The following is a 57,671-nucleotide window of genomic DNA, read 5'->3' on the forward strand; positions in this document are numbered from 1 at the left end:
CATGATACATTTGATATTTTACACCAACTTCAAAGCTTTGTAACTGCTCATTAGATAATGTTTTCTTCAAAGCATGAGCTCCAAAAGCGCCAAAGACCACTGCTAGCATTCCAAAAATAGCACCAGTGGCAATTATAATTTGTTGTGTCATTACATTAAGTTTTAGTCGTTATTTTATTTGTAAACCACAGGGATAATCTCTCCCTTCGCCAGGCAATATTTCTCTATGTTTTCTTCGGAAAGTGTAGCGGTGTAATCTACTTCGTCAACTTTAAATCCAATACTTCTAAGCTTATCAAAATAGTCACGACCATAAACCCGAACATGGTCGTATTGACCGAAGATTCTCGCACGCTCTTTTGGGTTTGTGATAGAATTGTCTTCAAATGAGGATTCTCTAGATAAATCTTGCGGAATTTGAAACACACCATAGCCTCCAGGTTTCATAACGCGATATAATTCTTGCATCGCTGTTGTGTCATCGGGAATGTGTTCTAATACGTGATTACATAAAATAATATCATAGCTATTATCTTCAAAAGGCAAATCACAAATATCTGCTTTAACATCAGCAATAGGTGATAGCAGATCTGTTGTTGTGTAGTCTAAGTTTTTTAGTTTTCTAAACCGTTTTAAGAAGCACTGTTCTGGAGCGAAATGAAGTACTTTTTTTCTTTCAGTTAAACTTTCCGAAGAGAAAAAATTAGTTTCATTCTGTAAATACAACCATAATAACCTGTGACGCTCTAAACTTAATGTTGCTGGTGAGAGGACGTTATTTCGCTGATTTCCGTAGCCATAAGGCAGAAATGATTTGAAACTTTTATCGCTAATTGGATCTGTAAAGTTATTTCCTCTTAAAAAAAATGCTAAAATAGGACGAACTATATAGCTTAGCCTAATCAATATTGGTCTTGGAACTGTGTTTAGGATTATTTTAAAGACTTTCTTCATCAATACTTAGAGTACTAATGCTTCCTTCCTAAACTCATCTTCATCTGTAGATGTAATCCCTAAAGCTTCGTGCACATAAGCAAACGTCGATAAAATTTCTGGTTTACCGTCTACAAGAGCGATATCGTGTTCAAAATGTACACTAGGTTTCCCGTCTTGGGTTACAATAGTCCAACCATCTTTAAGTTGTCTTACTTTATGAGTTCCACCATTAATCATTGGTTCAATTGCGACGACCATACCATCAATGAATTTTTTACCACGACCTCTGCGACCATAGTTTGGCATTTCTGGATCTTCATGCATTACACGACCTAGACCGTGACCAACAAGTTCTCTAACAACTCCATAACCTTGTGCTTCACAATGTTGTTGTATTGCAAAACCAACATCACCAACTCGATTTCCAACTTTGAATTCTCTAATACCAACGTATAAAGATTCTTTTGTGATTTGTACTAGTTTTTTAGTTTCGGGAGCAACCTCTCCAATTTCAAAGGTATAAGCGTGATCACCATAAAATCCATTCATTAGTGCACCACAGTCTATAGATACAATATCACCGTTTTTAAGTGGGATGTCTGTTGGTAATCCATGAACTACAGCTTCATTAACACTGCATAATAAGGTTGACGGACAATCATACAATCCCAGAAAACCTGGTATTGCACCTTGTGCTCTTATAAAATCTTCACCAAGTTTATCTAAATGTTTAGTTGTAACACCTTCTTTAACTTCTTTGGCAAGCATGCCTAAAGTTTTAGATACTACTAGCGCACTTTGGCGCATTAACTCAATTTCTTCTGTTGTTTTTACTATAATCATGTTTAAAAAATATGGCCAAAGGTACTTAAATTAAAAACTAATATATTTTTTGAAATATGATAATTTACATACTTTGAGAATCAATTGATCTGTAAATTTGCATTTTGTAATAAAAGAGAAGAATCCATGTATCTATTTTTCATCTGCATGGTTATTGTTCATTGGGTGTTTCTGTTGAAGCAACTTTAGCAGCTATTGATAATACGCGTTTTGAACTAATAGGAGATAATTAAATTAACGCTTTAAAAAAGAAAAGAAGCCTTTTTTTTGTTTAGTGGTACTCATAGTTGGTTCTTCTTTAGTAATAAGTTGATAAACTTCTCCCCAGCCTAAGACGCCACCAATATTTCTATCGTCTATATAAATATCTGCATAGATTTTTCTACTCACTGAATTGTCATATTTTTCTTCAGGGAAACTTTGGTTTACTGCGTAAAATATGATGCCGTTATCTTTGCAAAAGTCCACAGCTTCGTCTAGTTTTGAACCACTTCTGTAGGTCCAAAGAATAACCCTATGACCATCTTGTTGAAGACGTTTCATCGTTTCAAAAGCGAAAATACGAGGCTTGCCTACTTTTGGAAAAGCATCCTCAACTATGGTTCCATCAAAATCGATGGCTATGACAAGTTTATCTTGAAAATTCATTAATGAGTTTTTTAAGATTCAAAAATACAATTTTTAGATTCTAATTATACTAAAGAATGTTGGGTCATTACTGCTGGTTGTTCTATTCCCATCAGTTTTAATATGGTAGGAGCGATGTCTCCTAAAATACCATCTTTAATTATCGGTTTTTCGTTATCAATTAAAATTACAGGAACCGGATTAGTCGTATGTGCAGTATTTGGTGATCCATCTGGATTAATCATCGTTTCGCAATTCCCATGATCTGCAATTAAGATAGTGGTGTAATTATGATCAAGAGCAGTTTCGATAACTTTTTTAACACAAGTATCAACAGCTTCACAAGCTTTTATTGCAGCGGTCATAACTCCAGTGTGACCAACCATATCGCCATTAGCAAAGTTTAAACATACAAAGTCAACTGCTCCTTTTTTAAGTTCTGGGATAAGCACATCTGTTAACTCAAAAGCACTCATCTCTGGTTTTAAATCGTAAGTAGCGACTTTTGGTGAATCTCGTAATAGTCTGGTTTCGCCTTTAAAAGGGGCTTCTTGTCCGCCAGAAAAGAAAAATGTTACGTGTGGATACTTTTCAGTTTCTGCAATTCTAATTTGTGTTTTGTTATTTCGTGATAATATTTCACCTAATGTTTCGGTCAAATTATCTTTATTGAATACTACGTTTATACCTTTATAGGAATCATCATAATTAGTTAAGGTTACAAAATGTAAATTTAACTTATGCATATTTTGCTCGTGGAAATCATTTTGAGATAACGCTTCAGTTAGCTCACGACCACGATCTGTTCTAAAGTTGAAAAAGATAACGACATCTCCATCTTTTATTTTAGCAAGAGGTTGATGATGATCATCAACCATGATAATTGGTTTTATGAATTCGTCGGTGATATTATGGTTGTAATTATTTTTAATACTTTCAGGAGCATTTTGAGAATGCTCTCCAATACCATTGACTAAAGCGTCATAAGCCAATTTAACGCGTTCCCAACGTTTGTCCCTATCCATCGCATAATAACGTCCCGTGACAGAAGCAAGTTTGGTAGGCGTGTTTTTTATATGAGCTTCTAAAGAGGTAATAAATCCAAATCCAGATTTAGGATCTACATCTCGACCATCTGTGAATGCATGAACATAAGAGTTTTTTATTCCGAAGTTATTAGCAGCATCTACCAATCCAAATAAATGATGGATATGAGAGTGAACGCCACCATCACTCACTAACCCTAAAAAATGTACAGGCTTATTATTGTCTTTTGCATATTGAAAAGCATCAACAAGTGTTTGCTCATTTTTTAAGGTATCATTTTTTACCGCTAGATTTATTTTTACTAAATCTTGATATACAACTCTACCAGCTCCAAGATTCATATGACCCACTTCACTATTTCCCATTTGTCCTTCTGGTAAGCCAACGTGTAAACCGTCGGTTCTTAAAGTAGCATGAGGATAATTGTGATAAAGTGAATCTATAAATGGTGTTTTGGCATTATCAATTGCAGAAACTTTTGGGTCTGGAGACATTCCCCAACCGTCAAGAATCATTAAAATAACTTTCTTATTCATAATAACGAGTTTTAATAAAAATCAAAGATAAAAGTTTAATGGTGCATATCTATAATTGAGATTATAAAATATGATTAATTACCGTTTTGTTATTTAATTATTTAGCGATTGTAAGTGGGTCAATCTTGTTTTTGATACAATTAACTTGTTTGTTTACAAATAGTTAAAAAAATGTTAATAGGGTTTTTATGTGTAACAGGGTTTAAGTTATGTCGTCTTTTAAGTATGAACTGGTTTAAGTCAGTTCAAAATCAAAAAACATAAATCAATTAATTTAAAATCTTTCATCATGAAAAAATCAGTAGTAATTATTGCAATCGCATTAGGGTTTTCATTTACAACCATCCATGCAACAAATGACATTGTAACATCTTCAACTTTTGAAACCGTAACAAAAAGGGCAGTAAATCCATTTTGTATCTCTATTGTAAAAGGAGATTTGGATACCGTAAAAAAACTTATTGAGTTAGGACAAGACGTCAACAAAAAGTCTAACGGTCTAACACCTGCTATGTATGCAGCTAAATACAATAGGCTAGATATTTTAAAACTCTTAGTAGAAAAAGGAGCTAAGTTAAATGTAAAATCTGTTAAAGGGATGACGGCAGCGAAGTATGCCGAATTATCTAATGCAAAAGATACATTAGCGTATATTAAGGAATTAGGTTCTTAACAAAACAGGCTTCTCTTTTAGAAGTAATAATTTTAGTTAGTACATAGAACGCATCTTTTTTAAGATGCGTTTTTATATATAGATGCGCTCTTTTTTCAATTCTATTTTTTAGATTTGGTGGTATGTCAATTCGCAATTGTACTATTTGTGAAATACTGGAGAAACCAATATTTTATTCTTCTGTAGATATCATAAAAATCAGCTGTATACCAATAGTATTTGGATTTAATTGTTGTTAACTAAAGTGCTTTTACGACAAAATAATAATACTAGCGTCATGTCGATTAGTAGTTTTATTTTAAATTAATTCTTCGAATGGCTGCACTAATTATTTTTGATAATATCACAAAAGTTCTGGGTTTATATCCAAAATATTTTGGTTTAGGTAATTTGTAATGAATTCCTCAGAAAAATGCTCACATCCCATCAATTGCTCTGAGATGATAATATCTCTCAAATCTAGTTTTTGATATGTTTTTAAATATCCTTGTGATAGTGGTTTGTAACTATAATGCCAAGGTTCATGTTTAAAGCCTTTTCTATTGGTTTTATGTGTGTAAACTAAATAGAAACCAAAAGCCTTTGCATAAGTATCCATCCATATTTTAAATTTTGAAAAACAACCAAGACCTTCAAAATGTTTTGGGTTCAAAACAGTGTTGGGTTGAGGCACATTGCCATCTATTAAGTCAATGTCTGTCGCCCAATGATGTCTTGATGTTCCCGGTATTGTTGAGTATTCTATAATTTTTTTTATACTTTGCTGTTCGCTTAATCCATTATTAATATTGTTCTTGTATTTGCGTTCCCAAATCCTATTTTGGTGTTCAAAGGTCCTGTAGCTGGATACAGTTTGTAATTTAATGTTACTTTTTAAGGCCTCTTCGCTCATTTTTAAAAAGGCATTATAAGCGTCATTTCTTAGTTTAAAACCATCGCCAGATACTTCTGGATTGCCTTTGCCAATTAATTCATTGTAAGTTATATTATTGTCGGAATGTTGAAAAGCTATCTGCGGAAAAATCGCTAATCCCAATCCAATTGCTGCAGACCCTTTTATAAATTTGCGTCTCTTCATAATATCTTTGTCATTACATAATGTGTGCCAACGTTATCTATTTCAAATGAAAGTCCTACGGTTTCGTAGTTGTTTTTTTTATAAAAACCGACGGCAGTTTCCCTGGCATTAAACCATAGTCTTGCAATATGTTTTTCTTCTAGCATCTGCTCACCATAGTTTAAAAGGCGTTCTCCAAGTTGTCGCCCTTGAAATATTTCCAAAATAGCCATACCGCGAAGTTGATATTGTTTTTCTTCGGAAAATAGCTTGTTTTTATTTTGAAGAAACGTAGCAATACCAACCACTTGCGCATCGATATATATGCCAATGTGGATGGTTGTTTTTAAATCATCATCTCTGAATTGGCAATCCTCAATTGGTCGTCCCTTTCGCAACACTGCATGTCTTATGGTGTAGGTTTCTTTGGCTGAAACTTCTCGAATATAAAATTCGTTAGTATAATTGTTTGTCGTCATGAAGTTTTAGTATCTCTCAGAATCAAACTTAATCAAAATTATTTATCTTCACTCGAAATTTATAGCCATGTCTTTCCGATTTGAAATCCTAGAAAAATCTCGTATAAATGAGATCATTCCTTTGATGCAAAAGCTTACGAGTTTTAAAGTTTCCGAAGAACTCCTTAAAGAACGTTTTGCAGAAATGGTAACTCAAAACTATGAGTGCGCTGTTGTTTTTGATGGTAATAATGTAATTGGAGTAAGCGGAATGTGGTTTTCTACGCGACATTATGCAGGTAAAACTGTTGAAATTGATCACATTTATATAGACGATACATATCGAAACAAAGGTCTTGGGAAAGTGTTTTTGAATTGGGTTTATGAGTACGTGCAAACGAAAGGCTGCAATACTGCAGAGCTAAACACGTATGTGCAAAATTACCCATCTCATAAATTTTATTATAATGAAGGCTTTGAGATTTTAGGTTATCATTTTTTAAAGAAGTTTTGATTTTGTACTTGCAAAAAAGTAAAGTTATTATATATTTGCGCAAGGAATGCGAGAGTAGCTCAGTTGGTAGAGCGTCAGCCTTCCAAGCTGAATGTCGCCAGTTCGAACCTGGTCTCTCGCTCTAAAATCCTTGTCAATACGACGAGGATTTTTTTGTTTGCCACGAGTGCATGAATAATTTATTTCAAAACTATTATTTCAGTCCATGCAATTCACTCCCAGTCTCAATCTCATAAGGTGCTTTGCCATACTCAAAAATACGCGCGTCTAATGTGCCTTTTAAGCTAATTGTGTCTCCTTTGACTTCTAGCCAACTACCTTCTCTAATACCAACAACAGGCTGTGTATTGAATTTGTGAAACTCCTTAATTCTGGTTTCGCGTGTTTCTCCCATATGCTTACTGGTTGGGTCTGGGTCTAAATAATGCGGATTGATATTAAAAGGAACAAAACCAAAGGTTTTAAAACTTGGTGGATATACAATTGGCATATCATTAGTCGTGTTTATTGTGAGTCCGCAAATATTACTTCCAGCACTAGTGCCCAGATAAGGCGTTCCGTTCTTTACTTCTTTTTTTATTGTATCAATAAGACCATTTTTATATAATTGATTCACTAAAACAAAGGTATTGCCTCCACCAGTAAAAATTCCTTTAGCCTCTTTAATAGCTTCTTTTGGGTTGGCACATTCATGAATGCCTTTGACTGTTTTGTCAATCTTATTAAAAGCTAAACGGACATTTTCTGTATAGTCATCGTGTGTTATTCCGCCAGGTCTTGCGTATGGTATGAATAAAATTTCAGAAGTGTTTTTAAAAAAAATACTCAGTTCTTCTAATAGGTACTCTAAAGGTTTCCCTCCATGTAGAGTTGACGTGCTTGCGATAATTATATTTCTCATTAATTACATTTTTTTGTAAATTTATATAAAGTGTTAATTTAACAAAAGTTTAGTTGCATTTTATTAATTATTTAAGCTTTCAAATACGTTCTTTACGTAACTAAACCATATGCTATGAAAAAACTACTACTAGTACTCTTACTCGCTGTATCATTTACCGTGACATCACAAATATCAAAACGCGTCATTGTTGATGGGAAAATTATTGTTGAAGGTCAAGATGTTGATGCCATTACGGTATTCAATATTGCTACAAAAAAAGGCGTGATTACAGACGAAAATGGAAAGTTTACAATAGAAGTCGGCTTAAACGATTTAATAGAATTTAGGGCATTACAATATCAAAATTTTGATTTACGTGTTAGCGAAGCTATTATAAACTCTAAGCGTATACGTGTTTTTTTAATTGAAGAAATAAATAAATTGGATGAGATTTTAGTACTCACTAAAGGGTTATCGGGAGATTTACCAAACGATGTGTCTACAGTAAAGACGTTTAATCCTAAATTAGATGCACTTTACTTTGGGATAAAAAACAGCGACGAGTACGAGTTTTTAGACGATCCTCGTTCTGGTATTGAAAATGAAGCAATGCATTCACAATCTACAACTATGGTTAATGGGTTAAATATTGTGAATGTCGTGGACCAACTATTACTGCCATTATTTAGGTCTAAAGTAAAAGATAAAGAGACATCAGGAGTGCCAGATGTACCAGTGAGTTCTGTGAAATATTACTTTGGATCAGAATTTATTATTGATAACTTTAAAATTCCTGCGCATCGTGTTGAAGAGTTTATTCAATATGTTGAAAACGATGAAGGATTTGATTTTACACTCCTAAATTATGGAAAGGAGTTAGAGTTTTTAGAGGTTCTTTATAAGAAAAGTCAAGAATTTTTAAAAATTAATAGTGATAAAGAGTAACCCCTTTATTTTTTTATTACTTATTTTATGTTCTGCGGAAATAGCTGCTCAAACAAAAGACATCAAGGGTAAGGTTATTGCTAGTGGTGACTTGGTTGGTATTCATATAATAAACAAAACAGCGAGTAAGTTTGCAATAACAAATAATCAAGGCGAGTTTGTGATACCAGCAAAATTAAACGATACATTAATGGTTTCGGGTGTGCAATATGTGCTAAAAGAAATTTTGATAACAGATATCATAATGCAAACTAAAGCGGTTAATGTTAATCTTGAAGATAATGTCACCCTATTAGACGAAGTTGTCGTTGGTAAGATTTTAACCGGAAGTTTAATGACAGATATTGAGAATAGTGACGCTAGACGAGAACTAAATTTCTATGATTTGGGTATTCCTGGTTACTCAGGGCCTAAGAAAACACAAAGCGAAAGGCGTTTGTTTGAAGCACAAACAGGAGGGGGGATTGTGCCTTTAAATCCACTGATTAATTGGATATCTGGTCGTACCAAACGTTTAAAAGAGCAAATTGAGCGTGAAGAGTTAGGGCTAGCCATTGAAGAGGCTAAAGCAAAATTCTCTCAGCTAATTTTTAAAGAGGGTACATTTAGTGAAACGATACAAACTGAGTATTTTTATTTTTGTGGCGATGATCCATCTTTTAAAGAATTGAGTGATTTAGGTAATGACATTATGACCTTGCAATTTTTGAAAGACAAATTAGAAGCTTTTAAAATTCACATTGAAAACGATTAATAATATATTAGCTATTCTTCTTACGCTATTGACGTACTCGTATAGTGTTGCACAGTCTATTAATGTAAAAGGTGAAGTTTTAGCAAGTTCAGAGGTGGGAGGTGTTCATATACTCAATATAACGGCTCAAGAATTTACGATTACTAACGACAGAGGCAAATTTATTATACTTACAAGATTAAATGATACTATTCTTATTTCGAGTATACAGTATATTCCTCAAAACATTGTTATCACAGAAACCATTTTAAAACTAGAATTCCTTTCTATTACACTTGATGATCGTGTAAATGAATTAGATGAAGTTGTTGTAGGTAAAGTGCTTACAGGAGATTTGCTTTTAGATGTTGGAAATAGTGATGCTAAACGAGATATTAATTTTTATGATGTTGGGATTCCTGGTTATAGGGGTAAACCTAAAACACAGAAAGAGAGAAGACTCTATGAAGCAGATGCTGGGAAATCTGTTATAATTGCACCATTGTTTATAGCGATTAATGTCCATAAAATTTTGAATAAAATTTCTGGACGTACCAAAAAGCTTACAAATGCGGTGAAGTTAGAAGAGCAATTTAATTGTATGGATAAAGTTAAATCTAAATTTTCAAAATTACTCTTTGCTAACTATGAACTTGAAAACTATTTGAAATTGGAGTTTTTCTACTACGTAGCCGAAGATCCTAAATTTGAAAGCCTTTGCAAATCTGATAATGATTTTGAAACCTATGAGTTTCTGCTTCAAAAACTCTATTTAACTAATATAGAGAATTTAGAATCTAGAGATTAATTGGCTTAGAGTTTATTAACACTTTTTAAGAATAAAAATTTTTATAAAATTGTTACATTTACATCTTATTGATTGATATGAATTCTATAAAAGTCATTTTATTAGCTGTTATTTTTCCCTTTTTTTTATCTGTCGCACATAAATATTATGTGAGTGTAACGCAGATAGAATACGTTAAAGAGAAAAAATCTCTTCAGATAATTACAAGAATTGATGTTGATGATCTAGAACTTACTTTACAAGAGCGCTTTGATAAGACTATCAATTTGACAACGATGGATGAAATAGCGACGGTGGATGAATATATCAAAAAGTATTTAAAGCAAAAGTTCGAAATTAAAATTAATACTAAAGAAGTTGTCTTAACTTTTGTAGGTAAGGACTATGAAAACGATCAAGTTGTATGTTATTTGGAAATTGAAAATGTGGAGGATATAAATACTATTGAAATAAGCAATACTGTTCTTTTTGATTTATTTCCGAAGCAAAAAAATATCGTTAAATCAAAAATAAATTCTAAAGTAAATAACTTAATATTCACCAAAGAAGATATAAAACAATACTTAAATTTTAAATAAATCAACCCTTTAATAATTACTATGAGAATACTAAAATTCCTTTGTTTGTCAATTGCCTTTATCTCATTAAATGTGATGGCTCAAGAACAAAACCAAGAAGAAGCTCGAAAACCTGGTCATACTAACCAAAATAAGTTTAAGCAGCTCTATGATGAATTTGCCACACCAAATATGTTTAGAACAGGGTCTGGAGCACCGGGTCCAGCCTATTATCAGCAACAAGCAGACTATAAAATAGATTTAGAAATCAATGATGAAACTGCGGTATTAAGCGGCTATGAAACTATTACGTATACTAACAATTCCCCAGATGAATTGACATACTTATGGATTCAATTAGATCAAAATGTGAGATCAAAAGATTCACCTTCTAATGATATTAATTCAAGTAATGTGACACCAGCACAATCTGCATCTAGATTTGCTTCATCTTACATGAGTGAAAGTTTTGATGGAGGTTTTAACATAGAAAGTGTTACCAGTACAGATGGTAATGCATTAACTCACATGATCAATCAGACGATGATGCGTGTTGAGTTGCCTACAGCTATGAAAACTGGAGATACATTCTCTTTTAATATCAAATGGTGGTACCAAATAAATAATCATGTTACAGATGGTGGACGTTCGGGTTACGAATTATTTCCTGATGGAAACAGAAATTATGTGATTGCTCAGTTTTATCCAAGAATGGCAGTATACAATGACGTAGAAGGTTGGCAAAACTCACAGTTTTGGGGACGTGATGAGTTTGCATTACCATTCGGTAATTTTGAAGTAAATATTACTGTTCCTGCAGATCACCTTTTAGATGGTACAGGAAAGTTAATGAACAGAGAAGATTTGTTTTCTAGCGATATGATGAAACGTTATGAAAAAGCAAAAAAATCATATGATGAGCCTGTAGTAATCTCAACACAGGATGAGGCAGAAGCGAGAGAAAAAGGACGTTCTAAAAAGAAAAACACATGGACGCTTTATGCAGAGAATGTAAGAGATTTTGGATTTGCTACCTCTAGAAAATATATATGGGATATGATGGCTGTTAAGCTTGGAGAAAGAGATGTTATGGCTGTGTCGTTATATTCTAAAGAAGGAAACCCATTATGGGAACAATGGTCTACTAAAGCAGTTGCGAGTACATTGAAATCGTACTCTCGCATGACATTTGATTATCCTTACCATAAAGCGATATCTGTGCACGCAAAACGTCAAGGAATGGAGTATCCAATGATTTGTTGGAACTATGGAAGACCAGACGAAAATGGAAAGTATGACGATCGTACTAAATATGGTATGATGAGTGTTATTATTCACGAAGTTGGACACAATTTTTTCCCGATGATCGTGAATAGTGATGAGCGTCAATGGACATGGATGGATGAGGGTTTAAATACGTTTATGCAGTACGTTGCAGAGCAAGATTTTGGAGAGTGGTATCCAAAAGCATTGTCATCTGGAGATGCAGCATATCCATCACGTCGTGGACCAGCTAAAAATATCACGGGTTATATGGGCGGAAACCAAGATTATATTGCGCCAATAATGACTAAAGGTTTAAATACATACCAATTTGGTAATAATGCCTACGGAAAACCAGCTACTTCTTTAAATATATTGAGAGAAACAGTGATGGGACGTGAGTTATTTGATTATGCGTTTAAGGAATATACACATCGTTGGATGTTTAAACACCCAACACCAGAAGATTTTTTCCGTACGATGGAAGATGCTTCAGCATTTGATTTAGATTGGTACTGGAGAGGATGGTTTTATTCTACAGATTGGGTAGATATTGGATTAAAAGAGGTCAAAAAATATTATGTATCGTCAGAACCAAATCAGTATGCTAAAAACTATGCTCAAAGTAGAAATCTAAATTTAGATGAACTCAAATTGGTATACCTAGTTGAAGAGGGTAGCGACGAGTTTGATGAGCGTTTGCGTAAAGGAACATCTGCAGATAATTCTCCTAGCTTAAAGGAGTATATGATGGATAATTTTACTGCAGAAGAGCGCAAAACAATCAAACAGCCTAAGTATTTTTATGATATTACATTTGAAAAGCCGGGTGGATTAGTAATGCCAATAATCGTTGAGTTTACATATGCAGATGGTACGACGAAAACAGAAACTTATCCTGCTCAAATTTGGAGACTTAATGATAATGAAGTAAGTAAAGCGATCGCTTCAGAAAAGGAAATAGTATCTATAAAATTAGATCCTAAACTAGAAACTGCAGATATTGATACCTCTAACAACTCTTGGCCTAAAGAAGTTAAAGATAGTGATTTCGATAAATTTAAAAATAAAGTAAAGGGGTAGTATACGCTCTAATGCGAGACACAAAAAGAGCCGGTAGAAATATCGGCTCTTTTTATTATAAAAAAGAAAATATATTCACTTATAGTAAACATCTCATTATATTTGCATCGTGATACAACTAGCAACATTTTTATTCATTGGAGCGCCAGAGGTAATATTTATACTTCTAATTGTAGTTATGGTATTTGGTGCAGATAAAATCCCAGAGATTGCTCGTGGTATGGGTAAAGGGATGCGTATGCTAAGAGATGCTACGACTGATATCAAGTCTGAAATTACAAAAAGTGTCGACAAGCAAGGTATAGACGCCAATGTTACCAAAAATATTACAGAGGAAATTAATAAAGTAAAAGACGATCTAGAAGACTTTACGGGTTCTGTGAAAAGAAAGCTTTAGTCATAGTTCTTAAACCTAACTCGCTTTATATTTTTCTACTAATTGTAAGACCATCTCTTATGGGCAGAAGAACTGTTTCAATTCGTTTATCATTTTTTAAGAGTGTATTAAATTCTAGTACTGCTTTTGTTGAGTTGTCTTTCTCGTTTATTGGTTCAATGACTTTTCCATGCCATAATACATTGTCTGATAAAATAATGCCACCTGAGTTTAATTTATCAATTATTAAATTAAAATAGTTGACATAATTAGGTTTATCGGCATCAATAAATACTAAATCAAAAGTTTTGTCTAGAGTAGGTATGATATCTAAAGCATTACCTAAATGCTGAAATATTTGTTTGCCATAATTAGACTTATTGAAATATTTGCGTTGAAAATCAACCAATTCTTCATTCACATCAATAGTGTCAATTTCTCCTTCGCCTTGTAATCCTTCTGCTAGGCATAAGGTTGCATAACCCGTAAATGTGCCTAATTCTAATATCGTTTTAGGGCGTATTAACTTAGAAATCATACTCAATACACGACCTTGATAAGGTCCGCTGAGCATGATAGGTTGTAATATTTTTTGATACGTTTCTCTAGTGAGTTGTTGCAGTAATTCTGGTTCTTCTTCAGAATGAGAAACGATATAGTCATCTAACTTTTCAGGTAAAAAATACATTATCCTAAAATACGTTTAACTAATTTATCTTTAGATGCTTGGTTGTCACCGCATAGCCATTGTATTACATTGTCTTCCCAAATGGCATCTTGCTCAACCTCTGTGATGATTTTACGTTCAATGGCTAAATCTAAAATTTTACCAGGATAAGAAGACTGTTTTTCGCTTTCCATTTCTCCTAACGGATAAGGGTCATCGAGTCCCATCAATACTTGTTTTGAGCCTTGGTTTCTTATAAGTAATTCTAAGCCGCCAGTATCGTGAACTAAAGTGTCAAAAAATATGTTTTTATGGCCTACTGCTTTTCTTGGGTGGCTTTTGCCTTCAAATAAATCAGGCCTACCATCAAAACCTTGAATGCGTCGTCCTAAATTTATTTGTGCTAGCTGTCCGCCGTGAGCAAAGCAGGTACGCATATTTGGAAACTTATCTTGATAACCATTTAAAGTTAAAAAGTGATAGGCGTCAGCACATTGTGCTAGCATCCAAATTAAATGAAAACGCCAGGATGTGTTTTCTAATTTAATGAATTTTTCACCATCATAAGGATGAATCTCTACTGCTAAATTATACTTATTGGCTAATTCAAATATCGGTTCATTTTCTGCATCAAAAATACAACGCCACGTTCCAATAGTATCCATATAATGCGTCGGTAAGCATAGAAGTTGCATCCCTAATTCTTCAACGCATCTTTCCATTTCCCAACAAGCGCCTCTCACGAAGCCAGGATGTACTACAAAGCCACAAGTAAACTTACTTGGGTTTTCTCGTTGCACTTTTGCATTAAAATCATTTTGAAAACGTAAAGCTTGCTTCATTTCTTCAACGCGCAAACCGTTTCCGTAGAGTTGAGATAAATTGAGCACAACAGCATGGTCAATTTTGTATTTTTCCATCCACTCCAATTTTTCATTTAAGAAGAAACTGGAATCTGTAATAGGACGATTCCAATCTTTTTGAAGCATGAATTTTCGATCTTTATCAACCCAAAATATCCCTTTATCTTGCATGAATTGAGGGATTTCCTCAGGATAGGGAAGTAAGTGGGAATGACCGTTAATTCTTAGTTTGCGTTTGCTCATTTCTTATTATTCCCGCTAAGGCCGGAATCTGTTTTAGGTTACTTTTTTCTTGTATCATGGATTCCTACTTCTGTAGAAATGACAATACTAATCGATCTTTATTTTCGTTGGAGGTTGCATAATTTCGCCACAGTTGGGACAGCTACGTTTGTCTTTGTCACTGTAATAATTGTCAAATATTTTAGGCATATCTGTTTCAATATTTTCTACAGTAAAATCCTCTTCGTACAGTTTAGTCGTGCAACTTTCACAAAACCATAATAGCGCATCTTGTACTCCTTTGTCTCTTGGGTATTCAATAACTAAACCAACAGTATTCGCACCACGTTGTGGCGAATGTGGAACTTTAGGAGGTAGTAAAAATATATCCCCTTCTCGTATATGGATGTCTTTTGGTACACCTTCGTCAATGACTTTCAAAATAATATCTCCTTCCACTTGATAGAAAAATTCGGGTGTTTCATTATAGTGATAATCTTTTCTATTATTTGGTCCACCAACGACCATAATTATAAAATCACCGTCTTTCCAGACTACTTTATTGCCAACAGGTGGCTTTAATAAATGGCGATTTTCTTCAATCCAAGCTTTGAAATTTATTGGCGGAAATAATTTGCTCATAATTTTACATTTTTGGCGTTTCTCCATTACGCTAAGGCGACATAGAGTTTGGCTTTCAAGGCTTACTCTCTGCGAGGAGCTCAAACACACCTTTTAAACCTTTAGGTTCACTAACTCAATATGCTAAAATATTAAGTTGTGAGTAATCCCTAACGCAGATTCATCTATTCAATAAAATTAGTAATAATAAATGGATTTTTTGACTTATAATGACTTTGTTCTTCCGCCATCAACTGGAAGGTTAATACCATTTATATATCCAGCACGTTCACTAGCTAAAAATGTAATGGCATCTGCTAACTCTTGAGGCCTTGCAAATCGTTTTGCAGGCACAGCATTTTTCATAGCATTTGCTGCTTCTTCTTCAGTATTACCAGTTTTTGCCGATTTGTTTTTTATGATTTCAGTTAATCGTTCTGTTCCCGTAGCTCCAGGAAGCACATTGTTTACAGTAATTCCATATTGTCCTAATTCGTTAGCTAAAGTCTTACTCCAATTCGCTACAGCGCCACGAATAGTGTTACTCACACCTAAACCGTCTAATGGTTGCTTCACAGATGTTGAAATCACATTAATTATACGACCATAACCTTTACTTTTCATAAAGGGAACAACGGCTTGGGCTAATACATGGTTACATTTTAAATGCTGTGTAAAAGCACTTTCAAATTCATCGATTTCCGCAGAAAAAACGGGTCCTCCTTTTGGTCCTCCTGTATTATTAACTAATACATGAAACCCATGATTTTGATTCACATAAGCATCCACTTTTGCTTTCAATTCTATAGGGTTTGAAAAGTCTGCGACAATATAATCGTGATTTCTATGTTGGGGTAATTCTGCTAAAGTTACCTTTAGTTTGTCTTCGTTTCTCGCTATTAAGGTTATTTGAACACCTTCTGCTGCTAATGCCATTGCTGTTGCTTTTCCAATTCCTGCGGTACTCCCGCAGACTAATGCATACTTGTTGTTGAGTTGTAAATCCATATTTTCATTACTGCTAAGGCAGGAATCTTTTTTAATTAATAGTTTTTATTATTGACCCTCCGGTTTTCAATTTCCTTACTGAAATTTAACTCACGTTCCTTTGGTCAAAGGAACGTGAGTTAAGTCGTGTTAATATTTTAAATTGTATGCTGCACTCTCAAATTATTTGCAACACAACAATTACAATAAGAGTCTTTTTCGTTTGAGTGTCTTCCCTACGGGAAGAGTCAGATAGGATCAATACTTTATGCAAACATTCTTGGCCTCAGTAAAAAAACGTAATGCTTCAAACCCACCTTCACGACCAACACCACTTGCTTTTACACCACCAAAGGGTGTGCGTAAATCTCGCAACATCCAAGTATTGACCCAAACAATTCCTGCTTGTAATTGGTTGGTCAAATGCATAGTTCGCTTTAAATTGTTAGTCCATAGAGTTGCTGAAAGTCCGTATTTTACTTTGTTTGCCATTTGTAAAACGTCGTCTTCGTTCTGAAAGGGCATCATAGTAACGACTGGTCCAAAAATTTCTTCTTGGTTAACTCTACAGTCATCGCTTTGTACTTCTATAACCGTTGGTTCTAAGTAATAGCCGTTTTCATAACCTTTTACTTTGACTTCATTGCCACCACATAAAACGATTCCGTTTTCGTCTTTTGCGATTTGAATGTATTCTTTTACTTTGTCTAAATGTGATTTAGAGACTAATGCTCCAATATTGGTATCACTTTCTGATGGATGTCCTACTTTTAAAGCTTTTACTTTCTTGATAAAATCTGTTTTAAATTTTTCATAGATAGAGGCTTCTATAAAAATCCGACTTCCGCAGAGACAAATCTGACCTTGATTAGCAAATGATGAACGAACCGTAGTACTGAGCATATCTTCATAATCGCAATCTGCAAAAATGATGTTTGGGTTTTTTCCTCCCAATTCAAGAGATAGTTTTTTAAACATAGGTGCCGCTACTCTTGCGATATGAGCTCCTGTTGTAGTGCCTCCTGTAAATGAAATAGCTTTAATATCTGGGTGTTCTACAATGGCTTGACCTGTTGAACCTCCAAGACCATGAACAATATTTAAAACGCCTTTAGGTAAACCAGCTTCATTACAGATGTCCCCTAATAGAAAAGCGGTTAGTGGCGTGACTTCACTTGGTTTCGCCACGACGCAATTTCCTGCAGCCAATGCCGGAGCAATTTTCCATGTAAATAAATAAAGGGGAAGATTCCACGGTGAAATGCATCCTACAACTCCTATGGGTTGACGTAAGGTATAATTGACGGCTTGCTGGCCAATGCTTTCATGGCTTTCGCTAGCAAATTGAGTGATCGCATTTCCGAAGAATCTAAAATTACTTGCTGCTCTTGGGATATCGACAGCTTTTGCTAAAGACACAGGTTTTCCATTGTCTTTACTTTCAGCCTCTGCAAAACGTTGAAGATTGGTTTCTAGTAATTCTGAAATTTTAATAAGAATCCTACTGCGTTCTTCTAGACTGGTTTGTGACCAACTAGGAAACGCAGATTTTGCTGAGATATAGGCGTTTTCAACGTCTTCTTTTGTGGAGTCTGGTAATTGTCCGTAAATCTCACCATTTGATGGATTGTAGTTATCTATCCAATTGCCTTTAATTGGGTTTTGGAAATCTCCGTTGATGTAGTTTTTTATTGTGGTCACGAATACTTGAGTTTACGTTTAAAAGTCTTTACAGGTTTTGAAGCCGGTGAGGATTTAACAGTTGTCATTACTTCTTATAAGCCATCACTTTAATTTCTATTACCAAATCTGGATGTGGCAACTGGTGAACAGCTACGGTAGTTCTTGTTGGTCCAGTTGCTTTATCAAAGAATTCTCCATAGGCTTTGTTGTAGCCTGCGAAATCATTCATATTGACTAAAAATGATGTGACATCAACAACATCTTTAAGTGATGCTCCTACTTTGGCTAAATTGTTTTCAATATTTTTTAGAACTTCTCGTGTTTGAACTTCTGCGTTTAAGCGTTTGGTTCCCATTTCGTCTATAATGTCAACACCTGCGATGGTGTTGTCTGGTCTGCGTGAACTGGTGCCAGAAACGAAAATGAAATCGCCAACTTGTTTTACATGTGGATAGGCTCCTCTTGGCGTTACTACAGTTCCTGCGGAAGCGGGAATTTCATTGTTTTTATCACTCATGTTATACTTTTATCTGTCATTGCTAGTTTTTTTTTATTTTAAAAAATCGTGGCAATCTGTTTGTTTAGTTTTCTATTTTATTTCTTCTCTAATTTTTTTTACGTTCATTTTGCCTTGGTGCAAACTGCGCACCACATCATGAGGTTCGCGAAAATAAAAATGGACGAATAAACGGAACTAAAAAATCATTTTGAAATTAGGAAATTCCTATGGAACATTCGCTTTCAGAATTACGTGCCTAAGGCGTTACAATCCATGTTCATTCCTTCTCTCATTATTTCTGCATTTTAAGATTCAATTCTTTGAATTGATTTTGACCATTAACGCTTACTATGTGTTGTCCCTTCAAGCGTTAATTTCTATCCTAGTCCAGCAACTTTATGATCATCTAAAATGGCTTCAGTTTCTATTTTCACCTTGTCTAAAATATCTTTAATATCATCTGAAGCTGAAATTACTCCATCAGCTAACATTTTTAATATGGCTTTGTCTTGCGCTCGTCCTTTCAACATAGCTTCTCGATAACCTATGTTTTCATTAAAGGTAACTAAACTATATTTTGATGAATAGTCTTCAGGAAATTCTTTTTCTAAAGCCATTTCAATTTTTCGTTTTTCTTGAAATATAGCCTGACCAACATGGTCTTTCATTTCATGAAAATTATCAATTGCTAAGTCTGCAATAGCGTCTGTATCTTTCTTTCTCGTTTTTTCGTAGGCTGTGAAAATTGTTTCCCAATCTGCATCTTTATTCGCCTCCAAAACTTGATCAAATTCTACAACATCTTCAAAAGATGCATTCATCCCTTGTCCGTAAAACGGAACAATAGCGTGAGCTGAGTCTCCCATTAATAAGGTGTTTCCTTTGTAATGCCAAGGTGAACACTTTACAGTTCCTAAGGGAGCTGTTGGGTTTTCAAAGAAATCTTTAACTAGATTTGGCATCAATTCTAAAGCATCTGGGAATTCTTTCTGAAAGAATTCGGTGACAATTTCTGGAGTCGTTAGATTGTTGAAATTGTATTCACCTTCAGCATAACTCAAAAATAAGGTAACGGTAAAGCTACCATCTAGGTTAGGAAGCGCAATGACCATAAAATCACCTCTGGGCCAAATGTGTAATGCATTTTTATAGGTTTTGTAATCTCCAGTTTCCGAAGGAAGAATAGATAATTCCTTATAGCCATGTGTGAGATAATTTTGTGAAAAACTAAATAAGAATTTACGTTCTAGATAGTAGCTTTTTCGTAAAGCAGACCCTGCACCATCAGTAGCAATAATGCAATCGGCATCTTCTATGAATTCTTCTTTGGTTATATAATCTTGAAAATGTGCTGTTGTATTTTCAAAATCTACAGAATTACATTTTTTATTAAAGTGAATGGCGACATTATCGTATTTTTCTGCTTCAGTCAATAACAAACTATTGAGTTTTTCTCTAGAAATCGAATTGATGTATTCATAATCACGACCGCTATAGTTTGAAAGAAACGTATTGCTTTCTTTGTCATGAAGCATTCTTCCATTCATGGGAATACACAACTCTTTGACTTGATCCTCTAAACCAACTAATTTTATAGCCTTATTACCACGGTTTGAAAAAGCTAAGTTTATTGAGCGTCCTGCTGAAATATCTGTTTTACGTAAATCGGTACGCATTTCATATACAGTGACATTATAACCTCTTTGGCCTAGTCTTAATGCGAGTAGGCTTCCGCAGAGTCCTGCGCCAATTACTAATATGTTTTGTTGTGTTTTCATTTGCTTTTTTTCTTTTTTATGTTTTCTCGTTCATTCTGCCTGGATGCAAAACGAACCAAAAGATCATTTTGAAGTCAGGAATTTTTGCGAAACATTCACTTTTAGAATTATCTGCTTAAAGTTTCGCTTTGCATCTCCATTCTTTCACTCATTATTGCTGTATTTCAAGATTCCGGCGGTGTCGGAGATTGAGACTTGAACTTTTGCTAAGTTTTATTTTTGTTTACTACTTACTTAAATCACTGTTTTCAATCGCTCAACAAATCCATAGACATCCATAAATGAATTATAGAGTGGGACAGGAGCGCATCTAATGACATCTGGTTCTCTCCAATCTGTTATAATTCCTGCCTGAGTGAGTTTATCATGCAAATCTTTGTCTGCGTTTTTAACTTGTATTGAGAGTTGACATCCACGTTGGTCTGGATCGTTTGGTGTTATGATTTTAATATTAGAATTATTTAATTCATTCAATAAAAACTCAAAGTAGCCTGTTAATTGTTTGGATTTTTCACAAAGCTTATCAAATCCTGCTTTTTCAAATACATCTAACGATGCTCGAATTGCTGCCATTGACAGTATTGGTGGATTGCTGAGTTGCCATCCTTCTGCTCCTGGTAATTGATCAAAGTCGTCACGCATTCTAAAACGTGTTTGTTTGTTATGGGACCACCATCCCGTAAAACGGTTAAGCTCTTTATTATGTGCATGGCGTTCATGCACAAAAGCCCCAGATAAACTTCCTGGTCCTGAATTCAAATATTTATAACTACACCAAACTGCAAAATCTGCGCCACTATCGTGAAGTTCTAATTTTACATTTCCGGCTCCATGCGCACAATCAAAACCAACAATGCACCCATGAGAATGACCAAGTTTTGCTATACGTTTTAAATCAAAAAACTGTCCTGTGTAATAGTTTACGCCACCAATCATAACAAGAGCAATCTCATCACCATGCTCTTTTAGGATATTTTCTAAATCTTCATAATTAGCTAATTCTTCACCTTCACGAGCTTTCCAAAGGATTAATCCTTCTTTATCATCATATCCATGATGACGTAATTGAGATTCTACAGCGTATTTATCACTTGGAAAAGCATCTGCTTCTATAAGGATTTTATAGCGTTTAGGTGTTGGTTTGTAAAAGCTCACCATCATGAAATGAAGATTTGCTGTCAAAGAATTCATGACAACCACTTCCAATGGTTTTGCACCGACAATATCAGCCATGATTTTGGTTAAAAACTCATGGTAATTTAACCAAGGGTTTTTACCATGGGTGTGGCCATCTACTCCAAGCTTTGCCCAGTCTTCTAATTCTTGATTTATATAACCTTTAGTGATTTTAGGTTGCAATCCTAAAGAGTTTCCTGTCATATATATGAGTTCGTTTCCATCGGCATCTTTAGGCATGTGAAATTGAGATCTATACGTTGAAAGTTTGTCATTATGGTCTAATTGTTCTGCAAATTCGGGACCTAATTTATAGTTGGACAATGTCTTGTGGTTTTAATTGATTGATGTATTCTACACTACTTCTTTTTTAAAATAACAGAAATAAAACGTCTTTTTATACTTAAATAGAAAAAGAAACCACAACGAAGGCTATGCTTTATATGTACATCCTGCTTTATTAAAAAAATTTAATTTTATGCAGTGGTAACTTTAAATACTCTAAAATTTAGAATATGTGTATAAAAATAAGGATTATTAATGAGGAATTAAAGCGATGAAAGCTCCATTTTTCATGAATAAACAGAAAATAATAAAGCGCTTCAACTAAGAAGATGAAGCGCTTTGATTATATATAGACACATATGTGGAATATTTATATACTTTATATACGTCCTTTAATCTATAGTTGGATGTTGTAACCACAAAAAGAAAACCCCTAATTTTAAAGTTTATTTGGTATGAACTATCTTATCGTAATATCAGTAAAATAAAGTTTCCAGTCGCCTTCCGATTTGACATGGTCTTTTGCAATTTTAATTCCGTTAAATTCTGAGTAATTTTCAAAAGAGGTTATCATTGAGGGGGCTACGGAATTACCTTTTCTAAATACCCACTCTTTTATGAGATACTCATCATTAAAATAAAAATCATAGGCGTCACCAGGTGTATAACCCCCTTCATTAGAGTATGTTATTGTGATTTTATTGAGTTTGGTTTTACACATTGGAGCTGTTTCTTTGGTGGATTCCGAAATAGTGGTTCCTTGATCCCATATAAGTTGAAATGGTGATAGTAACCAATATTTATCATTGACAAATGCTCTATCGGCATCTAGTGATAAACTATCAAGAGATTTTCTATTATAGTTTGTGTCTCCTTCATTGGAAATTAAACCAACGTTGTCAGTTTTTGGGCTCCACGTCCAAGAACGTTCAAAATGGCTATCACCTCTATCAACATTAAATGTAAATTGTATTTCGTTGACATTTTTCCAGTTATCAATGCCATAAGCTTGTGCAATCTTTTCGGCCACTGTTAATTCCTTTTGTTCTTCGGAAATCATTTCAGTTGTCGTATTTTCCTCTTTTGTTTCAGCTTTGCATGATACTAGAAGGCTAATCATACATAAGATGGTAAGTAATCGTGTCATTTGTTTTTTGCAAAGGTATGAAAGTCTTTATATTTCCGAAGTTATTATTATTTTAGAGTTTTAAATAGAGGCTATGCGTAAAGATTATTTTGAAGTCAATCGAAAAACTTGGAATGAAAAGGTGAAAATTCATTCTAAAAGTAAGATGTACGATTTAGATGCTTTCAAGAATGGGAAATCCTCTTTGATGCCATATGAACTTCTTGCTCTTGGTGATGTGAACGGGAAGTCTCTTTTGCATTTGCAATGTCATTTTGGACAAGATACGTTGAGTTGGAGTAGGATGGGAGCAAAATGCGTAGGAGTAGATTTAAGTGATGACGGCATTGCTTTAGCGAAATCTTTAAATATAGAGTTGGATTTGGATGCGAATTTTGTTCGTTGCAATGTTTTAGAAACATCAAAATATATTAAAGATACTTTCGATATTGTGTTTACCTCGTACGGTGTTATTGGATGGTTACCAGATTTGAAACCTTGGGGACAAATGATTGCCGAACGATTACATAAAGGCGGTGTGTTTTATATGGTAGAATTTCATCCCATAGTTTGGATGTTTGATTATCTAGAAGGTAAATCTGTTATGAAATATGCATACATGCAAGAAGATGCTATTTATGAAGAGTATGAAGGTACTTATGCAGATGAACATTCAAAAATGATTAGCAAGGAATATGGATGGAATCACGGTATGAGTGAGGTTGTAAATGCACTTGTTAGTGCTGGATTGCGTATTGAATATTTAAATGAGTATGACGAAAGTCCATATAACGTACTGCCAGACCTCGTAGAAACTAAACCTGGCAATTACGTTACTAAGGATAAATTATATCCTTTAATTTTTGAAATTAAAGCGACTAAATTTTAATTTTTTACTATTAATTTTGAACCTATAGATTGATGATTAACATAGAAAGTAACGACATATGTCCCTACTCTTAAATTAGAAAGATCAATTGTAGATTCATTGTTATTGAGTTCTATCGTTTTGACACGTTGGCCAAGTATGCTGTATATATTTACTCCGGAAATTTGAGAATTAGACTCAATAGTTAATCGTCCTGATGTTGGGTTTGGATAGATCTTGACTGAAAGGTTATTTTGATCTATGACACTTAAATTATTATCTGTAATCTCTATAGATATAGTGGTATTGTATAATCTGTATGGGGCAGTAGATGGAGATTCTGGACCAACAGAATAGGTTACTATGTAATTTCCAGGTATCGAGTTCGAGGTGTCAATAGTTCCTGTGTTTTGGTCTATCACCAAGCCTGCAGGTGAACTTAAAAACACACCACCAGCTATGCCGTTAGTTAGTGAAGGTGTCGCGTCTGTATCTGTAAGATCGTAAGTAGAGGCAGTGTAATCAAAAGCTGAATAATCATTGTAGTGGATGCTTAAGTATTCTAAAACAACATTGGCATAATCTATAGCAAAAGGTTCTAGCGTATTGGGGAATGCGTCGTAAGGTGCGCCTAAATCTCTTACACGACTATTAACTTTTGTCGTCATACCATCTATATTTCCGTCACCACCTACACTTGCAGGTCCTCCGGTTCCATTACCAGAACCATGTCTTCTGTTATTGTAATAGTTTCCATCAAAATAATCATGGCTAAGAGGTTGTGTGTCATCGCAGCTGTCTGAACCATAATTTGAATAACTAGGTATTGCTCTATATCCCGAGCTTACTCCACATCCAGGATAACTTGTATTTGAACCTGATGGGTCAATTGAATTATAATAGGTGCCTGGTGCATCTTGAAATAATTGTCCGAGACTGTTTTCTCCTCTAACTAATTCTTCATGAGTTAATCCATTTAGATTTGAACTCACTAAATTTTTGATTGTTGATTTATCTATGATTGTCGCACTATTTAAATCTGAAGCGTTAAGCTCTGTTGCTGTAATATTGTATCCAATTTCAATTCTTGGAACCGTATGGCTTTGTCCGTGTAAATCTATATACAGGCCTTTTCCCCATTCTGCTTCAATCTCTTGGCTCGCGTCATTTATAAAATTTTGAAAATCAATCCAATAAGATGCTGCGTGACTATTTCCGCAAGCGCCTTGACTAACCATCCTGTTAGGATCCATTTTAGAACGGTGTAGATTGTTAATGATAATATGAGCATATCCGCCTGTTTGAGCAAATATCTCGTCTTGTATTCGTCTTACAAGTATTTCTGTATTGTCATCTCGTTCATTGATCCCACAACTTCTATCTGGTAAATTGTTATCATCATCAGGATAAAAAACACCTCCAATAGTTTCTCCAGATTGAAGAACACCACCGTGTGGTGCAGATATAATGATTGGTAAGTTACCAGGAATATATTCTATATACTCGTTATTGTAACTACTAAAAATTGATACGCCAGGAGTTTGGGCTTTTGCAATACTAACAATTAGAGTAAAACAAAGCAGATAAGTAATTTTTTTCATGTTAACTGTATTTTAGATTTGATCAATCTAGAATTGATTGTCCTCTAAAATACGTCAATTAACGACAAATAAACTAATTTATTCGATGAATAGTATTAATTAGTGAGAATTACCTTTCAAAACTTCTGGCATTTCAATTTTAAACCTATTTAGTCTTGGGACAGATACGTTTGTAATGTAACTTTGGTTTGGATGTAATCGTTCATAATTTTGATGATAATCTTCACCAACCCAAAATTTTTGAAATGGATAAACTTCTGCAGCTATAGTGGCCTTTATTTTTTTGGCTAAGGCAGCTTTTTTTTCTTCAATTATTTTCTTTTGAGTGTTATTTTGATAAAAAATTATGGATCTATATTGGTAGCCTTTATCAGGACCTTGTCCATTAAGTTGTGTTGGGTTTTGAGATGCAAAATAAACATCTACAAGCGTTTCAAAACTTACGATGTTAGGGTCGTAAATGATTTCTACTGCTTCTGCATGATCTTTTATGCGTCCATAACTGTTGCTTTCATAGGTTGGGTTTTTTGTATGTCCTCCAGCATAACCACTAACAGATTCATCAACACCTTTTACACTTTCAAAAACAGCTTCAACACACCAGAAGCAACCACTTGCAAAATACGCTTTGGCTTTTCCGTTTTTTAAAGGAACTTCTATGGGCTCTGCATCAATTACTGCTTGTTGTTTGGCATTGACTTGTGCACTGTTTTGACAACTAAATAAAAGAGCGATAACTAAAGTTGATAAAATTTTTTTCATGTTTTTATTTTTTCTTTTTGAATAAGTCGCATAAAGTTAAGAAACCTTATAGTTAAGTATGTGAAAGTTTTATTAAAATGAAAAAAGCCTCTATCTAAAAGATAAAGGCTTTTTAATATAACTTAATAATGGGTTACAGTTTTGCAAACATCTTCTCCATTTTTTCTTTTTCTTCTTTTGCTAGTTCTGCGTCAACCAAAATTCTACCACTATGCTCATCTGTAATAACTTTTTTACGAGACGCAATTTCAACTTGAATTTGTGGTGGAATTGTAAAGAAAGAACCTCCAGATGCACCTCTTTCAATCGGTACAACTGCCAATCCGTTTTTTACGTTATTTCTAATACGGAAATAAGCTTTCACTAAACGATCATCTAATTTCTTTTGGAAATCTTCAGATTTTTTAGTTAGCGCTTCCTCTTCTTTTTGAGTTTCAGCTAGTATTGAATCTAACTCACTACGCTTGTGCTTTAAGTGGGTTTTGCGATCCTTTAAACGAGATTTATTCTCATCTATAACTACTTTCTTTTGATCAATTTGAACTTTAAATTCTTTAATGTGCTTTTCAGCCAATTGAATTTCTAATTCTTGAAATTCAACTTCTTTGGTTAAAGAATTATATTCTCTGTTATTTCTAACATTCTCTTGCTGTTCAGAGTACTTTTTGATAAGAGCTTTCGCTTCTTCCATTAAGTTCTTTTTTGATTTAATTTGATCGTCAATTAAATCAAGATTGATACCTAGATTTTCAAGTCTTGTATTTAAACCTTCAACTTCATCTTCTAAATCTTGAACCTCTAAAGGAAGTTCTCCTCTAACATTTCTTATTTCATCTACTCTAGAATCGATTAATTGTAAATCATACAATGCTCTTAACCTATCTTCAACAGATGCTTCAGCTTTTTTTGCCATAATTATAAATACTTTACCGGATTTGTATTCGTCGTTGATAAAACGACTGCAAAACTAGTGTTTTTTTGCGAGAGATAGTCAACTAAAAATGTTTTTGTGAACTGTTCACTTTCATAATGTCCAATATCTACTACAATTATCTTTTTTTCTGCGGAAAAGAAATCATGATATTTCAAATCTGAAGTGATTAAAATGTCGGCTCCAGCTCTTTGAGCTGCCGTTATTGCAAAACTTCCTGATCCTCCTAATACCGCTATTTTTTTTATTTTTTCTTTTGATATTTCAGAATGTTTAATACAAGAAACATTCATTTTTTCTTTTACAAATTTCAAAAAGGCTTTGGTTTCTTGAGTTTCTTTGAGCTCTCCAACCATACCTATCCCAATATGTTGATCATAATTATCTAATGTGGCTACTTCAAATGCAACTTCTTCGTAAGGATGATGTTCAAATAAAACTCTAAGTAATTTCGATTCAACATGTTTGTTGAAGGTTACTGAGATTTGGACTTCGGCTTCTTCGTGTAATTCGCCTCTTTTGCCAAGTGTTGGATTAGAGTTTTCATTCCCTCTGTAAGTTCCTTGGCCTTGTGCATTAAAACTACAGTTGTCATAATTTCCAATGTTACCAGCACCAGCTTTAAAAAGTTGAGCTCTTAGAGTATTTGCATTTCCGAGGGGAACATACGTTGTCAGCTTTTTTATAGTGCCTCTCTGTGGAATTAAGATTTTCTTGTTTTCTAAGCCAAGGGTATTGCAAATAATATCATTTACACCTCTAATTGAATTATCGAGTGCTGTGTGGATTGCATAAATTGCGATGTCATTTTTAATTGCTTTTAAGACTGTTCTTTCAACATAATCTTTACCAGTAAGGGCTTTTAATCCTTTGAAAATGATGGGATGAAAACTCACAATGAGGTTGCAGTTTTTCTTTATAGCTTCATCAACGACAGTTTCCAGGGTGTCTAAAGTGATTAGTACTCCAGATACCTCTGAATTTTTATTACCTACTAGAAGTCCGACGTTATCAAAATCTTCAGCATAAGCCAAAGGAGCTAGTTCTTCTAGTTGGTTCATGATGTCTTGAACGATCATATTTTTTTGTGTTGAGTTTAAAAACAAATATAAAATATTAACTTCGTTCTAATGAAACTACTTAGAAAAATACTTTTTCCTATCGTTCCTATTTATTTTATGGTGACTTGGTTGCGTAATAAATTCTATGATTTAGGTTGGAAATCTTCAACGTATTATTCTCATCCTATTATTTGTGTTGGTAATTTGAGTACTGGAGGTACAGGGAAAACGCCTACAATAGAATATTTGATTCGTTTATTGAAAGATCAACATAAAGTCGCAACATTGAGTCGCGGGTATAAGCGAGAAACAGTTGGTTTTATTTTGGCAGATGATAAAGCAACACCTAAATCTATTGGTGATGAACCATTCCAGTTTTATAGGAAGTTTAAGGATATTAGTGTTAGCGTAGATACAGATAGACAACATGGGATTGAAGAACTTTTAAAGTTAAAGCAGCCAGATGTGATCCTCTTGGATGACGCTTTTCAGCATAGAAAAGTTAAAGCAGGTTTTAATATTTTATTGACGAGTTTTAGCGATCTTTATTTTAATGATATTGTCTTACCTACAGGTAATCTAAGAGAGCCAAGAGCTGGTGCTAAACGCGCAAACATTGTGGTGGTTACTAAATGTCCAGAGAAATTATCTGCTTCAGAAAAGGAACACCTTAAAAATAAGCTAAAACCTTTAGAGCACCAACAGGTCTATTTTAGTTTAATTTCATATTCGGAAACTGTCTATGGTGAAAAAGAGGAAATAACGCTTAAACAATTTGAAGGTAAAAAAATAACTGTGGTTACAGGGATTGCTAATCCAGTGCCATTTTTGGAGTATTTAAAATCAAAATCTCTAGACTTCGAACACTTAGAGTATAAAGATCATCATGAGTTTTCTTCTTCGGAAATAGATTTTTTAAAACAGAAGGAGGTAATTTTAACGACTGAAAAGGATTATGTGAGATTAAAAGAGAACTTTAATTCTAAGCCATCACAATTGTGGTATTTGCCAATATCATTTAAAATTAATAATACTGATATGTTTGATAATCAAATACTAGCGTTTGTTAATTCATTCAACTCTTACTAAAGAGAAGTGGTTTATTATTGGTTATCAGATAAAACTTCGTATAATTTTTTCTCAAAGTCTTTTTGCTTGAACGGTTTAGATATAATATCGTTAAAACCAGCTTCATCAAACTCATGCATTTTATCTTCTAACGTAACAGCAGTAAGAGCAAAGATAGTTAGCTTTTTATCAAAGGTTCTAATGATTTTAGTAGCTTCTAATCCGCTAATTCCTGGCATATGAATATCCATTAGAACAACGTTGTACTTATTTTCTTTAACCTTTTCTATAGCTGCTTCACCATTATCCACGATATCACATTGCAGGTTCATCTTACTAAGAATTTTTTTAGTAATCATTTGGTTGATCTTATTGTCTTCTACAATTAAGATTTTAATATTGCTAATGTCTAATTTGCTAATGTTTTTAGAGTAGTCTTCTGTTTTAATTTCAATAGTTTCTGGGGCGTAGGTAAGTGGGATTTCGAAAAAGAAGGTTGTTCCTTTTCCAAGTTCACTTTTTAAGTAGATTTTTCCTTTTAATATTTCAATAAGTCCTTTTACTATAGATAGACCTAAGCCTGTACCACCATATTTTCTATTAATTTGTATAGAGCCTTGGGAGAAGCTTTCAAACATATTATCTTGTTTCTCTTTAGAGATACCAATACCATTGTCTTCAATTTCAAAACGCAAGGTATGGTCACTTCCAGTGTTACTGATACTATTTACTCTAACCCAGATGTCACCATCTTTTGTGAACTTAATAGAGTTACCTATGAGATTGATGAGTATTTGAGATATTTTAAGGTTGTCACCAATGAACGTTTCAGGCAAGTTAGATTGATAATCATAATGCATCTTAGTGTTATTATTTGATGCCTGGTTATTAAGTGCAGAACATACATTTTCTACCTTCGTTTTAAGGTTAAAGAGTACAGGGTCCAACTCTACTTTGTTCGCTTCTATTTTATTGATTTGAAGAATATCGTTAATGAATGTTAGTAAATAATCACCAGAGAATTTTAAAGATTTCAAATGAGGTATTTGATTTTCACTAGGTTCTTCTTCTAAGAGCATATTGGTTAAACCTGTAACAGCATAAAGAGGTGTTCTTAATTCGTGTGTTACTGTTGATAAAAAGTTTGCTTTAGTTTTTGATGCCAATTCAGCTCTTTTCATGGCCTCTATTAAGTCATCATTTTTCTCTTGAAGCATGTTATTAGACTTGAGTCTAATGTTATTATTCTTGTATAATGAAAGTGTTAAGAGGGATAAAATTGTAATCAATGCAATACTAAGTATTGTTGTAACTTTGGCTAAGTTACTTTCAGATTCTTGATCTTCAATTTGTTTCTTTAATTTCTTAAATTCATCAGCATTAAATGCTTCAATATAATCTGTCGATCCTGTAGGTGATAAATTTGCTCGTTCAACAGTTAATATAGAATCTGAAATTTTTGAATGCTTTAGTAGATAATTGTGAGCTTGTTCAAAATCTCTATTCTTTTCATAAATTTCGCTGAGACTTAAAAAAGCTTCGTCAATATTATGTATTTGGTTGTTTGATTTAGCTACATTTAAACCTTCAAGAGCAGATTGAATACTTTGCTTCTCATTACCTAGGTTAAGTAGGGTTTTACTGTTGTAAATCAGCGCTTTAGATAATATGTCTGCTTGATTGTTCTTTTTAGCTAAAACAATTGTGTTTTCAAATAAAGATTTAGCTGTCTTGTACTCTTTTAATTTGAAATGTACCTTTCCTTGGGTAAGCGTAACCTCTGGTATCTTGGTGTTTAAATTTTTTTCTTCGAAGAGCGTCTTAGCAGAATTTAAATATTCTAGAGCATCTTTATATTCTTCTTTTCCTGCATGAAGAGCTCCTTTGATACTGTATGTAATAGCAAGATTTTCTATATCTTCTATTTCTCTTTGAATCTCCGCAGCTTTGATAAGTGAAGCTAATGATTTATCAAATTTGTTAGTTATAAATTGTAATTCACCAATTTTAGCTAATATGATACCTTGACTTTTCTTGTCTTCAACTTTGATAGAAAGCTCTAGAGCCATGTCAAGATTCTCTTTAGAATTGAAGAAATCTCCTCTTTTTAAATCAAATTCAGACTGTGTTATTATATTTGTTATGCGAAGTTTTGAAACATCGATATCTTCTATATCATTATTTTGAGCAGTTATTGCACAAGAAAATAATAATAGAACAGTAACTATATAGTATTTTATTTGGGACATATTAGACCTCTTCAATTTGGACAAATATAAATATTTATTCGACAAAAGACACTATTTTACCGTTAAATTGCATATTAAATCTAAAATTCTACTAGAGTAGCCAGTTTCATTGTCATACCAACCAACAATTTTTACCATGTTACCAATGACAGATGTCATTTGAGAATCAAAGATGCAAGAGTGTGTGTTACCAACAATATCAATGGATACGATTGGATCTTCTGTATATTCAAGAATATTTTTTAAGTATGTATCTGCAGCTTCTTTAAATGCTTGGTTAATCTCCTCTATGGTGACTGTTTTTTCTACATTAAACGTAATATCGGTTAATGAGCCATTAGCAACGGGAACTCTAATGCCACAACCACCAATGACCTCAGATAATTCAGGGAAAATTTTAGTTAGTGCTTTTGCAGCCCCAGTAGTCGTTGGCACAATAGATTGTCCTGCAGCTCTCGCGCGTCGTAAGTCATGGTGAGGTTGGTCATGCAAACTTTGATCTGTTGTATAAGAATGGATGGTTGTAATATAGGCTTGTTTTACGCCACACAAATTGTTTATAACAGAAATCATTGGTGCGGCATTGTTAGTGGTGCACGACGCATTAGATATAATTAATTCGGTAGCATCAATATCTTTATCATTAACTCCTAGAACAACTGTTTTAATATCATCTTCAATAGGCGGAACTGATAGAATAACCCTTTTAGCTCCATTTGTGATATGATGTTTGAGGACTTCAGACGTTTTAAATTTCCCGGTAGATTCAATAACAAAATCTACATCATAAGGAGACCAATCAATTAAACTTGGATGGTCTTGATTGAGAAGTTTAATTGATCTGCTATTTAGAATGATAGCGTCTTCCAAATAAGAAATCTCATGTTTTGAAACACCATGAATGCTATCATACTTTAATAGGTGACTTAGTGTCCTAGCATCTGCAAGATCATTAATGGCCACAACTTGAATGTCATTTCTATCTTGAATTAGTCTGAAAACACGACGACCTATGCGTCCAAAACCATTAATTGCAACACGAATCATTAATTGATATGTTTTTGAGCCTTGTATGATGATCTTACTAAAGCACTACTTTCTACATGTCGAAATCCTAAGTCAAGGCCAATCGCTCTATATTCGTCAAATTGATCTGGTTCAATAAATAGTTTTACTGGTAAATGCTTTTTACTAGGCTGTAAATATTGACCTATAGTCACTACATCAACATCATTAGCTCTTAAATCGTGAAGGGTTTCAATGACTTCTTCTCGCTTTTCCCCTAAGCCTAGCATGATTCCAGATTTCGTTCTACGCTGACCTTGTTGCTTTAAATATTTAAGCACACCTAGACTTTTGTCGTATTTAGCCTGTATGCGAACCTCACGTGTTAAACGTCTTACGGTTTCAATATTATGTGACACGACTTCTGGGGCGACATCAATAACTCTATCTATATGCTGTTCTATACCTTGAAAGTCCGGAATTAATGTTTCTATTGTTATATTTGGGTTCATTCGTCTCACTGCTTTTACAGTTTCGCTCCACATAATACTTCCCATATCTTTGAGGTCGTCTCTATCTACGCTTGTTAAAACAGCGTGTTTGATACCCATAATCTTAATAGATCGTGCTACTTTTTCTGGTTCGTCCCAATCTACGGTTTCTGGTCGTCCAGTTTTAACTCCACAAAATCCGCAAGAACGGGTACAAACATTTCCTAAAATCATAAACGTTGCTGTCCCTTCTCCCCAACATTCACCCATGTTAGGGCAACTTCCAGAAGTACATATGGTATTCAATTTGTACTTGTCAACAAGACTTCTTAATTCTGTATATTTTTTTCCTGTAGGTAATTTGACTCGCAACCATTTTGGTTTTGGTTGACGTTCGACAATAGGCTTTGATAAGATTTTTGTATCCATTTACACTATTTATAGATTGCATTGCAAAGATACAAAGTATAAAGTTAATTAGATGTATTTAGGGTGGTGAGATACCAGATACTAAAACCTATTAAAAAAAGAATTCCTAACCAACTCAATATATGAAGTGCAGTGCTTGGTTGTGATTCTTTTGGCGTATGCCTACTACTAATTAATCTGTAATTAATTATCGCATAAAAAGGTGCGGTTAAGAAGGATAAAACTGTCGCTAATTTAATAAGAAAAATCATATCAGACTTAAAGAAAAAGAATATTAGAATGGTTCCTGAAATCAAGATTAAAATCCATAATAAATAGGGTTGTCTCAATACTTTCCCAAAAAGAAGTTCTGTGGTTTTTGCCATTGCTCTTGGCGAGGCGTCAAGAGTCGTAAGTGTTGTGCTAAACATTGTTGTGAACGCAGCAATAGCTATAAAAACATAGGACCAATTACCTAAACTTTTCGTATACATTGAAATTAACTGATTAGAAAATTCGCCGGCTTTCCCACTAAAAACTTCTTCACTATTATACATAACTAAAGCCCCTAAGCTTAAAAAGCCTAAACCTAGGACTATCGTTGTAAAGTAGCCAACGTTAAAATCGAAAAGTGTTGATTTGACCGTATAATCTGTTTCAGTTTTTTGTTTCTCTATAGCCCAAATAGAGTGCCAAATTGAAATATCTAAAGGTGCGGGCATCCAGCCCATGAATGCTATTAAGAACCCAAACTCCAAAGTGCTTGGGAATACCTGAGTTAAAGATAACGTCTGGTTTGAATTTTTAAAAGCAAAAAATACGGCTGCGACAGTACTAATTGTTAATGTGATAATAATAAACTTGATGAGTTTATCTAAAAAACTGTACTTACCTATAATTAGTATAAAGAAACAGATAGACAGGATGATGACTGTCCAAATTTCTGTAGAGATGAAATCGCCAAAAATAGAAGTTGCTAATCCAGCAGTCACTATTGTTACTGCAGTTTGGATTGTAAACATGGTGGCAAATGTGAGAATAAAGTAAATAATTAAGATGCCTTTACCTAGTTTTTTATAACCCTCGAGAAGTGTTTCTCCAGTTGCCATGGCATAACGAGGACCAAATTGAAAAAAAGGATATTTAAAAATATTGACTAGCACTAGAGCCCAAATTAGTCCAAAACCAAAGTCTGCCCCAGCTCTTGTAGATTGCACGAGATGCGAAACACCTATTGCAGCACCTGCAAATAATAAACCTGGACCTATTTTTTTGAGATTAAAAGTCATTATTCCTTCTTGATAATCGCTGCCAATAGCTTTTTCGCACGTAGAAGCTTCACTTTTACATTATTTATTGGCTCATCTAATTGCTCAGATATTTCTTTGTAGCTTAATTCTTGAAAGTATCTCAAATTAATAACCTCTTGATAGTGAGGTTTTAGTTTTTTGATATCACGAAGTAATTTAGCTAAATTCTGCTCGGTGATGAGTTTGTCTTCAGGTGACGGCGATTTATCAATAATACTGTAATACTCATTGTCTTTATCTGTATTAGACTGACTAGAAATAGTTGATTTTTGTTTTCTTACTAAATCAATATGAATGTTTTTGGAAATGGCAACCAGCCATGTTTTAAACTCATAATCCTCATTATAAGTATGAATTTTATCAAACGCTTTTGAAAATGTTTGTATGGTAATATCTTCTGCATCATTTTCGTTTTCGGTACGTTTTAATTGAAACCCGAAAACTGTATTCCAAAACCTATCTAATAAGAAATTAAAAGCAACTTGGTCATTCTTTTTAGCTTTTACTATCGCGTCTTTTACTTCCAATGTTTTGGTTTTGATGAGAGATTTTGCATAAATATAAAGAATTGAAGAATAACTAATAAGAATTCTAAGATTGGAGCGTAAATGAGTAAGTTTTTTTCGTCAAGTTTTGCAGATGCAAAATATAGCGTTGTATATTGAATAATGAAGCGCAAGAATATTAAACCTAAAACTAATTCCCATTTATAGCAGAAACTTATTATAATTATAGCCAAGGCCCAAAAGAGAAATTGTGAACAATAGAATAAAGAGAGCAGTATTTTATGTTTTAGCTTGTAGTGAGATGCTGTGCTAATATGTCTTCTTTTTTGTAGTAACCAAGATTTGAATGTTTTCTTCGGAATAGACTCTGTAAAACTATTTTTTGAAATACAAATTACGGTATTTTTTGGAGTAGCTGTTTGGTTGACGAATAAGTCATCATCTCCAGATTTTATATTCATATGGTTCATAAAACCGTTGGCTTCAAAAAATAGCTCTTTTCTGTAGGCCAAATTTCTTCCTACAGCCATATATGGCAATCCAATATTTGTATATGAAAAATATTGAACTGCTGTCATGAATGTTTCAAACCTAATAAGTAAATTAAGGAGCGATCCTTTTACTTTTTGATAAGGTCCATAACCCAAAACAAGGGTTTTTTCAGGGTCAAACCTTGCACTCATTTCATTGATCCAATGTTTGGACATTGGTTTACAATCGGCATCTGTAAATAATAAAGTATTATATTTTGCTGCTTTGATGCCTAATGTTAAAGCATATTTTTTGTTACCCCAAAATTTTTCTAGCGGTTGTACATTAACAATTTTTATGTGCTCATTATCGTCTTTGAAAGTTTCCATAACTTTCAAAGTTTTATCAGAAGAACTATCATTTATAAGGACAACTTCAAAAGTTGGATAAGACTGAGATAGTATAAGAGGTAAGTTTTTTTTTAAATTTTTAGCCTCATTTTTAGCACAAATAATAATAGAAACAGGTTGGTGGGAATTAGAGACGTTCCTTTGTTTTGCCGCAGCAAATTTCCCGAAGATAAAGCCGTAGAACACTAGTTGGACGACAACAATAACAATAAAGGCGTATAATAGAACCTCAAAAATGATCATTAACTATTACGAGTGTTGAGGTTCGTCGCAGTTTTCAAATTGGTCAGCAGATTTCCCACAGAAACCACAAGCTTCACCTCCTTGATTGAGCATAGGGTTTTGGCTAGCACATGTGCCAGCAAATTTTCCGTCTTTTTTAGCCCAAATTTTAATTGCAATACCTGCGACACCAAGACTTAAAAGAATGAATGTAATTAATAGGAGTTTCATTTATGTATACTTATTTCTGTAAAGGTAAAGATTATCTATGTTTTATCATAGAGATTAACAAGTTGAAGTTATTACAATTAAAAAAGCCACTTTTAATAATTCAAAAGTGGCTTTTTTTTACTGTTATTAATTATTCCTGCTTTTAAGTTCAATTTCTGCAACCGGTTCGTCGTTTATATTTGTTTTATTATCCTTCTTAGATCCAATTCTAATACTTAAACCAAGCGCATTTTCCAAATAAGGTAAATTTTGCATCTTTCTTTCAGATGGATCTATAACTCCAAGACTAACTAGATCTTCTTCCATTTGAGCCCAAACTTCATAAAATTGATCTTCTCCTAATTGTGGTAAAGACACAACATCAATCATGGATGTCTTTTCAACAGCATTGATGTAGGCAACAGTTTTTAAGTTTTTAGCGCGAGCATTTCCTCTGAACACATATTTTTCGGTTTCAGGATTATTCAGTTTCATAAACTGACGCATCACATCATCAAGTTTTTGATTGTTGATTTCTATATCACTTCGTAAGTCAAATATTTCATCTACAACAACTTGATTTTCATTACGTAACTCGTTATTTTGTTGATACATCATATATGAAGCACCAGCGAAAAGTAAAGCTATAATGCTTGCAGCAATACTATACCAAGGGGTTTTGCGATGTAAAGTCTCCATTTGAATTATAGCAGTAGCATCTTCATTAACTTCATTTAGTATTTGGTCTAAAATAAATTTAGGAGTTTCTACGGCATCAACTTGTGCCAAAATTTGAAGATGATCTTGCAGTTTTAGATACTCACTTTTAACTTCTTGGTAAGTGTCAATATAATGTTCTACTTTTAGACGATCTGAAGCAGAAATGTCATCTAGTATGTATTTATCTAGTAAACCAGATTTAAAAAATGTATGTAATTTTTTTTCCATTTTTATTTTTTTTCTGGATCGTAAACTTTTTTAAGTTCTCGCAGTCCAATTTTTAATCTAGACTTAATAGTGCCTAATGGGATGTCTAACTCATCACTAGCTTCTTGTTGGGTCATCCCTTCAAAAAACAAGGCTTTCAAAACGATTTGATATTTCATGTCTAGTCGGGCAACATGCTCTTTTAGATCTATCACATCTTGATTTAAATTTGCTGTTGGTAAAATATATACGTTTGATTTATTAATTTGGACTTCTTTTTCAAATCTATTATTGAAACTTCTTAATTTATCAATGGCAGTATTTTTTGCTATTCTGTATAGCCACGTAAATAATTTAGCTTTTTTTGAATCATACTTTTTAGCATTTTTCCAGACTTTGATAAATGTTTCTTGAAGGGCATCTTGAGCTAATTCTTCGTTAATAGTTACTTTTAAAATTACACCATATAGACTGTCTGAATAATTTTCATAAAGAAGATTAAGTGCTTTTTTATCGCCATTTGCGAGTAATTCTACTATTTGTTGTTCTAACGAAGTGCTCAAAAATTATAAGTTAATTTTTTTTTAAAAATAGATTTTGAAACGTTTAAAATTTGGTTTCAATCGTTTATGTGTTAAGACGGTAAAATTAGTAAAATAATACTAAAATAAAATTTAATCCATTACCATACAATTTTTATGGAATAGAATTTTTTTCTTCCAAAAGGAAAATTGATTAATGGTATTCTCAATACTATTCTATAGTAAATATTAGCCTCATCAACTTGAGACTTTTTCTTATAAAATATTTACTTCAGCTTCAATATGAATTCCAAAAATTCTTAGAATAGTTTTTTGAATTAATTTTGAAAGTTCTAGAATGTCCTTTCCGCTTGCACCACCATAATTGACGAGTACTAAAGCCTGTTTTTTATGAACACCATAAGTATCAAATGTTTTCCCCTTAAAGCCAGCTTGTTCTATAAGCCAACCTGCAGGAACTTTTGTTTCGGTTTTTGAAATTATATAATGAGGTACATCAGGGAAGTTTTTCTGAAGTTTCAAAAATTCTTTTTTTGTAATTACCGGATTTTTAAAAAAACTTCCACAATTCCCAATCTCTTTGGGGTTTGGAAGTTTACTTTCTCTAATCGCAATTACTGCTTTAGATACATCTTGAATTGTTGGTTGATCGATATTCATGTTTTCTAATTCTGAAGTAATCGCTCCATAATTAGTATAAAGTTTATGCTTATTTGTAGTTAATTTAAAGGTGACATTCAAGATAATGTAGCTGTCCTTGACTTGTTGCTTAAAAATCGAATTTCGATACCCAAACTCACATTCAATATTAGAGAATGTTTCTACGTCTAAAGTATTTAAATTTAGAGCGTCACAAGAGTGAAAAGTATCTTTTAATTCAACACCATAAGCACCTATATTTTGAATTGGACTGGTGCCAACATTTCCAGGAATTAATGATAAATTTTCTAATCCTCCAAAATTATGATTTAAGGTCCAAAGGACAAACTCGTGCCAGTTTTCGCCAGCTTGACATTTAATAAATACGTCATTTTCAGTTTGCTCTAATACAGTTTTACCTTTTATATTTAAATGAATTACTAACGCAGCTATATCTTTAGTAAGTAACATATTGCTACCTCCTCCTAAAATAAATTTCTGTGTAAATTTTTCCGAAGAGAAAATAGATTTTAGATCATCTACCGAGTTGACCGATACAAAGTGTTTTGCCTTGACATCAATCCCAAAGGTATTGTAAGATTTTAAAGATATGTCGTTTTGAATTTGCACTAGTCTTTATATGCTTTTAATGCTTCTTTCAAAATATTTACTGCCTTTCTTAAACTGTCTACATTTAAAACATAAGCGATTCTAATTTGGTTTAAACCAACACCAGGAGTGCTATAAAAACCTGCTGCAGGAGCTACCATTACTGTTTCTCCATTCAAATGAAATGATTCTAATAGCCATTGTGCAAAAGCATCACTGTTTTTAATTGGTAACTGTGCGATACAATAAAAAGCACCTTTAGGGTTACCTACTTGAACGCCTTCAATTTTATTTAACTCTTCAATTAAAACGTTACGCCTTTCTTCATATTCTACAATAACATCATCAAAATAACTTTGAGGAGTTTCTAATGCTGCTTCACTAGCTATTTGTGCTAATGTTGGTGGGCTCAATCGCGCTTGTGCAAATTTTAAAGCCGTTTTAATAACCTCTTTGTTCTTTGATACTAAGCAACCAATACGAGCCCCACACATGCTGTACCTTTTTGATACGGAGTCAATGATAATGGCATAATCTTCTAATCCTTCTTCTTGAAGAATTGAGTAATGGGTAGCTCCATCATAGGTAAATTCTCTATAGACTTCGTCAGCAATTAAAAATAAATCATGTTTTTTTACGATACGCGCTAATTTCTTTATTTCTTCTTTAGAATATAAATAACCCGTTGGATTCCCAGGATTGCAAATTAGAATAGCCTTCGTTTTAGGTGTAATTAATTTTTCAAACTCTTCAATAGGAGGTAATGCGAAATTATCTTCAATTTTAGAAATTACTGGAACAACTTTTACACCAGAGGCCGTTGAGAACCCGTTATAATTTGCATAGAACGGTTCTGGAATTATAACTTCATCATCTACATCCATAACGGTACCAAAGGCAAATAAAAGCGCTTCGCTACCACCTGTGGTTACAATAATGTCATCATGTTTAACATGAATATCGTTTTTCGCGTAGTAATCTGCTATTTTAATACGGTAACCCTCTGATCCTTCCGATCTCGTGTAAGCTAAAATATCTAATGAATGCACTCTAACGGCATCCAATGCGACTTGAGGTGTTTTGATATCTGGTTGACCTATATTTAAATGATAAACTGTTTTTCCTTCTTTATATGCTTGTTCAGCAAAAGGGACTAGCTTACGTATTGGAGATTCTGGCATTGAAACTCCCTTATTAGAAATTCTTGGCATAATTGTGATTTAAGAATGTAAAGTTCTGAAAATAATCTTAAAGTTTATTTAAAACAAAGGTAAAAAACAAACTATGAAATAAAGAGTTGTAACTTGGTATTTATACTTATGAATAATACTAGAAAAATAGGCTCCTTTAGTTGGATTATGCTTTTGAGCATGTCCTTTTCTTTTGCGCAAGGTGAATTTAATTTACCGGGAAAACAAAGAGATAAGATTAAATTTAAACTCATAAATAATCTTATTGTGTTGCCCATAGAAATTAATGGTATCGAATTATCTTTTTTGTTAGATACAGGTGTAAGTAAACCAATATTATTTAATATCACCAATACAGATTCTCTTCAAATGAACAATGTGGAGACTATATTTTTGCGTGGTCTTGGAGAAGGCGAAACTGTTAGAGCCTTAAGGTCAAAAAACAATTTTTTTAAAATTGGTGATGCTGTTAATGTTAATCAGGAGGTCTATGTCGTATTTGATCAAGAGATAAATTTCACACCTAGGTTAGGTATTCCTGTTCATGGTATTATTGGCTATAGTTTATTTAAAGATTTTATAGTAGAGATTAATTACAAGTCTAAAGTCATTAAGTTAAATAAGAGAGAAGGCTACACTTATAAATCTTGCAGGAAGTGTGAAACGTTTGGACTCTCTTTTCATAATAACAAACCGTATATTGATGGGGAAGTCACCTTAGGTGAAGATATATTGCCTGTGAAATTGTTAATAGATACGGGAAGTAGTGACGCCTTATGGCTTTTTGAAGACGATAAGCTTGGTATTACTGCTGAAAACAATAACTATTTTCAGGATTTTTTAGGAAGAGGGTTGAGTGGTAATGTTCACGGTAAGCGCTCTAAGATTAGTGCTTTTAGGCTCAAAGATTTTACATTAAAGAATGTGAATGCAGCTTTTCCAGACTCGTCAGCAATTAAACATGCTAAAAGAATAGAAGATAGAAATGGAAGTTTGTCTGCTGAAATTTTGAGGCGTTTTAATGTTATTTTTGATTACAAGAGTGCTAAGCTAACTCTAAAAAAGAATGGTAATTTCAATGCCGAATTTCAATATAATAGAAGTGGTATTGTTTTGGAGCAACACGGTTTTAGATTAGTAAAAGAATCTGTTAAAAATAAGAGTGTAGATAATTATGGTCGATCAAACGAAGACAACATCACTATTTCTACAGTTAAATCTTATCGTATAGGTCTAAAACCTGCATATACTATTATTGAAGTTAGACAAAATTCACCAGCTCAAAAAGCAGGTTTACTCGAAGGTGATGTCCTTCTTTCTATAAACGGGAAGCAGGCCTATGAATTGAAATTACAAGAGGTAACACATTATTTTAGAGGTAAAGTTGGAAAAACTATTAGGCTTAAAATAGAACGAGGTAACACAGTTATAAATGTAGAGTTTCAATTAGAAGATGTATTCAAAAAAAAAGAACTCCCAAATTAGAGAGTTCTTTGTAATATAAGTGTAATATTTTTACTGCTCCATTACGCTTTTCTCAGTTTTGTCCAAAACATTAGTCTTGCTTGAATCTATAACCAAACCTTTAATCTTTAAAGCTACATTAGGAGTGTCTGCATTAGAAGTTACTGTAATTGTTTTTCTAATTGGGTTAACTCTGTTAGTATCATACTTAACTTCAATCTTTCCAGTTTCTCCCGGTAAAATAGGGCCGTCTGGTTTTTTAGGCACGGTACAACCACAGGTTGACTTTACATTAGATATAATTAAAGGTGCATTTCCTGTATTGGTGAATTCAAATATTCTCACACCATCAGAACCTTTTTCTATTGTTCCGTAATCTATTACGTCTGTTTTAAATTCTATTTTGGCTACTTTCTCTTGAGCTAATACCCCAAAGCTTATAAAAGCTACACATAAAATGGCTACTAATTTTTTCATCATTTAAAGTTTTAAATTGATAAGATCAAAATTACTTACTTTTTGGCATATGGCAAAATAAATTAGATGTATAACCTTTTAATTAACATTAATTACGAATTAAGTGGTCATTATTTCTAGTATTCATTTCGCTAAAAAAGAAATATAAGTACTTTTGTCAATTAAAAGCAAAAACAATACCAAAGTATGGAAATTCCATCAAAATATTCAGCACAAGCAGTAGAAGGTAAATGGTACAACTACTGGATGTCCCATAATTATTTTCATTCTACTCCAGATAAGAGAGAGCCTTATACTATTGTAATTCCGCCACCAAACGTGACAGGTATACTACATATGGGGCACATGTTGAACAACACTATTCAAGATGTTCTTATTCGTCGTGCACGTTTGCAAGGAAAGAATGCATGTTGGGTTCCTGGAACTGACCACGCTTCTATCGCTACAGAGGCTAAAGTTGTGGCTAAGTTAAAAGCTCTGGGCATTGATAAAAATGATTTATCTCGTGAAGAATTTTTAAAACATGCTTGGGAATGGACAGAGGAGTATGGAGGTGTCATTTTGGAACAACTAAAAAAGTTAGGTTGCTCATGTGATTGGGATCGTACAAAGTTTACGATGGATGAAGATATGAGTGAAGCTGTAATAAAAGTATTTGTTGATTTGCACAATAAGGGTTTGATCTACAGAGGGTATCGCATGGTTAATTGGGATCCAGAAGCTAAGACTACCTTGTCTGATGAAGAGGTTATTCATGTTGAAAAACAAGGATTGCTCTATTACTTAGAATATAAAATAGAAGGGAGTGATGAGAAATTAACAATAGCGACGACCCGTCCTGAGACTATTTTTGGAGATACTGCAATTTGTATCAATCCAACAGATGAACGTTTTACACATTTAAAAGGTGAAAAAGTGATTGTTCCTATCTGCGGAAGGGTTATTCCTATTATAGAAGATGAGTATGTTGATATTGAATTTGGAACAGGTTGCCTAAAAGTTACGCCGGCTCACGACGAAAACGATAAGGTTTTAGGAGATAAGCACAAATTAGAGGTGATTGATATTTTTAATGATGATGCAACTTTGAATAGTTTCGGAATGCACTTTGAAGGACAAGATCGCTTTGTCGTTAGAAAGGCAGTGACCAAAGAATTGGAAGCTTCTGGTGTTTTGATAAAAACGGAAAACCATGTCAATAAAGTGGGGACGTCTGAACGTACAAAGGCAATCATAGAACCTCGATTAAGCGACCAATGGTTCCTTAAGATGGAAGATTTAGCAAAGCCTGCTATTGATGCTGTTTTAAAAAATGGTGAAGTGAAGCTGTTTCCGAAGAAATTTGAAAACACTTATAGACACTGGATGGAGAATATTCGCGATTGGAATATTTCAAGACAGTTACTTTGGGGGCAACAAATTCCTGCTTATTTCTATGGTGACGGAAAAGAAGATTACGTCGTTGCAGAAAATATTGAGGAAGCTGTTAAGCTCGCAAGAGTCGCGTCTAAAAGTCGGGAGCTTACAGCAGATAGCTTGCGTCAAGACACAGATGCACTAGATACTTGGTTTAGTTCATGGTTATGGCCAATAAGTGTTTTTGACGGAATTAGAAATCCAGAAAATGAGGAAATAAAATACTACTATCCAACCAATGATTTAGTAACGGGACCAGACATTTTGTTTTTTTGGGTAGCACGAATGATTGTTGCGGGTTACGAGTATAGAGACGAAAGACCGTTTGAAAATGTCTATCTTACAGGATTAGTAAGAGATAAGCAACGACGTAAAATGTCTAAGTCTTTAGGTAATTCGCCAGATGCTTTAAAGCTTATTGAAGAGTATGGCGCCGACGGAGTTAGAGTGGGTTTATTATTAAGTTCTGCAGCAGGAAATGACTTAATGTTTGATGAAGATTTATGTCAGCAAGGAAAACAATTTGCGAATAAGATATGGAATGCCTTTAGATTAGTTCAAGGCTGGGAAGTAGATGAGACTATCAGCCAACCAAACTCTAGCGCAATAGCTATAGAGTGGTTTGAGTCTAAGTTTCAACAAACGCTGGCAGAAATTGAAGATCACTTTAGTAAATATAGATTAAGTGATGCGTTGATGGCTACTTATAAGTTGATTTGGGATGATTTTGCTTCTTGGTTATTAGAAATAATTAAGCCATCTTATCAGCAGCCAATTGATTCCAAAACTCTAGAAAGTGTAAACTTAATTTTTGAAGATATTCTTAAAATATTGCATCCATTTATGCCTTTCTTAACTGAAGAAATTTGGCATTATTTAAAAGAGCGTTCTCCAGAAGAGGCTTTGATTATTGCAGAGTGGCCTAAAGCTAAACCAATAAATGAGGCGTTAATTTTAGAATTTGATTTTGCTTCAGACGTTATTTCAGGAATACGTAATATTAGAAAACAGAAGAATATTGCATTTAAGGATGCAATAGGTTTTTCCGCAGTAAATAATGAGAATGTGGCTTCAACGTTTGATGAAGTGATTTCTAAACTAGGTCACTTAGATAGTTTTGAATATGTTACAGAGGCTGTTGAAGGTGCGCTAACGTATCGTGTAAAATCTAATGAGTACTTTATCCCAATGGAAGGGAGTATTGATGTAGAGGCAGAGATTAAGAAACTAACTGACGAGTTGAATTATACCGAAGGATTTTTAAAATCGGTACAAAAGAAACTCTCAAACGAGCGTTTTGTCGCTGGGGCTCCAGAGCAAGTTGTTACGTCAGAAAAGAAAAAAGAAGCAGATGCTTTGGCTATGATTGAGACTATAAAAAGTAGTTTGGCTAGTTTAAAATAAAACTAAAGAATAAACTATATGAAAGGAGCTCTAAACACTATAGCTCCTTTTTTTATATAATTATTACTTATACATATTATAAAGAACATATATAAAAATATATGTAAAAATCTATTTATATTTACACTGAAACAATGGATTAATTGAAAAGAGAAAAATTGTAAAAGAAATGTATTGAAAATTTAAATTAGTTTGAATTAGCCAATTTCGACTACATTATCTTTCAATAGCAGCATTAGTTTTAAAATTAATTTTTAAAGAGTTTTAATTTTTAAATACTAATAGCCTTCAAGACACTAAGTAATGTGAGACTAATTTTTATATTACTTCGTGTCTTTTTAATTTAATTGAGAATAAGTAAAACGTTTATAATTTTAGCGTTTAGTTGAATTTAATATAAACTGCCTCTGTCATATGGGCAGTTTTTTTATTACCACTCATTAATTTTATTACTATCTAACTTCACGAATATAAATAGTAAAATAGTGAAGCCCCAAAGCCCAGAGCCACCATAACTAAAAAAGGGTAGCGGTATTCCAACTGTAGGAATTAATCCCATCACCATACCAGTATTAATTGTAAAGTGAATAAATAGAATGGAAGCGACTCCATAGCCATAAACACGACTGAATACGGATTTTTGGGATTCTGCAAGATAGAGCACTCTAATGATTAAAGCCATAAATAGGATGACAACAAAAGTGCTTCCTAAAAATCCCCATTCTTCTCCAACTGTGCTAAAAATATAATCGGTATGTTGCTCTGGTACAAATTTACCTGTAGTTCTTGTGCCTTGAAGAAATCCTTTTCCTGCCCATCCACCAGAACTAATAGCTTGCTCAGATTGGATGAGGTTATAGGCTTCTTCTTTTTTCATTCTCTCTAATTTGGCTGGATCTTTCTCTAAACGTAACCAAAGGCTAATTCTATTTTGTTGATGAGGTTTTAAAGCATGTTCATAGAATAAACGAACGCCTGCAGAAAATGAAATGCAAACCAATAATATAACTACAGATTGGAGTAGTGATGCGCGTTTTTTTCTTCGGAAAAAGTAACTACTAAAAACCCCTATAGTTGCTATGACACCAGTAATTAAGATCCCAAACTTTAACGCTAGAATTGCTAATAAGATGGCAGATATTGCAATCGCTAGATATATTTGCTGAAGTCCCTCGCGATAGAACACAAAGAAGAATGATGCATACACAATAGTGCTTCCTGCATCATTTTGTAATAGTATTAAAACTGCTGGCAGAATAATTAGGGCAACCGCCTTTAATTGATCTAGAATAGTGGACATATTAGTTTGAAGATCGCTCATGTATTTTGCAACAGCTAAAGCGGTAGCAAACTTGGCAAACTCACTTGGTTGTATGGTCATACTTCCAATTCCGTACCAAGAGCGCGCTCCATTAACATCTTTTCCGAAGATAAATAAACCAACAAGCGCCAACATGGCGACAATATAAATGACACTGGCAAACCGCTCATAAAATTTGGCTTCAACCGATAAAATTAAAATGATAAGAACAAACGTAAGACCAACAAATACGGCATGCTTGCCATACAATTGACTCATGTCAAAATAGCTTCCTATCTCACCTTCGTGAGAAGCTGACATAATGTTAAGCCAGCCAAACACTACAAGCAGTAGGAATAATACAATAATTATCCAGTCAAACCCAAATTTTCTTTGATGCTCTCTACTATGCATGTTTATAATTTAGATCTATTCGTAATGATATTTATAGAATTGTTAATATCATCATCTTTTGGTGGTTGTATTTTATCAATAACTTGAAGTGTCGTTTCTCCATTAATTCTAAAAGGTTTTCCAGAATATGGTTTTGCATATTCATTTTCTAGACTATGTGTTAAAATCCAATTTTCCATATCTGTTCTGGTAATAGTACCATTGATATATTTCTCAATCATTAAACTGGCCATTCGTCCGGCAAACCGGCTTCCCCAATATCCGTTTTCTACAAAAACTGCGATGGCAATTTTCGGGTTATCTTTTGGAGCAAAAGCCACAAAAATGGAATGGTCTGTTAATTGCGTTTTTACACTATCAATATTAATAAAGTTTTCTGCTGTTCCAGTTTTTCCGCAGATATCAATTCCAGGAACACGAAGTGAGGCGGCAGTTCCTAGGTTATAAACATCCAACATACCTTGAACTACTGGTTCAAAATGTTGCTTATCTATGGTTGTCTGTCTTCGAGTTGTGAATTTACTTGGAATGGTATCACCTTCAATTTCTTTTATGATATGAGGGGTGTAATAATAACCACGATTTCCAATGGCGGCAACCATATTAGCAAGCTGTATTGGAGTTGCTTCAACTTCTCCTTGGCCAATGGCGTTAGAAACGACATATGTTGAACCCCAACGATTGGCACCATACGCTCTGTCGTAATAATCACCATCTGGAATCCTGCCTTTTTGACCAACAGGTAAATCATATCCTAAATAATCTCCTAGTCCGAAACTTTTAGCATGAGCAGCCCAAATATTCATGCCTTTTCCAGTATCTGGATGGTTATCGATTATTTTACGATAGGCAGTGACAAAATAGGCGTTGCAGGATAGTGCTATTCCTGAATTCATGTCTACAGGGCTCCTGTGGTGGTGACAGCCAGTAAGTTTTCTGCTTCCATAATAGTACCCCATTCTGCAAGATACGTTTTCGGTAGGCGTCATGACACCTTCTTGAAGTGCAATGAGTGCATTGATAACCTTAAAAGGAGACCCTGGAGGGTATTGTGCTTGAAGCCCTCTATCAAATAAAGGTTTGGCAATACTATCACGATACAATTCTGTGAAATTCTTAGAACGACTTCGTCCCACTAATAAATTTGGATTGTAGCTAGGTCCAGAAACTAAGGCTAGAATTTCTCCATTTGAGGGGTCAATTGCAACAATACCACCCCGTTTATTGGTCATTAAAAGCTCACCGTATTTTTGAAGCTCTGCATCAATTGTAATTTTAATGTCTTTTCCTGGTCGAGGTAAGGTATCAAATTGTCCTTCTTTGTAAGGGCCAATATTTTTGTTAAATCTATCTTTTTGAATGAATTTAATACCTTTTACACCTTTAAGAACATCTTCATAAGAGAGTTCTATCCCCTGTTTACCAATGAGATCTCCTAAGCCATAGTAAGGTTGTTTTTCTATAGTACGTTGATTAACTTCTCCTAAATCCCCTAAAACATTTGCGCCAATGGAGGTTTGATAATCACGTAATGATCTTTTCTGAATATAGAACCCATCAAACTTTCGCATTTTTTCTTGAAGTACTGCATAATCTTTTTTTGATAATTGCGGCACAAAAGGTGACGGTAATCTTGGTGAGTAGTTTTTAGCTCTGTTAAATTTTTTTAAGAAATCTTCTTTAGTAATCTTTAAGAGTTGACAAAACTCTAAAGTGTCTAAAGACTCAACCTCTCTAGGGATAATCATCACATCGTATGAGGGTTGATTGGCCACTAATAGTTTTCCGTTTCTATCATAGACGTAACCTCGTTTTGGATAGTCAAAGACTTTTCTAATGGCCGTATCTTCATACAAACTATACGCTTCTTGTTTATAGACCTGTAGATAAAACAAACGAGAAATAAATAAGAGTCCTACGATAATAACGGTTAATAAAAGTAGAATTTTTCTCATCGCTGTTTGTTACTGAAAAGTATAGAAATTAGTGCACAGATTAAAATAGTGAAAATACTAGAAAACAAGGTCTTTTGTAAAACAAAAATGATGTTGGAAATGTTAAAGATTTCTAGTAAAAACATAATAAGATGATGGATGACAACCAATATGGAAAAATATACGATTCTGTTGCTAAATTCGGTGTTATTGAATTTGATGGTTTGGTGTTCATAAATCATTCCAAAGGCAAATTTTAAAACAGGTGGTCTTATAAATGCTATAGTGACGCAAGCTGCGGCGTGAATTCCTCCAGAATCTGAAAATAAATCTACAAACAGTCCCAACATAAAACTTAAAAATATAAAGAGCGTGCGGTTATTATTAATTGGAAATAATAAAATAAATAAGAGATATGGATATGGATTAATATTACCCAAAAAGTTAATATTATTGAATACAAGTACTTGCGCTAGTATTAATACCACAAATCTAATGATGCTATTTATGTTAACGCTATTCATCAATTGGATTTTCTAAAAGCTTAATTTCTTCAGAATCTAAATTTTCAATGACGTAGACATGCGAAATGTTTGTCATATCATTAAATAGTTTCACTTGGATGGTGTACGTGTCTCCACTACTATCTAAAGTATAGGACTCAATGGTGCCAATTGGAATCCCTTTGGGAAATATCGTGGATTGTCCACCAGTCATAATAGAATCACCCTTTTTAACAGGTGCGAATTTTGATATATCTGCTAATTGAACTGTTGTTGCAGAAGATTTACCATCCCATTTTAAAGAGCCTATATGATTAGATGCCTTTAATTGCGCATTAATTCTGCTTTTCATGTTTAATATAGATAACACTCTCGCATAACCATTAGATGTATTATCAATAATGCCAACAATTCCTTTTGACGTGATAACACCAAAATCTTCTTTAATAGCATCTTTCTCGCCCTTATTTATTGTCAAATAATTTTTGGATGACGAATAATTATTGTTGATGATTTTTGCCGATTGAACTCTATATCGGCCATTAAAAGAAACACTATCAATATATGCCGTTGTTGTTAATATGGAATCACTACTATTAAAAATTTGAGAACGCAATCTATTATTTTCTAGAACAAGAATTTCATTCTGATCATTCAAATCAAAATAATCTGAAACACTACTTGCGCTTTCATAAATGCCACCAGTTAAAAAATTAGCAGAATTTATAAATTTACTTTTATGATAAGAATGTGATTGTATGGTTAATCCCAAAGAGATGACAAACAGCAAAAAAAACAAAAGGAAGGTTTTGTTTCTAATGACAAAGTTTAAAATTTGTTGCATGCTAAGTTGGTATTGTTATTCTTATTTTATCAATACACTTTTAAATTTAGCTAGATTTTTTAGTGCAATTCCTGTGCCACGAACAACCGCTCTCAAGGGGTCTTCTGCGATATAAACAGGTAAGTCTGTTTTTTGAGATAAACGTTTATCTAAACCTCGTAACATAGATCCTCCTCCTGCAAGATATATTCCTGTGTTGTAAATATCTGCTGCTAATTCTGGAGGTGTTTGTGATAAAGTTTCCATTACAGAATCTTCAATTCTTAAGATCGATTTGTCCAGTGCTTTCGCAATTTCACGATAAGAAATCTGAACTTGTTTAGGTTTTCCAGTTAATAAATCACGACCTTGAACACTCATTTCTTCTGGTGGCATATCTAAATCTTCTGTAGCTGCACCAATTTGGATTTTTATCTTTTCCGCAGTACGATCACCAACATACAAGTTGTGTTGCGTACGCATGTAGTAAATAATATCGTTAGTAAATACATCACCTGCTACTTTTACAGATTTGTCACAAACGATTCCGCCAAGTGCAATAACTGCGATTTCTGTCGTACCACCTCCTATATCAACAATCATGTTTCCTTTTGGTTGCATGATATCAATGCCAATACCAATTGCTGCTGCCATTGGTTCATGAATTAGGTAGACTTCTTTACCATTGACACGTTCACATGATTCTTTTACCGCTCGCATTTCAACTTCGGTAATACCAGAAGGAATACAAACGACCATACGTAATGCAGGTGTAAATAGTTTCTTTTTTAAAGCAGGAATATTCTTGATAAACATGCTTATCATTTGCTCAGAGGCATCAAAATCTGCGATAACACCATCTTTCAAAGGTCTAATCGTCTTGATGTTTTCGTGTGTTTTACCTTGCATTAAGTTGGCTTCTTTTCCAACTGCAATTATTTTTCCAGAAATTCTATCTCTTGCTACTATAGACGGGCTGTCAACAACAACCTTATCGTTGTGAATGATAAGCGTGTTTGCAGTTCCTAAATCTATGGCTATTTCTTCGGTTAAGAAATCAAAAAATCCCATATGTTATTATAAGTATTATGAGGGTGTTATTGTGTTCAGTTTTTGGCGTGTTGTAAAAGTAATAAAACTTACGAAATATTTACGGTTTATTTCTATTTCAATTCATATGAAAATTAAGTGTTTAACTTTTTATGGTTAAACGTTTACTTTTCGGTTTTAGATGTTTAAAAGTGAGTAAAAAATTAATTTCTAAAATCTCTTTTTTTAGAGGATCAGTTTAATGCTTAAAATGACGAGTTCCAGTTGTCACCATTGCTACATCGTGTGTGTTACAATAATCAATTGTTAACTGGTCTTTAATTGATCCTCCAGGTTGTATTACAGCTGTAATTCCTGCATTGTCTGCAATCTCTACACAATCTGGAAAGGGGAAAAATGCATCACTAGCCATCACTGAACCTTTTAAATCGAAGTTGAAAGATTGTGCTTTATGGATGGCTTGGTTAAGTGCGTCTACACGACTAGTTTGTCCTGTTCCGCTGGCAAACAGTTGTTTGTCTTTTACTAAAACAATCGTGTTAGATTTTGTATGCTTACAAATTTTTGAAGCAAATATTAAATCATCTAGCTCGCTTTGAGTTGGTTTAGTGTTCGTTGCATGGGTTAAATCTGCAATACTATCTGTCTTACTATTTCTATCTTGAACTAGAACTCCATTAAGGCATGTCCTTACGGTAGTTTGTGGGAATTCAACATCATGTAATATTAAGAGAATACGATTCTTTTTACCTTTTAAAATGTCTAATGCTTCTTCTGAAAACGAAGGAGCTATGACCACTTCACAGAATAATTTATGGATTTCTTCGGCAGTGGCTTTATCAATTTCGGTATTAGCGATTAAAACACCTCCAAAAGCAGAAACTGGATCTCCAGCTAGTGCATCTACATAAGCTTGGTGAATGTTGTTGCGCTGTGCAAATCCGCAGGCATTATTATGTTTTAAGATTGCGAAAGTTGGAGCTTCGTTCTTGAATTCATTCATTAAGTTTACAGCTGCATCCACGTCTAAGAGGTTGTTGTAGCTTAATTCTTTTCCGTGGAGCTTCGTGAATAAATCATCGAAATTTCCGAAGAAAAAACCACGTTGATGAGGGTTTTCTCCATAACGCAATACTTGACCGTTAGTTTCGCTAATTTTAAGTGAAGGGATGCTATGATCTACATTGAAATAATTAAAAATCGCAGAATCATAATGCGACGATACATTAAAGGCTTTCGCAGCAAATCGTCTTCTATCATCTTCGGAAGTCTCACCGTTTTTTGATTTTAGAAGTTCTAAAAATTCTGAATAATCCTCTACTGACGATACGCAAATCACATCTGCATAATTTTTTGCTGCAGCGCGAATAAGCGAAATACCCCCAATATCAATTTTTTCAATAATATCTTGATTTGCCGCTCCAGAGGCTACTGTTTTTTCAAAAGGATATAAATCTACGATGACCACGTCTATCTGCGGAATATCAAAATCAATCATTTCTGCGACATCGCCTTCATGGTTTTGACGATTTAAAATGCCACCAAAAACTTTTGGATGTAATGTTTTTACGCGTCCGCCTAGAATAGAAGGATAAGACGTCACGTCCTCAACAGGAACGACTTTAATACCTAAATCTTTGATGAATTTTTCTGTTCCTCCTGTGGAGTAAATGGTTACATTTTGTTCATCTAGTTGTTTAACAATGGGTGCTAATCCGTCTTTACTAAAAACCGAAATTAATGCAGATTTAATTGTTTTTTTGTTGCTCATTTTAAAGTTGTTGTCCTTGTGTTGTGATTATACGTCGTCGTTGTGAAAATTAAAGCGTAAAAATACATAATATCAAACCTTTATTTAAATTGAAAATACAGTTTGTTTCAGTTTTTTGTAACAATAAATTGTTGAAAACGTCCTATCTTTATATTTCCAGATTCAAACTGGGAATTCAAACCAATCACATGCTTGTTTATTTAAGGTTATTTAAAGAAAGTTTTTCGTTTGCAACTAATGCATTACGTAATAATAAACTGCGTACATTCTTGTCGCTTTTGGGAATTACAATTGGTATTTTTTCCATCATTGCGGTTTTAGCAGCGGTTGATTCTTTAGATAAAAGCATTAAGGATCAATTAAGTGGTTTGGATAAGAATACAATGTACTTAACTAAGTTTTCTTTTGGGCCAACAGAAGTGCCTCGTTGGCAACGAGACAATTTCCCACAGACAGATTATGATGATTTTGAGTTTATACAGCGCAACGTGCCAAATATTGACGCAATTGCATATGTGATTTTTGGCGGAAATGAAAACATTAAATTTGAGGGTAATACGGTATCTGGAGTCAATATAACGCCTGTGTCTAACGGTATTTATGATATTGAAAATTTAAAATTAGCTGTTGGACGTTTTTATAATGAATCTGAATCTATTTCTGGATCAAATGTTATGGTTGTTGGAAGCAGTACTGCTGATAATCTCTTCGGAAATGTAAATCCAGTTGGAAAAACGGTTAGAGCCTACGGTAGGAAATTAACAGTTATTGGTGTACTAAAAAAAACGGGTAGTGGTTTAGGTGATTCTCCTGATGAAAAAGCTTTTGTTCCAGCAAATTTTGTTAGACGTTTCCAAAATGGAGGTGCAAGTGGTTTGCCTGGAGCAGTTATTATAAAACCTGAAAAAAGTGCCGACATTGGTGCTTTTGAAGCCCTTTTAAAACAAAAATATAGGGTTTATAGAGGACTTAAAGCTGGAGAGCCAGATAATTTCTTTATAAACAAGTTGTCTGGTTTAACTGACTTTGTTGATGGAATTATTTCGACTTTAAATGGTGTAGGTTGGCTAATAAGTGGGTTTTCATTATTAGTTGGAGGATTTGGAATTGCTAATATTATGTTTGTTAGTGTCCGTGAGCGAACTAGCCTCATCGGAATTCAAAAATCCTTAGGTGCTAAGAATAAATTTATTTTGTTTCAGTTTTTGTTTGAGGCTGTAATTTTATCTGTTCTTGGAGGTGTCATTGGGATAATTTTGGTTTGGCTGGTGTCTTTAGGTGCTAATGCTGCATTAGACTTTGAATTTGTTTTGTCGTTCTTCAATATTTTTCTTGGTTTTGGGCTTTCAACGTTTATCGGCTTAATTTCTGGAATAATACCAGCAATTTCTGCCTCTAAATTAGATCCTGTCGAGGCTATTAGGACTGGGATGTAGATTAATTAACCGTTTCAATATCTAGTTTTCAGAGCTTACTTAAACCTAAGAAAGACCACCTGTATTCAGCCTAGTAAATTTTGTGCCTTTTAGCCTTCGAGAGAGAATGTTTTAGATGATTTTCGAAACTTGCTCACAAACGAACTCCAAAAAGCGCTCATCTTCAACAGAAAAAGGGTCTGGAGTATTTGAGTCAATGTCAATTTGCCCCATATTTTCTCCATTCACAAAAACAGGAATCACAATTTCTGCTTTTACCGTAATACTGCAGGCGATATAATTATCCTGAGCAGCAACATCTGGTACGACGAAATTTTTATTAGATACTGCCACTTGTCCGCAAATACCTTTTCCAAACGGAATAATCGTATGATCTGTAGGTTCACCAACATAAGGTCCTAATTTTAGTTCGTTTTTATCTCCATTTTTAAAATAGAAACCGACCCAATTGTAGCAGTCTATCTTGTTTTCAAGTAGTTGACATATTGATAATAAGCGTTCCTCCACTGTTTTAGAAGTATCGGCTACTATCGTTTCAACTTTAGGCTTTAGGGATTCAAAAATCATAGGTTTCATAAATTTTGGTAAAAGTATTTAAAAAGTGCAATTTCTAGATTCATTTTGTATAATTTTAACTGAAAGTAATCTATAATTTTTGAAAGCACTTCTCCTTAAGTATAAATCTGTCTTAAAATTCATATTGACCTTTCTTATGGTTTATGTGGTCCTTACAATAGGGTATAAACTGTATCTTGATTTCTCAAATGGTTCAAGATTTTACCCAGACTATTTTACTAATCTTGTAGCGAAACAGAGTGAGTCTCTCATAAATACATTAGGCTATGAAGCTAAGGTAGTTGCACATCCAGATGAGCCATCTATGAAATTATTGGTGAATTCAAAATTTGTAGCCAGAGTAGTAGAGGGTTGTAATTCTATTAGTGTTATTATTTTATTTGTCTCATTTATAATTGCATTTGCTGGTAAGTTTAAAGCGACGTTTGTTTATATTTTAACTGGAAGTACGCTAATTTATATTGTAAACCTCATACGAATTGCTATTTTATCTATAGGATTATATAATTATCCTTGGCGAAAAGATATTTTGCATACGGTTATATTTCCAATGATAATCTACGGGATGGTTTTTGTTCTCTGGATGTTTTGGGTCAATCGATTTTCAAAAAACAGAAAATTATATGCGTAGTCTGATAACTTATTTATTGCTTTTCTTTTTATTTGGATTACTCATTTTAATTAGAGCGTTTGAACAAGATTTATTTTATGATCCTTATCTCTTATTTTTTAAGAGTGATTATTTGCATATGGATTATCCTCGTCGAGAAATTTTCAAACTAACAGTCTTTACAACATTACGATTTGTTTTAAATACGGTTATATCTTTGGGTATTATTTATCTGTTTTTTCAAGATAAATCTATTGTGAAGTTCTCGCTATTCATATATGTAATCTCATATATGATACTGATTGGGTTTTTTTTGTATTTCGTTATTCATCCAAGGCAAGAAGACTATTATTTGTTTTTTAATTTTAGGCGATTTCTCATTCAGCCTATATGCTTAATACTTCTTATTCCTGCGTTTTATTACTATAAGTTCAAGAGTTAAACTGTTAATCAAACGGTAATTATAGTAATGCTAATATCTTTTGTTTTAACTTTGTTATTATTATGAAGCAACTATCACATAAAATAATGTCGCTGTTTATGTCTTTTGTAGTGTTATTCTCTACGATGTCATTCACAGTTAATATGCATTATTGTGGTGATACTTTGGTAGAAACTGCTCTGTTCCATAAAGCAAAAGGCTGTGGAATGGAAATGCAAACGCCTTCGGCGGAAGGTTGTACTATGACCAAAAAGAATTGCTGTAACGACAGGCAAGTAGTTGTGGATGGTCAAGACGAATTACAACTCCAAGTTGATACTATTTTTGTTGAACAGCACTTATTTATATCTTCGTTTGTTTATACTTCTATTAACCTTTTTGAAGGTGTAAATAATAACGCATCTTCATTTGAAGAGTATAAACCACCACTCGTCATAAGGCAAATCTTCAAGCTTGACGAGACCTATTTAATTTGATTTTTAAACAATAGACTGTGTTATCCAGTGATTTATGTCATTAGGATGATTTCGTGTATTCGGTGCTTTCCTATTTGGAATATCACCTATGTCTAACTGTTTAATAATCCGAACTAATGCTAAATAAAAGCATCAAATTTTTAATAGAGAATAAACTCATTGCAGTACTCCTACTCGTTCTTTTTGTAGGTTGGGGAACTATAAATGCACCTTTTAATTGGGATACGGGTTTTCTGCCAAGCAATCCTGTCGCTGTAGATGCCATTCCAGATATTGGTGAAAACCAACAAATCGTATTTACGAAATGGGATGGTCGTTCACCACAAGATATTGAAGACCAAATTACGTATCCTTTAACCACTTCCTTATTGGGAATTCCTGGAGTAAAAACTATTCGTAGTTCGTCTATGTTTGGCTTTTCAAGTATTTATATCATTTTTGAAGAAGATATTGAGTTTTACTGGAGCAGAAGTCGGATTTTAGAAAAACTAAATTCGCTCCCAAGTGGATTATTACCAGAAGGCATTAATCCTGCTTTGGGTCCAGATGCTACAGGATTAGGTCAGATATTTTGGTACACATTAGAAGGTCGTGATGAAAACGGAAACGTTACTGGTGGTTGGGATTTACAAGAGTTAAGAAGTATACAGGATTACTATGTGAAATATGGGTTATCCTCTGCAAGTGGTGTTTCTGAAGTGGCTTCAATTGGTGGTTATGTTCAGGAATATCAGGTGGATGTGAATCCGGAGTTGATGCGTCAATACAATATAGGTCTCAACCAAGTTGTAAAAGCAGTTAAGGAAAGTAATAAAGACATTGGAGCGCAAACTTTAGAAATCAATCAAG

Annotated in this window: 57 protein-coding genes and 1 tRNA gene (1 of these 58 running past the window's edge); 18 read left to right on the forward strand and 40 right to left on the reverse strand. The window is 33.7% G+C overall.

Annotation, left to right across the window (positions count from 1 at the left end; translation table 11 throughout):
• The 5 genes from ACJAZK_RS05585 to gpmI form a co-directional block, all read right to left on the reverse strand.
• On the reverse strand, positions 1-151 hold a 151-nt coding region (locus ACJAZK_RS05585; RefSeq protein ID WP_415223081.1), incomplete at its 3' end, for a DUF423 domain-containing protein.
• 23 nt (positions 152-174) lie between these two features.
• Positions 175-954 carry a class I SAM-dependent methyltransferase gene (locus ACJAZK_RS05590; protein WP_415223020.1) on the reverse strand — a complete coding sequence of 260 codons (780 nt, stop codon included), beginning with the start codon at positions 952-954 and terminating at the stop codon, positions 175-177.
• Between the two features lie 6 nt (positions 955-960).
• Positions 961-1,779 carry a type I methionyl aminopeptidase gene (gene map / locus ACJAZK_RS05595; RefSeq protein WP_028873026.1) on the reverse strand — a complete coding sequence of 273 codons (819 nt, stop codon included), beginning with the start codon at positions 1,777-1,779 and terminating at the stop codon, positions 961-963.
• A gap of 234 nt (positions 1,780-2,013) precedes the next feature.
• Positions 2,014-2,427 (reverse strand): BT0820 family HAD-type phosphatase, encoded by a 414-nt coding sequence (locus ACJAZK_RS05600; RefSeq protein WP_415223021.1) that lies wholly within the window; start codon positions 2,425-2,427, stop codon positions 2,014-2,016.
• A 44-nt stretch (positions 2,428-2,471) separates the two neighbouring features.
• Positions 2,472-3,989 (reverse strand): 2,3-bisphosphoglycerate-independent phosphoglycerate mutase, encoded by a 1,518-nt coding sequence (gene gpmI / locus ACJAZK_RS05605; protein ID WP_415223022.1) that lies wholly within the window; start codon positions 3,987-3,989, stop codon positions 2,472-2,474.
• A gap of 289 nt (positions 3,990-4,278) precedes the next feature.
• On the opposite strand from gpmI, the gene ACJAZK_RS05610 reads away from it, so the two are divergent.
• Positions 4,279-4,662, forward strand: coding sequence for an ankyrin repeat domain-containing protein (locus ACJAZK_RS05610; RefSeq protein WP_415223023.1), 384 nt, complete (start codon positions 4,279-4,281; stop codon positions 4,660-4,662).
• 343 nt (positions 4,663-5,005) lie between these two features.
• On the opposite strand, the gene ACJAZK_RS05615 is transcribed toward ACJAZK_RS05610, so the two are convergent.
• Positions 5,006-5,740: a M15 family metallopeptidase gene (locus ACJAZK_RS05615; protein WP_415223024.1), complete on the reverse strand. Its 735-nt coding sequence runs from the start codon at positions 5,738-5,740 to the stop codon at positions 5,006-5,008.
• A complete protein-coding gene (locus tag ACJAZK_RS05620) occupies positions 5,737-6,198 on the reverse strand; it encodes a GNAT family N-acetyltransferase (protein ID WP_415223025.1) in 462 nt (153 codons plus the stop codon). Before ACJAZK_RS05620 ends, ACJAZK_RS05615 begins: the two co-directional genes overlap by 4 nt.
• 67 nt (positions 6,199-6,265) lie before the next feature.
• Between ACJAZK_RS05620 and ACJAZK_RS05625 the strand changes: the two genes are divergently transcribed.
• On the forward strand, positions 6,266-6,691 hold the full coding sequence (locus ACJAZK_RS05625; RefSeq protein ID WP_415223026.1) for a GNAT family N-acetyltransferase: 426 nt from the start codon (positions 6,266-6,268) through the stop codon (positions 6,689-6,691).
• A 48-nt stretch (positions 6,692-6,739) separates the two neighbouring features.
• A tRNA-Gly gene (locus ACJAZK_RS05630) sits at positions 6,740-6,812 on the forward strand.
• Between the two features lie 72 nt (positions 6,813-6,884).
• On the opposite strand, the gene pepE is transcribed toward ACJAZK_RS05630, so the two are convergent.
• The gene (gene pepE / locus ACJAZK_RS05635; protein WP_415223027.1) at positions 6,885-7,592 is read right to left on the reverse strand and encodes a dipeptidase PepE; all 708 of its coding nucleotides are present in this window, start codon (positions 7,590-7,592) and stop codon (positions 6,885-6,887) included.
• 114 nt (positions 7,593-7,706) lie between these two features.
• On the opposite strand from pepE, the gene ACJAZK_RS05640 reads away from it, so the two are divergent.
• The 6 genes from ACJAZK_RS05640 (at position 7,707) to ACJAZK_RS05665 (ending at position 13,360) form a co-directional block, all read left to right on the forward strand.
• Complete coding sequence (locus ACJAZK_RS05640) at positions 7,707-8,519, forward strand: hypothetical protein (protein ID WP_415223028.1); 813 nt, start codon at positions 7,707-7,709, stop codon at positions 8,517-8,519.
• A complete protein-coding gene (locus ACJAZK_RS05645) occupies positions 8,506-9,273 on the forward strand; it encodes a carboxypeptidase-like regulatory domain-containing protein (RefSeq protein WP_415223029.1) in 768 nt (255 codons plus the stop codon). Before ACJAZK_RS05640 ends, ACJAZK_RS05645 begins: the two co-directional genes overlap by 14 nt.
• Entirely contained in the window at positions 9,260-10,060 is an 801-nt protein-coding gene (locus tag ACJAZK_RS05650; RefSeq protein WP_415223030.1) for a hypothetical protein, read from the forward strand. The genes ACJAZK_RS05645 and ACJAZK_RS05650 overlap by 14 nt, the downstream gene beginning before the upstream one ends.
• A 77-nt stretch (positions 10,061-10,137) precedes the next feature.
• Positions 10,138-10,638, forward strand: coding sequence for a DUF6702 family protein (locus ACJAZK_RS05655; protein WP_415223031.1), 501 nt, complete (start codon positions 10,138-10,140; stop codon positions 10,636-10,638).
• A gap of 21 nt (positions 10,639-10,659) precedes the next feature.
• The gene (locus tag ACJAZK_RS05660; RefSeq protein ID WP_415223032.1) at positions 10,660-12,963 is read left to right on the forward strand and encodes a M1 family metallopeptidase; all 2,304 of its coding nucleotides are present in this window, start codon (positions 10,660-10,662) and stop codon (positions 12,961-12,963) included.
• 109 nt (positions 12,964-13,072) lie between these two features.
• Complete coding sequence (locus ACJAZK_RS05665) at positions 13,073-13,360, forward strand: twin-arginine translocase TatA/TatE family subunit (protein ID WP_415223033.1); 288 nt, start codon at positions 13,073-13,075, stop codon at positions 13,358-13,360.
• A gap of 25 nt (positions 13,361-13,385) precedes the next feature.
• Here the strand turns inward: ACJAZK_RS05665 and ACJAZK_RS05670 are convergent, their stop codons facing one another.
• The 9 genes from ACJAZK_RS05670 to ACJAZK_RS05710 form a co-directional block, all read right to left on the reverse strand.
• On the reverse strand, positions 13,386-14,027 hold the full coding sequence (locus tag ACJAZK_RS05670) for an O-methyltransferase (RefSeq protein WP_415223034.1): 642 nt from the start codon (positions 14,025-14,027) through the stop codon (positions 13,386-13,388).
• Positions 14,027-15,112 (reverse strand): amidohydrolase family protein, encoded by a 1,086-nt coding sequence (locus tag ACJAZK_RS05675; protein WP_415223035.1) that lies wholly within the window; start codon positions 15,110-15,112, stop codon positions 14,027-14,029. Before ACJAZK_RS05675 ends, ACJAZK_RS05670 begins: the two co-directional genes overlap by 1 nt.
• An 87-nt stretch (positions 15,113-15,199) precedes the next feature.
• Positions 15,200-15,733, reverse strand: coding sequence for a 3-hydroxyanthranilate 3,4-dioxygenase (locus ACJAZK_RS05680; RefSeq protein WP_028873010.1), 534 nt, complete (start codon positions 15,731-15,733; stop codon positions 15,200-15,202).
• Positions 15,734-15,937: 204 nt separating this feature from the next.
• The gene (locus ACJAZK_RS05685) at positions 15,938-16,720 is read right to left on the reverse strand and encodes an SDR family oxidoreductase (RefSeq protein WP_415223036.1); all 783 of its coding nucleotides are present in this window, start codon (positions 16,718-16,720) and stop codon (positions 15,938-15,940) included.
• Between the two features lie 237 nt (positions 16,721-16,957).
• Entirely contained in the window at positions 16,958-18,400 is a 1,443-nt protein-coding gene (locus ACJAZK_RS05690) for an aldehyde dehydrogenase (RefSeq protein WP_415223037.1), read from the reverse strand.
• 67 nt (positions 18,401-18,467) lie between these two features.
• Positions 18,468-18,899 carry a RidA family protein gene (locus ACJAZK_RS05695; RefSeq protein WP_051229750.1) on the reverse strand — a complete coding sequence of 144 codons (432 nt, stop codon included), beginning with the start codon at positions 18,897-18,899 and terminating at the stop codon, positions 18,468-18,470.
• 359 nt (positions 18,900-19,258) lie between these two features.
• Positions 19,259-20,659: an FAD-dependent oxidoreductase gene (locus ACJAZK_RS05700; protein WP_415223038.1), complete on the reverse strand. Its 1,401-nt coding sequence runs from the start codon at positions 20,657-20,659 to the stop codon at positions 19,259-19,261.
• Positions 20,660-20,893: 234 nt separating this feature from the next.
• Positions 20,894-22,159: a kynureninase gene (gene kynU, locus ACJAZK_RS05705; RefSeq protein ID WP_415223039.1), complete on the reverse strand. Its 1,266-nt coding sequence runs from the start codon at positions 22,157-22,159 to the stop codon at positions 20,894-20,896.
• A gap of 421 nt (positions 22,160-22,580) precedes the next feature.
• Entirely contained in the window at positions 22,581-23,267 is a 687-nt protein-coding gene (locus ACJAZK_RS05710; protein ID WP_415223040.1) for a hypothetical protein, read from the reverse strand.
• Between the two features lie 73 nt (positions 23,268-23,340).
• On the opposite strand from ACJAZK_RS05710, the gene ACJAZK_RS05715 reads away from it, so the two are divergent.
• Positions 23,341-24,135, forward strand: a complete 795-nt coding sequence (locus ACJAZK_RS05715; RefSeq protein ID WP_415223041.1) for a class I SAM-dependent methyltransferase — start codon at positions 23,341-23,343, stop codon at positions 24,133-24,135.
• On the opposite strand, the gene ACJAZK_RS05720 is transcribed toward ACJAZK_RS05715, so the two are convergent.
• The 4 genes from ACJAZK_RS05720 to ACJAZK_RS05735 all read right to left on the reverse strand — a co-directional run bounded on the left by ACJAZK_RS05720 (position 24,132) and on the right by ACJAZK_RS05735 (position 28,487).
• Positions 24,132-25,715, reverse strand: a complete 1,584-nt coding sequence (locus ACJAZK_RS05720; RefSeq protein ID WP_415223042.1) for a T9SS type A sorting domain-containing protein — start codon at positions 25,713-25,715, stop codon at positions 24,132-24,134. The genes ACJAZK_RS05715 and ACJAZK_RS05720 overlap by 4 nt on opposite strands.
• A gap of 99 nt (positions 25,716-25,814) precedes the next feature.
• Entirely contained in the window at positions 25,815-26,477 is a 663-nt protein-coding gene (gene msrA, locus ACJAZK_RS05725) for a peptide-methionine (S)-S-oxide reductase MsrA (protein WP_415223043.1), read from the reverse strand.
• Positions 26,478-26,610: 133 nt separating this feature from the next.
• Entirely contained in the window at positions 26,611-27,390 is a 780-nt protein-coding gene (locus ACJAZK_RS05730) for a zinc ribbon domain-containing protein (RefSeq protein WP_415223044.1), read from the reverse strand.
• A 2-nt stretch (positions 27,391-27,392) separates the two neighbouring features.
• Positions 27,393-28,487 carry a Nif3-like dinuclear metal center hexameric protein gene (locus ACJAZK_RS05735; protein ID WP_415223045.1) on the reverse strand — a complete coding sequence of 365 codons (1,095 nt, stop codon included), beginning with the start codon at positions 28,485-28,487 and terminating at the stop codon, positions 27,393-27,395.
• A gap of 51 nt (positions 28,488-28,538) precedes the next feature.
• Between ACJAZK_RS05735 and lpxK the strand changes: the two genes are divergently transcribed.
• Positions 28,539-29,558: a tetraacyldisaccharide 4'-kinase gene (lpxK, locus tag ACJAZK_RS05740; RefSeq protein WP_415223046.1), complete on the forward strand. Its 1,020-nt coding sequence runs from the start codon at positions 28,539-28,541 to the stop codon at positions 29,556-29,558.
• Between the two features lie 14 nt (positions 29,559-29,572).
• Here lpxK and ACJAZK_RS05745 read toward each other — a convergent pair whose 3' ends face one another.
• The 11 genes from ACJAZK_RS05745 to ACJAZK_RS05795 all read right to left on the reverse strand — a co-directional run bounded on the left by ACJAZK_RS05745 (position 29,573) and on the right by ACJAZK_RS05795 (position 40,747).
• Positions 29,573-31,786, reverse strand: a complete 2,214-nt coding sequence (locus ACJAZK_RS05745; RefSeq protein WP_415223047.1) for an ATP-binding protein — start codon at positions 31,784-31,786, stop codon at positions 29,573-29,575.
• A gap of 51 nt (positions 31,787-31,837) precedes the next feature.
• Positions 31,838-32,833 carry a type I glyceraldehyde-3-phosphate dehydrogenase gene (gap, locus tag ACJAZK_RS05750; RefSeq protein ID WP_415223048.1) on the reverse strand — a complete coding sequence of 332 codons (996 nt, stop codon included), beginning with the start codon at positions 32,831-32,833 and terminating at the stop codon, positions 31,838-31,840.
• The gene (gene lipA, locus ACJAZK_RS05755) at positions 32,833-33,711 is read right to left on the reverse strand and encodes a lipoyl synthase (RefSeq protein ID WP_415223049.1); all 879 of its coding nucleotides are present in this window, start codon (positions 33,709-33,711) and stop codon (positions 32,833-32,835) included. Before lipA ends, gap begins: the two co-directional genes overlap by 1 nt.
• Before the next feature lie 44 nt (positions 33,712-33,755).
• Positions 33,756-34,979, reverse strand: coding sequence for an Nramp family divalent metal transporter (locus ACJAZK_RS05760; protein ID WP_415223050.1), 1,224 nt, complete (start codon positions 34,977-34,979; stop codon positions 33,756-33,758).
• Positions 34,979-35,527 (reverse strand): RNA polymerase sigma factor, encoded by a 549-nt coding sequence (locus ACJAZK_RS05765; RefSeq protein WP_415223051.1) that lies wholly within the window; start codon positions 35,525-35,527, stop codon positions 34,979-34,981. Before ACJAZK_RS05765 ends, ACJAZK_RS05760 begins: the two co-directional genes overlap by 1 nt.
• The gene (locus ACJAZK_RS05770; protein ID WP_415223052.1) at positions 35,518-36,630 is read right to left on the reverse strand and encodes a glycosyltransferase; all 1,113 of its coding nucleotides are present in this window, start codon (positions 36,628-36,630) and stop codon (positions 35,518-35,520) included. The genes ACJAZK_RS05765 and ACJAZK_RS05770 overlap by 10 nt, the downstream gene beginning before the upstream one ends.
• A gap of 6 nt (positions 36,631-36,636) precedes the next feature.
• Positions 36,637-36,840, reverse strand: coding sequence for a membrane or secreted protein (locus ACJAZK_RS05775; RefSeq protein ID WP_415223053.1), 204 nt, complete (start codon positions 36,838-36,840; stop codon positions 36,637-36,639).
• Between the two features lie 126 nt (positions 36,841-36,966).
• Positions 36,967-37,767 carry an anti-sigma factor domain-containing protein gene (locus ACJAZK_RS05780; RefSeq protein WP_415223054.1) on the reverse strand — a complete coding sequence of 267 codons (801 nt, stop codon included), beginning with the start codon at positions 37,765-37,767 and terminating at the stop codon, positions 36,967-36,969.
• 2 nt (positions 37,768-37,769) lie between these two features.
• Positions 37,770-38,309 carry an RNA polymerase sigma factor gene (locus ACJAZK_RS05785; protein WP_415223055.1) on the reverse strand — a complete coding sequence of 180 codons (540 nt, stop codon included), beginning with the start codon at positions 38,307-38,309 and terminating at the stop codon, positions 37,770-37,772.
• A gap of 234 nt (positions 38,310-38,543) precedes the next feature.
• Entirely contained in the window at positions 38,544-39,557 is a 1,014-nt protein-coding gene (gene murB, locus ACJAZK_RS05790) for a UDP-N-acetylmuramate dehydrogenase (protein ID WP_415223056.1), read from the reverse strand.
• Entirely contained in the window at positions 39,557-40,747 is a 1,191-nt protein-coding gene (locus ACJAZK_RS05795; protein WP_415223057.1) for a pyridoxal phosphate-dependent aminotransferase, read from the reverse strand. Before ACJAZK_RS05795 ends, murB begins: the two co-directional genes overlap by 1 nt.
• Positions 40,748-40,855: 108 nt before the next feature.
• On the opposite strand from ACJAZK_RS05795, the gene ACJAZK_RS05800 reads away from it, so the two are divergent.
• Complete coding sequence (locus ACJAZK_RS05800; RefSeq protein WP_415223058.1) at positions 40,856-42,211, forward strand: aspartyl protease family protein; 1,356 nt, start codon at positions 40,856-40,858, stop codon at positions 42,209-42,211.
• Between the two features lie 30 nt (positions 42,212-42,241).
• Here ACJAZK_RS05800 and ACJAZK_RS05805 read toward each other — a convergent pair whose 3' ends face one another.
• Positions 42,242-42,667 carry a DUF1573 domain-containing protein gene (locus ACJAZK_RS05805; protein ID WP_415223059.1) on the reverse strand — a complete coding sequence of 142 codons (426 nt, stop codon included), beginning with the start codon at positions 42,665-42,667 and terminating at the stop codon, positions 42,242-42,244.
• Positions 42,668-42,853: 186 nt separating this feature from the next.
• Between ACJAZK_RS05805 and ACJAZK_RS05810 the strand changes: the two genes are divergently transcribed.
• Positions 42,854-45,487, forward strand: a complete 2,634-nt coding sequence (locus tag ACJAZK_RS05810) for a valine--tRNA ligase (RefSeq protein WP_415223060.1) — start codon at positions 42,854-42,856, stop codon at positions 45,485-45,487.
• A gap of 430 nt (positions 45,488-45,917) precedes the next feature.
• Here ACJAZK_RS05810 and rodA read toward each other — a convergent pair whose 3' ends face one another.
• From rodA to purH, 6 genes are all read right to left on the reverse strand, one after another.
• A complete protein-coding gene (gene rodA / locus ACJAZK_RS05815; protein ID WP_415223061.1) occupies positions 45,918-47,201 on the reverse strand; it encodes a rod shape-determining protein RodA in 1,284 nt (427 codons plus the stop codon).
• 2 nt (positions 47,202-47,203) lie between these two features.
• A complete protein-coding gene (mrdA, locus tag ACJAZK_RS05820; protein WP_415223062.1) occupies positions 47,204-49,156 on the reverse strand; it encodes a penicillin-binding protein 2 in 1,953 nt (650 codons plus the stop codon).
• Positions 49,153-49,659, reverse strand: a complete 507-nt coding sequence (locus tag ACJAZK_RS05825) for a rod shape-determining protein MreD (protein WP_415223063.1) — start codon at positions 49,657-49,659, stop codon at positions 49,153-49,155. The genes mrdA and ACJAZK_RS05825 overlap by 4 nt, the downstream gene beginning before the upstream one ends.
• A complete protein-coding gene (gene mreC / locus ACJAZK_RS05830) occupies positions 49,652-50,482 on the reverse strand; it encodes a rod shape-determining protein MreC (RefSeq protein WP_415223064.1) in 831 nt (276 codons plus the stop codon). The genes ACJAZK_RS05825 and mreC overlap by 8 nt, the downstream gene beginning before the upstream one ends.
• 21 nt (positions 50,483-50,503) lie before the next feature.
• A complete protein-coding gene (locus ACJAZK_RS05835; protein WP_028872640.1) occupies positions 50,504-51,532 on the reverse strand; it encodes a rod shape-determining protein in 1,029 nt (342 codons plus the stop codon).
• 217 nt (positions 51,533-51,749) lie between these two features.
• Complete coding sequence (gene purH, locus ACJAZK_RS05840) at positions 51,750-53,282, reverse strand: bifunctional phosphoribosylaminoimidazolecarboxamide formyltransferase/IMP cyclohydrolase (RefSeq protein ID WP_415223065.1); 1,533 nt, start codon at positions 53,280-53,282, stop codon at positions 51,750-51,752.
• 188 nt (positions 53,283-53,470) lie between these two features.
• Here purH and ACJAZK_RS05845 point away from each other — a divergent pair, with 188 nt between their 5' ends.
• On the forward strand, positions 53,471-54,718 hold the full coding sequence (locus ACJAZK_RS05845; protein ID WP_415223066.1) for an ABC transporter permease: 1,248 nt from the start codon (positions 53,471-53,473) through the stop codon (positions 54,716-54,718).
• A 111-nt stretch (positions 54,719-54,829) separates the two neighbouring features.
• On the opposite strand, the gene ACJAZK_RS05850 is transcribed toward ACJAZK_RS05845, so the two are convergent.
• Positions 54,830-55,285: a GAF domain-containing protein gene (locus ACJAZK_RS05850; RefSeq protein WP_415223082.1), complete on the reverse strand. Its 456-nt coding sequence runs from the start codon at positions 55,283-55,285 to the stop codon at positions 54,830-54,832.
• A gap of 88 nt (positions 55,286-55,373) precedes the next feature.
• Between ACJAZK_RS05850 and xrtF the strand changes: the two genes are divergently transcribed.
• From xrtF to ACJAZK_RS05870, 4 genes are all read left to right on the forward strand, one after another.
• The gene (xrtF, locus tag ACJAZK_RS05855; protein WP_415223067.1) at positions 55,374-55,925 is read left to right on the forward strand and encodes an exosortase family protein XrtF; all 552 of its coding nucleotides are present in this window, start codon (positions 55,374-55,376) and stop codon (positions 55,923-55,925) included.
• The gene (locus ACJAZK_RS05860) at positions 55,918-56,346 is read left to right on the forward strand and encodes an exosortase F system-associated membrane protein (protein ID WP_415223068.1); all 429 of its coding nucleotides are present in this window, start codon (positions 55,918-55,920) and stop codon (positions 56,344-56,346) included. The genes xrtF and ACJAZK_RS05860 overlap by 8 nt, the downstream gene beginning before the upstream one ends.
• Before the next feature lie 62 nt (positions 56,347-56,408).
• A complete protein-coding gene (locus ACJAZK_RS05865; RefSeq protein ID WP_415223069.1) occupies positions 56,409-56,822 on the forward strand; it encodes an HYC_CC_PP family protein in 414 nt (137 codons plus the stop codon).
• 116 nt (positions 56,823-56,938) lie between these two features.
• On the forward strand, positions 56,939-57,671 hold the beginning of the coding sequence (locus ACJAZK_RS05870) for an efflux RND transporter permease subunit (protein WP_415223070.1). It continues 2,996 nt past the right edge of the window; the window shows 733 of its 3,729 coding nt (coding positions 1-733); its start codon is at positions 56,939-56,941; its stop codon lies off the right edge, out of view.

The organism is Psychroserpens sp. (assembly GCF_047633235.1).
Taxonomy (GTDB): Bacteria; Bacteroidota; Bacteroidia; order Flavobacteriales; family Flavobacteriaceae; genus Psychroserpens.

Coding starts and splice junctions, on each gene's coding strand:
- ACJAZK_RS05590 (WP_415223020.1), bottom strand. CDS start 954: ATGAAGAAAGTCTTTAAAATAATCCTAAACACAGTTCCAAGACCAATA.
- map (WP_028873026.1), bottom strand. CDS start 1,779: ATGATTATAGTAAAAACAACAGAAGAAATTGAGTTAATGCGCCAAAGT.
- ACJAZK_RS05600 (WP_415223021.1), bottom strand. CDS start 2,427: ATGAATTTTCAAGATAAACTTGTCATAGCCATCGATTTTGATGGAACC.
- gpmI (WP_415223022.1), bottom strand. CDS start 3,989: ATGAATAAGAAAGTTATTTTAATGATTCTTGACGGTTGGGGAATGTCT.
- ACJAZK_RS05610 (WP_415223023.1), top strand. CDS start 4,279: ATGAAAAAATCAGTAGTAATTATTGCAATCGCATTAGGGTTTTCATTT.
- ACJAZK_RS05615 (WP_415223024.1), bottom strand. CDS start 5,740: ATGAAGAGACGCAAATTTATAAAAGGGTCTGCAGCAATTGGATTGGGA.
- ACJAZK_RS05620 (WP_415223025.1), bottom strand. CDS start 6,198: ATGACGACAAACAATTATACTAACGAATTTTATATTCGAGAAGTTTCA.
- ACJAZK_RS05625 (WP_415223026.1), top strand. CDS start 6,266: ATGTCTTTCCGATTTGAAATCCTAGAAAAATCTCGTATAAATGAGATC.
- pepE (WP_415223027.1), bottom strand. CDS start 7,592: ATGAGAAATATAATTATCGCAAGCACGTCAACTCTACATGGAGGGAAA.
- ACJAZK_RS05640 (WP_415223028.1), top strand. CDS start 7,707: ATGAAAAAACTACTACTAGTACTCTTACTCGCTGTATCATTTACCGTG.
- ACJAZK_RS05655 (WP_415223031.1), top strand. CDS start 10,138: ATGAATTCTATAAAAGTCATTTTATTAGCTGTTATTTTTCCCTTTTTT.
- ACJAZK_RS05660 (WP_415223032.1), top strand. CDS start 10,660: ATGAGAATACTAAAATTCCTTTGTTTGTCAATTGCCTTTATCTCATTA.
- ACJAZK_RS05670 (WP_415223034.1), bottom strand. CDS start 14,027: ATGTATTTTTTACCTGAAAAGTTAGATGACTATATCGTTTCTCATTCT.
- ACJAZK_RS05675 (WP_415223035.1), bottom strand. CDS start 15,112: ATGAGCAAACGCAAACTAAGAATTAACGGTCATTCCCACTTACTTCCC.
- ACJAZK_RS05680 (WP_028873010.1), bottom strand. CDS start 15,733: ATGAGCAAATTATTTCCGCCAATAAATTTCAAAGCTTGGATTGAAGAA.
- ACJAZK_RS05685 (WP_415223036.1), bottom strand. CDS start 16,720: ATGGATTTACAACTCAACAACAAGTATGCATTAGTCTGCGGGAGTACC.
- ACJAZK_RS05695 (WP_051229750.1), bottom strand. CDS start 18,899: ATGAGTGATAAAAACAATGAAATTCCCGCTTCCGCAGGAACTGTAGTA.
- ACJAZK_RS05700 (WP_415223038.1), bottom strand. CDS start 20,659: ATGAAAACACAACAAAACATATTAGTAATTGGCGCAGGACTCTGCGGA.
- ACJAZK_RS05710 (WP_415223040.1), bottom strand. CDS start 23,267: ATGACACGATTACTTACCATCTTATGTATGATTAGCCTTCTAGTATCA.
- ACJAZK_RS05715 (WP_415223041.1), top strand. CDS start 23,341: ATGCGTAAAGATTATTTTGAAGTCAATCGAAAAACTTGGAATGAAAAG.
- ACJAZK_RS05720 (WP_415223042.1), bottom strand. CDS start 25,715: ATGAAAAAAATTACTTATCTGCTTTGTTTTACTCTAATTGTTAGTATT.
- msrA (WP_415223043.1), bottom strand. CDS start 26,477: ATGAAAAAAATTTTATCAACTTTAGTTATCGCTCTTTTATTTAGTTGT.
- ACJAZK_RS05730 (WP_415223044.1), bottom strand. CDS start 27,390: ATGGCAAAAAAAGCTGAAGCATCTGTTGAAGATAGGTTAAGAGCATTG.
- ACJAZK_RS05735 (WP_415223045.1), bottom strand. CDS start 28,487: ATGATCGTTCAAGACATCATGAACCAACTAGAAGAACTAGCTCCTTTG.
- lpxK (WP_415223046.1), top strand. CDS start 28,539: ATGAAACTACTTAGAAAAATACTTTTTCCTATCGTTCCTATTTATTTT.
- ACJAZK_RS05745 (WP_415223047.1), bottom strand. CDS start 31,786: ATGTCCCAAATAAAATACTATATAGTTACTGTTCTATTATTATTTTCT.
- gap (WP_415223048.1), bottom strand. CDS start 32,833: ATGATTCGTGTTGCAATTAATGGTTTTGGACGCATAGGTCGTCGTGTT.
- lipA (WP_415223049.1), bottom strand. CDS start 33,711: ATGGATACAAAAATCTTATCAAAGCCTATTGTCGAACGTCAACCAAAA.
- ACJAZK_RS05760 (WP_415223050.1), bottom strand. CDS start 34,979: ATGACTTTTAATCTCAAAAAAATAGGTCCAGGTTTATTATTTGCAGGT.
- ACJAZK_RS05770 (WP_415223052.1), bottom strand. CDS start 36,630: ATGATCATTTTTGAGGTTCTATTATACGCCTTTATTGTTATTGTTGTC.
- ACJAZK_RS05775 (WP_415223053.1), bottom strand. CDS start 36,840: ATGAAACTCCTATTAATTACATTCATTCTTTTAAGTCTTGGTGTCGCA.
- ACJAZK_RS05780 (WP_415223054.1), bottom strand. CDS start 37,767: ATGGAAAAAAAATTACATACATTTTTTAAATCTGGTTTACTAGATAAA.
- ACJAZK_RS05795 (WP_415223057.1), bottom strand. CDS start 40,747: ATGCCAAGAATTTCTAATAAGGGAGTTTCAATGCCAGAATCTCCAATA.
- ACJAZK_RS05800 (WP_415223058.1), top strand. CDS start 40,856: ATGAATAATACTAGAAAAATAGGCTCCTTTAGTTGGATTATGCTTTTG.
- ACJAZK_RS05805 (WP_415223059.1), bottom strand. CDS start 42,667: ATGAAAAAATTAGTAGCCATTTTATGTGTAGCTTTTATAAGCTTTGGG.
- ACJAZK_RS05810 (WP_415223060.1), top strand. CDS start 42,854: ATGGAAATTCCATCAAAATATTCAGCACAAGCAGTAGAAGGTAAATGG.
- rodA (WP_415223061.1), bottom strand. CDS start 47,201: ATGCATAGTAGAGAGCATCAAAGAAAATTTGGGTTTGACTGGATAATT.
- mrdA (WP_415223062.1), bottom strand. CDS start 49,156: ATGAGAAAAATTCTACTTTTATTAACCGTTATTATCGTAGGACTCTTA.
- ACJAZK_RS05825 (WP_415223063.1), bottom strand. CDS start 49,659: ATGAATAGCGTTAACATAAATAGCATCATTAGATTTGTGGTATTAATA.
- mreC (WP_415223064.1), bottom strand. CDS start 50,482: ATGCAACAAATTTTAAACTTTGTCATTAGAAACAAAACCTTCCTTTTG.
- ACJAZK_RS05835 (WP_028872640.1), bottom strand. CDS start 51,532: ATGGGATTTTTTGATTTCTTAACCGAAGAAATAGCCATAGATTTAGGA.
- purH (WP_415223065.1), bottom strand. CDS start 53,282: ATGAGCAACAAAAAAACAATTAAATCTGCATTAATTTCGGTTTTTAGT.
- ACJAZK_RS05845 (WP_415223066.1), top strand. CDS start 53,471: ATGCTTGTTTATTTAAGGTTATTTAAAGAAAGTTTTTCGTTTGCAACT.
- ACJAZK_RS05850 (WP_415223082.1), bottom strand. CDS start 55,285: ATGATTTTTGAATCCCTAAAGCCTAAAGTTGAAACGATAGTAGCCGAT.
- ACJAZK_RS05860 (WP_415223068.1), top strand. CDS start 55,918: ATGCGTAGTCTGATAACTTATTTATTGCTTTTCTTTTTATTTGGATTA.
- ACJAZK_RS05865 (WP_415223069.1), top strand. CDS start 56,409: ATGAAGCAACTATCACATAAAATAATGTCGCTGTTTATGTCTTTTGTA.